The sequence below is a fragment of the Thermocrispum agreste DSM 44070 genome (assembly GCF_000427905.1).
GTDB lineage: Bacteria > Actinomycetota > Actinomycetes > Mycobacteriales > Pseudonocardiaceae > Thermocrispum > Thermocrispum agreste.
On sequence record NZ_KE386603.1, the window covers coordinates 115,974 to 173,644 of the forward strand.

Here is a 57,671-nt window from a genome sequence, read left to right on the forward strand (position 1 = left end):
GGCCGGTCGACCTGCACGTCAGCGAGCACGACATCCTCGACGGAATCGCTCTCAGCCTGGCCGACTGACGCCTGTCCCGCGCAGTGGGGCCGGGAGGGAAGCGTTCGGCTTCTTCGCGGGACATGTCGTGGCTTGCGCAGCTTTGCGCTGGACGTCTGCAGGCGCGCCGCTTTCATTGGCCGTCACGCGGGTGAGACGCGGCCGTGTCGTGCACTGATCACCGGCTGCGTCACAGGCTGCCTGGCTCAGGCAGCTAGGCCGGGGTTGTCACCGTCGCGGCGCGCTTGGTTTGTGCAGCTAGGTCGGTAGTGCGTCGTGGCCGTGACACGTTCGTGAGTGGTGTGGGTCGGCTGGGGGTGTGCGGTTGTGGTGGGGGTGCGTGCGTGGGTGGTGGTGCTGGCTCGTGGGGTGGTACGGCTGCGGTGCGGTGCCTGAGTGGCGTAGCTCCGCTGGGGATGTGCTGGCGCCGTGGCGGTGCGCCTGCCTGGACCAGCCGGGTCGATGGCGTGTTGGCGTAGCCGCGCTAGGCCGGTGCAGTCGGTCGGGCTGCGCCGTCGTGGTGGCGGCGCGGTTGGCTGGGGTGGTCCGGCCTAGGCCGCCCCTGCCGAGCCGCCGCGCCCGGCTGCCTGGCGAGTGCCCTCCGGTCCGTTTCCGGGGAAGTCAGGCTGGCGAAATCCGCTTCCCCTTCAGACGTCCGGCTCGACGACGGGCCGTCCCGCCGCCACGTGTGAGTGACACTCGGTCGGCTGACCTGGACATTCGCTTGCCGGCGCTAACGATCAGGTTTCCACTACTCCGAATGGCTCACGTCGATCGTGGCAAAGTCCCCACATTCCGGCGCAGAGTGCACTAAGTTCACCCCATCCCATACAGGGCGGAGGAACGGATGAACAAACGGAAGTTGATCGTCGCCGCGGTGGCGGCGGCCCTCGCCGGGGGAACCGCGGCGGTGGCCGTGCCCGCGATGGCGGCTCCGGCAGTGTCCGGAAAGACCGTCGAATTCAACGTGCTCGCCGAGCGTGGCGCCGACCTCGACGAAGTGGCCGAGGCGGTGGAAGCGGCGGGCGGCACCGTGGTCAAGGCCAACAAGGCCGTCGGGCTGCTGACGGTCCGGGCGCCGGAGAAGGGCTTCACGGCCGCGGTGACCAAGGACGACGCGGTCTACGGCGCGACCAAGGCCAGGGCGATCGGCGTCGCGCCGAAGCTGCAGAAGAAGGCCAAGCAGCTCAAGAGCATCGAGACCGAGCACCGCAACAGCAAGGCCAAGCAGCGGAAGGGCACCAACCGGGCCGCCAAGCAGGGCAGCAAGCGGTCCACCATGGACCCGCTGGACGACCAGCTGTGGGGCCTGAAGATGGTGCGCGCGGACCTGGCGCGTGACGTCACTTCCGGCGACAAGCGGGTCCTGGTCGGCGTGATCGACACCGGTGTGGACGGCTCGCACCCGGACATCGCCCCGAACTTCGACAAGGACCTGTCGCGCAACTTCACCGTGGACATGCCGACCGATCCGAACGGCGTGCCGGTGGACGGCCCGTGTGAGTTCCGCGGCTGTGTCGACCCGGCCGACCACGACGACAACGGGCACGGCACGCATGTCGCGGGCATCATCGCCGCCGCGGCCAACGACCTCGGTATCTCCGGCGTGGCTCCGGACGTCACCCTGGTCAACCTGCGGGCAGGCATGGACGCCGGCTACTTCTTCGTCCAGCCGGTGGTGGACGCGCTGACCTACGCCGGCGACCACGGCATCGACGTGGTGAACATGAGCTTCTACGTCGACCCGTGGCTGTACAACTGCGACGCTCACCCGGAGGACTCGCCGGAGGAGCAGGCGGCGCAGCGCACCATCAAGGAAGCGGTCACCCGTGCGCTGGAGTACGCGCACAGCAAGGGCGTGACCCTGGTGTCGGCGCTGGGCAACCAGCACGAGGACAGCGGCAACCCGCTTCCGGACACCTCGAGCCCGAACTTCCCGTCGGGTGTCGCCAAGACGCGCGAGATCGACAACGACACCTGCCTGAGCATGCCCACCGAGGGCCCGAACGTGATCAACGTGTCGGCGCTCGGCCCGTCGAAGAAGAAGGCGGACTACTCCAGCTACGGCCTGGAGCGGATCTCGGTGTCCGCGCCCGGTGGTTACTACCGTGACTACTACGGCACGCCCGACTTCGCGCAGAACGACAACCTGATTCTGTCCGCGTACCCGAAGAACGTGGCGCTGGCCGAGGGCGCGATCGACGAGGACGGCAACATCACCGAGCTCGGCGAAGCGTGGGGCGTCCAGCGTGTCGAGACCGAGGACGGCGAGTACGCCTACTACCAGCCGCTGCAGGGCACGTCGATGGCTTCCCCGCATGCCGCGGGCGTGGCCGCGCTGATCGTGTCGCAGTACGGCTCCGGTGAGGGCGCCGACTTCGGCCTGGAGCCGGAGAAGGTGCGTGCGGTCCTGGAAGGCACCGCGATCGCCACTCCGTGCCCGGTTCCGCGCACGGTCGACTACATCAACGAGGGTCGCGACGAGACCTGGACCGCGACCTGTGAGGGTGGCTGGGAGTTCAACGGCTTCTACGGCCACGGTGTCGTCGACGCCTACGGCGCGGTCCGCCACGGCGCGTCCTACCTGAACAACTGACCCCCATCACTCCACCCCATGGGCAGAGCCCTTCGGACTTCCCGTCCGGAGGGCTCTGCTTTGTTGCCGCCACAGCGGCGCCGCCGCTGGGCGGGGCCTCCCGTTCGCCAATCGGGAACTGTGCGGCAGGAGCTGGGAGGCCACGGCGTCGAGATGTCCTGCCGCGGGGCGACGAATGCTGAGCGGAGCCGGGCCATGGGTGTCCGGCGACTTCGCGCGCCGTCGCCGATGCGAACCGGACCCGGCCCGGGCACGAGCCCACGTGGCCTCAGGGGTTCGAGCATGCGCAAGGGCCCGAGCGTGGCGGCTCGGGCCCTTGCTTCGTGGGTGTCAGGCGGCCGGTTCGCGGATGCCGGTCAAGCGGCCACCTTGGGAGCGTCGGACCGCGTTCTCGCGGCGGTGTGCAGCGGACGCAGGTGGGCATGGACGAGCAAAGCCCGCACACCGGGCTCCGGGCGCGTGTTCAACGCCAGGTAAGCCGCCACGGTGAACGCCACGGTCAGCGCGCCACCGCCCAGCAGCGACCAGCGGGCGCCCAGCTCGCCGGCCACCCAGCCGATGATCGGCGCGCCCACCGGGGTCCCGCCCATCAGCAGCATCAGGTACAGCGACAGCACCCGGCCGCGCATGGCCGCGGGCACGGTGGTCTGGATGTAGGCGTTGGCCGAGGTCAGCACGGTCATGGTGAGCACACCGATGGGCACGAGGGCGGCCGCGAACAGTTCGTACGACGGCATCAGGCCGGATGCCGCCTCCAGCACGCCGAACGACACCGCGCCGGTGAGGACGACCCGCAGGCGGGGCGCCTTGCGCCGGGCGGCCAGCAGCGCGCCGGACAGCGTTCCGATGGCCATGATGGTGCCGAGCAGGCCGTACGCGCTGGGGCCGCGGTGGTAGACGTCGGCCGCCATCAGCGCGTTCGTCATCTGGAAGTTCATGCCGAACGTGCCGACACCGAACATCACGACCATGACCATGACCAAGTCGCGGCGGCCGCGCAGGTAGCGGACACCGGCGGCCATCCTGGCCAGCGGGCCGTCGCGGTCGTCGGAAGTGGCATCGCTCGGGACGTCCGACGGCTTGATCAGCAGCAGCGCGATGATCGGGGCGGCGAACGACAGGCCGTTGAGCAGGAACACCGGACCGGGGCCGAGCACCGCGATCAGCACACCGGCGACCGCGGGCCCGAGCAGCCGGGCTCCGTTGAACGAAGCGCTGTTGAGCGCGACGGCGTTGGTGATGTCCTCCTGGCCGACGAGCTCGGACACGAACGCTTGCCGTGCGGGGTTGTCGAATGCCGTCCCGACGCCGAGCAGGAAAGCCAGCACGTAGACGTGCCAGATCTCGGCTTGGCCGGACACCACCAGCACACCGAGGGCGAGGGCGACCAGGCCGAGAAAGCCGTTGGTGGCGATCAGCAGCTGCCGCTTCGGCAGCCGGTCGGCCAGTACCCCGCCGAACGGCGCGGCCAGCAGGAAGGGAAGGAATTGCAGCCCGGTGGTGATGCCGACGGCCGTTGCGCCACCGCCGAGGGTGACGAGCACCAGCCAGTCCTGGGCGACCCGTTGCATCCACGTTCCGGCGTTGGACACGAACATCCCCGACCAGTAGAGCCGGTAGTCACGGTGCCGCAGCGAGCGGAACATCTGACGCACTGGGGTGGATTCGCCTCCTGACAGCGTAGCGTGACGAGACATAGTTAGTTTAGCTCATTACCTTGGCTAACGGTATGTGGGGAAGCCCTCATGAGCTGCGGGAATAGGGCATGCCGAGGGCCGCGTTGACGCTCGCAACGCGGCCCTCGGGTGTGCTGTGCGTGATCGGGCTACCGGTTCGACGCGCTCCGGACGAAGGCGGCGAGATCGGCGGCCTGCTGGACGCGGGTCTCGTCGTGTACGTACATCATGTGCCCGGCGGGGTAGTACGCCCGCTCGATGTTCTGGTGCAGCTCGTCGGGAATGGCCAGCTGGGCCAGGCTGTGCTCGGCGGCGAAGTACGGGGTGGCGCCGTCGGTGTAGCCGAACGAGACGTGCAGCTTCAGGTGCGGATTGGCGCGCATGGCCGCGGACAGCCGGTCCACCACGCTGATGTGCTTGCCCTCGAACTCGGCGTACGACCACTTCGCATTGACCCGCAGGTTGATCACCTCGTACGGCAGGTCGCTGTGGTAGTTCAGCTCCGCGCGTACGTAGTGATTCAACGCCGCGGCATACGGGCCGAGCAGCGCGTCCATCGTGGGGTCGGAGCTGAACCGCTCCCGTGCGTAGTCGGCCTCCGGCCCGGTGAAGCGGGCGTCCAGCCTGCCGACCACCTTGCGCCGGCTGCGCAGCAGCTCGGTGAAGAACCGGATGTGCTCGATGCGCAGGTTGGCCCGGTCGATGTAATCGGCGGACAGGCCGGTCAGCCGGGCGAGCTTGGCGGCGATGTCGGCGCGTTCCTCGGCGGACAGCCGGGCACCTTGAGCCAGCGCCCACGGGTACTCCCGGGAGGCGAATTCCTCGGCTTCGCGCAGCACGTCGGCCAGCGGGCGGTCGCCGTGCAGGCCGTGGTAGTGGGCGATCGCCGCGTACGTCGGGACGAACAGCGGGTACGGGCGGTCGTTGTGGCCGTCGGCGATCAGCGTGCCGAGGTCCAGCGCCGCCGAGATCAGGATCAGCCCGTTGAGGTAGAGGCCGAAGCGGGTCTGCAGATGCTCGGCCAGCGCGGAGGCGCGCAGTGTGCCGTAGGACTCGCCGGCCAGGAACTTCGGCGACAGCCAGCGGCCGTTGCGGGAGATCCACAGTCGGATCAGCTCGCCGACCGACTCGATGTCGCCGGTGAAGCCGTGGAAGTCCTTGTCCGGTTCGCCCTTCACCGGGCGCGAGTAGCCGGTCGACACCGGGTCGACGAACACCAGGTCGGCGTGGGCCAGCAGGGTCTCCAGGTTGTCGGTGAGCCCGTACGGCGGAGGTTCCATGGCGCCGACGTCACCGGAGACCACCCGGCGCGGTCCGAGCAGCCCGAGGTGCAGCCAGGCGCTCGAGGTGCCCGGCCCGCCGTTGAACGCGAACACGACGGGCCGCCGGGTCGGGTCGGCGTCGTCCACGGTGTAGCTGGTGAGGAAGATCGCCGCGACCGGCTTCAACCCCTCGGACTTGCCGTCGGTGAACACCTCTTTGCGCAGCACCACGCGCCCGGCTTGGGCGGTGTACCGCAGCGGGCCGGTGGGCAGTTCGAGCGTGTGGTGCGTGGTGACCAGCTCGTCGACGGGTTCCTCGGGCTGGCCGGTGGTCTCGGTCGTCGATGTCTCCTCGGGTCGGGTTTCGTCGGCAGGGGATGTCATGCCGCAACACTAAAGCGTCCACACTGGGGAAGTGATCGAATTCGGCGTGCACGCGACCAGCATCGGGGAGCTCGACCAGGCGGTGACGCACTGCAGGGCGTGTCCGCGCCTGGTCGCGTGGCGCGAGGAGGTCGCGCGCACCAAACGGGCAGCGTTCGCCTGCCAGGAGTACTGGGGACGGCCGGTGCCGGGTTTCGGACCCGCGGACGCCGCGCTGGCCATCATCGGTCTGGCACCAGCGGCGCACGGTGCCAACCGCACCGGCCGGATGTTCACCGGGGACCGTTCCGGTGACGTTCTCTATGCCGCCCTGTACGACGTCGGCCTGGCCTCCCAACCGACCAGCACGCACGCCGGTGACGGGTTGGAGTTGTTCGGCGTGCGCATCACCGCCCCGGTCCGGTGCGCTCCGCCGGCCAACAAACCCACCCCGGCGGAACGGGACACCTGCCGTCAGTGGCTGGTACGTGAGTTGGAGCTGCTCGCCCCGACCCTGCGGGCGATCGTGGTGCTGGGCGGGTTCGGCTGGCAGGCCACGCTGAGCGCGCTGGCGCCGGCGGGCTGGCAGGTGCCCCGTCCCCGTCCACGATTTGGACACGGTGTCGAATACGACATCGACGGACTACGTTTGTTCGGTTGCTATCACGTTTCGCAACAGAACACTTTCACCGGAAAACTTACGCCGGAAATGATCAAAGACGTGTTACGCCGGGCGAAATCGGTTGCCCGACTGTGACGCACGCGATCATTCGGCCCCCGTTCCGGCGGCGCGCGGACAGGGGGAGTGCGACGATAGTGGCATGGCTGCCAAGAAGGCTGGACCGAAACGCATTTTGATCCTGGGCGGAGGCTACGTCGGACTGTATGCCGCGCTGGGTCTGCAGCGCAGGCTGCGCGCCAACGAGGCGTCGGTGACCGTGGTCGATCCGCAACCGCACATGACCTACCAGCCGTTCCTGCCGGAGGCAGCCGCCGGATCGATCGAACCGCGGCACGTGGTGGTCCCGCTGCGGCAGGTGCTGCGGCGATGCCATGTGCTCAACGGGCGCGTGCAGGAAATCCGGCACGCCGATCGCGCGGTCACCGTGGAAACCGCGGCGGGCGAGACCAAGAAGCTGGGTTACGACATTTTGATCGTGGCGCTCGGCTCGGTCGCCCGTCTGCTGCCGGTTCCCGGCCTGGCCGAGGAGGGAATCGGCTTCAAGAGCATCGGTGAGGCCATCTGGCTGCGCAATCATGTGATCTCGCGCATGGACCAGGCGGCCAGCACGACCGACCCGGAGGTGCGGCGGAGAAAGCTCACCTTCACGTTCGTCGGCGGCGGGTTCGCGGGCGTCGAGGCGCTCGGCGAGCTGGAGGACATGGCCCGCTACGCCTGCCGGTTCTACGAGACGATCGACGAGAAGGACCTGCGGTGGGTGCTCGTCGACGCCGCCGACCGGATCCTGCCCGAGGTGCGCCCGACGCTGGGCGCCTACACGGTGCGGGCGCTGGAGAAGCGCGGTGTCGAGGTGTACTTGTCGACGCTGGCCAAGTCGTTCGAGAACGGCCGCGTGGTGCTCTCCGACGGCACCGAGTTCGAGTCGGACACCATCGTGTGGACCGCGGGCGTGAAGGCCAACCCGGTGCTGAAGAACTCGGACCTTCCGCTGGACGACCGGCGCCGGGTGCGGACGCACGCCACGCTGCAGGTGGTGGACATGCCGGAGGTGTGGGCGGCAGGCGACTGCGCGGGCGTTCCCGATCTGTCCAGGATCGAGGAGGACTCGAACGCGGTCTGCCCGCCCAACGCCCAGCACGCGGTGCGGCAGGCGCGGCACCTGGCCAAGAACGTGATCCGGTGGATGCGCGGCAAGGAGCTGAAGGACTACCGCCACAAGAACCTGGGCTCGGTGGCCAGCCTCGGGCTGGGCAAGGGCGTCGCCGACACGCTGGGTTTCAAGCTCAAGGGCTGGCCGGCGTGGGCCATGCACCGGGCGTACCACGTCAAGGCCATGCCGACGTTCAACCGGAAGGTCCGGATCACGTTCGACTGGCTGCTCGGCGGGCTGTTCCGGCGGGACATCCTGTCGCTGGGCCAGCTGCACGACCCGCTCGCGGAGTTCCAGCGGGCCAGCAAGCCGGACATCTAGAAGTTCGCGAGCAGGCGGCGGTCACGAAGAGCGGGGACACCGCTACGGAGGCAGACGTCGACGCCGCGTGAGAGCGTCGACCGGGCGTGCCGTTCGCGCCACCTGCGAGCAGGCCTCCACTGGCCATGCCGTCGCTCTGGAACGATTGACGGATCTCCGCGGCGTGGAGGGAGCGGCGTGCCGGCCGGAGGTCAGCGGTGGAGGGAGCGGCGTGCCGGCCGGAGGTCAGCGGCTGAACGTCAGCACGCCGTCCTCCACCGGGCTGTGCCGCAGCTCCGGGATGTCCCGCAGGTAGTTCTGCCGCAGCCGCCACGGCGTCCGGTCGCCCTGCTTGGGCAGCTCGTGCAGCGACCGCAGCACGTAGCCGGCCTTGAGGTCGATGAACGGCTCGGGGTGAACGTCCGGCTCGGGTACCGGTTCGCACCGCTGGTGGCCGCGGGTGCGCATGTGCCGCAGCACCCGGCAGACGTATTCGCAGGCCAGGTCGGCTTTCAGCGTCCACGAGGCGTTGGTGTAGCCGATGATGTAGGCGAAGTTCGGCACCCCGGACAGCATGATGCCCTTGTAGGCCATGCGGTCGGACAGCTCGACCGGTTTGCCGTCCACGGTCAGCGTCATGCCGCCGAACGCCAGCAGCTTCAGCCCGGTGGCGGTGACGATGATGTCCGCGGGCAGCTCGACACCGGACCGCAGCCGGATGCCCTTCTCGGTGAACCGGTCGATGTGGTCGGTGACCACGTCCGCCTTGCCGGACCGGATGGCCTTGAACAGGTCGCCGTCGGGGACCAGGCACATGCGCTGATCCCACGGGTCGTAGCTGGGCGAGAAGTGCGTGTCGACGTCGTAGCCCGGCGGGAGCTGGCGGGCGGCCATGCGCTTGAGCAGTCTGCGCACCAGCTGCGGTCGGCGGCGGCTGAGCTGGTAGAGACCGGTCTGCACCAGGATGTTGCGCCAGCGGTTGACGACGTAGGCCGCCTTGTCGGGCAGGAACCTGCGCAGCAGCGTGGCCAGCGGGTCCTGGGACGGTGCGGTGACGATGTAGGTCGGTGAGCGCTGCAGCATCGTGACGTGCTCGGCGGCGTTCTCGCCGAGCGCCATGGCGGGCACCAGCGTCACGGCCGTGGCCCCGCTGCCGATCACCACGACCCGCTTGCCCGCGTAGTCCAGGTCCTCCGGCCAATGCTGCGGGTGGACCACCGTGCCGGTGAAGTCCTCGACGCCCTCGAACTGCGGCGTGTAGCCGCTGTCGTAGTCGTAATAGCCGCTGCACGACCACAGGAAGTTGCAGGTGAACTGCACCTTCTCGCCCTCGTGCTCGGCGGTGACCCGCCAGACGGCGTCGTCGCTGGACCACTCGGCGGCCACCACCCGGTGCCCGAAGCGGATGTGCCGGTCGATGCCGTATTCCGACGCGGTCTTGCGGACGTAGCGCAGGATCGACGGCCCGTCGGCGATGGCCTTCTGTCCCGGCCACGGCTTGAACCGGTAGCCGAGGGTGTACATGTCCGAGTCGGACCGCACCCCCGGATAACGGAACAGGTCCCAGGTGCCGCCGATCGAGTCGCGCCGCTCCAGGATGGTGAACGTGATCTCGGGCAGCTCCCGGCGCAAGTGACAGGCTGCTCCGACCCCGGACAGGCCCGCGCCGATGATGAGGACGTCTGTGTGCTGCGCCACCATGCGGACAGATTTTACACGCTTGTATAAGACGGCGGATGTGTCTCGATCGTCACCCCCGCTCCGGCCGGTCACTGGGGAGCACGCCGGCGTTGGTCAGCGCGACTGCCCGACGCCACGGGAAAGCGCGCCCGCACGGGCCGTCCGCGGACCGGAAGCCGCCAGCTGCGGCGCGATAGGCTTTTTTCGCCCCCGTAGCCCAATTGGCAGAGGCAGTCGGCTTAAAACCGATCGAGTGCGGGTTCGAGTCCCGTCGGGGGCACGAAAGCACTCGAGCCGATTTCGGCCGGGAACCTGTTCGGCGGACCGGGGGCGTCCGCGGCGCAGAATGGCCCGCAGGCGGAGGCGAAACTCAACGGCCACTGCGGCGTCGGCGGCATCGTTTTCGTGGTGAGCGCGGCCGACGCGCCGGTCACCGTGGACGCCGCCGATTTCCCCGCTCCCGATCGGCGGTGATGGCGGCGATCGTCGCGGGTGCCGTGGCCCTCGTGCTGTTGGTCATTGACCGCGCGCGCCAGCTTCGCAGCCGCGTGGAGATGTCCAGCCCTCTGTCTCTGGTGGCGTGGGGTGACCAGCTCCGCGTTCCCTGGTGCGGGGCAACCGGCTCCGCAGCCGCGCGGAGATGTCCGAGTCCTCCTGACGGCGCTGAGCCGTGCGACGCTCCTCCTGACGGTACTGAGACGTGCGACGTAGGGCCTGCCGACGGCAGGATGGGAAGTAAACAGGCCCCTGCGCCGTTGGCCCACCCCGTGGGCGACGTCGTTCGCCTCGCAGGGAAAGTGTTCAGTAGCCGCACCGTCACGGTGCGGAACGAGTGCGACCCTGAAGGGATGGCGAATGCCCCGCGGAACCGTGCAGTGGTTCAACGCCGAAAAGGGTTTCGGCTTCATCGCCGCGGAAGACGGCAGCGACGTGTACGTGCACTTCTCGGCCATCGAAGGCAACGGCTACCGCAGCCTGGAGGAGAACCAGCGCGTCGAATTCGAGCTGGCGCAAGGGCACAAGGACCCCCAGGCCAGCCGCGTGCGCAGGCTGTGACAGCCGGGCAACGTCCGACCTTGCCATCGGCCGACAACGCCGCCGAGCCCTTCCGGTCGGCGGCGTTGTCGCGTGCTGGCCACTCGCGCGCTTCCGGTCGTCGTGTGGGGTGGCCTCGTGCGGGGTAGTCAGCTGCGCAAGCAGCGAGGAGGCAGCATGGCTCGGCCGGTGTGGCGTGGATCGATCACCTTCGGATTGGTGAGCATCCCGGTGGCGCTCTACAGCGCCGTCGACGATCACACCGTCCATTTCCATCAGCTCCAGCGCGGCACCAACGACCGCATCCGGTATCGGCGGGTCAACGAGCGCACCGGCGACGACGTCGGCTTCGACGACATCGTCAAAGGACGCGAGGTCGGCGACGGTGAATACGTCGTGGTGGAGCCGGACGAGCTGGCCGACATCGCCCCCGGGCGCTCCCGTTCCATCGAGATCGAGTCGTTCGTCGCCCTGGACGAGATCGATCCCGTCCACTTCCGCACCACCTATTGGCTCGGGCCGAGCGGCGAGGGCAGCGTGAACCCGTACCGGCTGTTGGCCGCGGCCATGGCCCGCACCAACCGCGTCGGCATCGCCCAGTTCGTGATGCGCAACAAGCAGTACCTCACCGCGGTGCGTGCCGACCGGGGTGTCCTCGCCCTGGACACCTTGTACTTCGCGGACGAGATCCGTGATCCCGCGGACGTGCTGGACGTCGATCTCGGCAAACGGCCGGGCAAGGGCAAGCAGCTGGACATGGCGGTGGCGCTGATCGAGGCGATGGAAGCGCCGTGGCGGCCGCAGGACTACCGCGACACCTACACCGAGCGGGTGGAGAAGCTGGTGGCGGACAAGAAGGCGGGCAAGAAGCCGGAGCCCGCGCCCGAGCCCGCCGAGGTGTCCAGTCTGATGGACGTCCTGCAGCGCAGCGTGGCGCAGGCCAAGGGCAAGGGTGCCTCCGGCAAGGCCACGAAATCCGGTAAGGGGAGTGGCAGGAAGCCCGATCTCGACGAGGCGTCGAAGACCGACCTGGTGAAGCTGGCCAGGAAGCTCGGCATCGCCGGCCGGTCCACGATGACGGCCGCCGAGCTGCGCAAGGCCATCCGCCGCGCGGAGAAGAAGGCCGGGCGGGCCGCCTGATCCGTTCCCGCCCTGCCTGCGGCCGGATCCCGGGCCGTGCTCGCCGGGCCACTCGGCGGCGTGGCCGGACCTGCCCCGCCGGGGCGGAATATCGTGGCCGGTACGCCGGTTGCGTCAACGCAACATGCGACTACGGGAGGCGCGATGCAGTTCGGCATCTTCAGCGTCGGCGATGTGACTCCGGATCCGACCACCGGGCGGACGCCCACCGAGGAGGAACGGATCAAGGCGATGGTCACCATCGCGCTCAAGGCCGAGGAGGTCGGCCTGGACGTCTTCGCGACCGGAGAGCACCACAATCCGCCGTTCGTGCCGTCGTCGCCGACCACCATGCTCGGTTACATCGCGGCCCGCACCGAGCGGCTGATCCTGTCCACCGCGACCACGTTGATCACCACCAACGACCCGGTGAAGATCGCCGAGGACTACGCGATGCTGCAGCACCTGGCCGACGGCCGGGTCGACCTGATGATGGGCCGCGGCAACACCGCCCCGGTCTACCCGTGGTTCGGCAAGGACATCCGCCAGGGCATTCCGCTGGCGATCGAGAACTACGGGCTGCTGCACCGGCTGTGGCGCGAGGACGTCGTGGACTGGGAGGGCAAGTTCCGCACCCCGCTGTACGGGTTCACCTCCACGCCGCGCCCGCTCGACGGCGTGCCACCGTTCGTCTGGCACGGCTCCATTCGCAGTCCGGAGATCGCCGAGGTGGCCGCCTACTACGGCGACGGTTTCTTCGCCAACCACATCTTCTGGCCGAAGGAGCACTTCCAGCGGCTGGTCGGGCTGTACCGGGAGCGGTACGAGCACCACGGCCACGGCTCGGCCGACCAAGCCATCGTCGGCCTCGGCGGCCAGGTGTTCATCCGGAAGAACTCCCAGGACGCCATCCGGGAGTTCCGCCCGTACTTCGACCACGCCCCGGTCTACGGCGGCGGGCCGTCACTGGAGGAGTTCATGGAGACCACGCCGCTGACCGTGGGCAGCCCGCAGCAGGTCATCGACCGGACGATGACCTTCCGCGAGCACTTCGGCGACTACCAGCGGCAGTTGTTCCTCGCCGACCACGCCGGCCTGCCGTTGAAGACCGTGTTGGAGCAGCTGGACATCCTGGGCGAAGAGGTCATCCCGGTGCTGCGCAAGGAGTTCGACGCGCTGCGGCCCGCGCACGTCCCGGAGGCCCCGGTGCACCCTAGGGTGGCCAAGCGGAATCAGCGTCCGGAGGCCGGATCCGGATCGGCGGAGTCCGCGGAGCCGGCGGCCGGTTCCGGCGCCGAGCCGGACACCAGGTCCGAGTAGTCCGGGTGCTTGGCGATCCACCCGCGGATGAACGGGCACTCGGCGACCACGCGCAGGCCCCGCCTGCGTGCGTCGTCCAACGCCCCGCGCGCCAGCACGCTGCCCAGTCCGCGGCCGCTGAACGCCTGGTCGACTTCGGTGTGGATGAACGTGATGGTGTCCGCATCGAGGCGGTACTCGGCGAACCCGGCGAGCCGGCCGTCGGCGGTCAGCTCGAAACGACGCTTGTCCGGGTTGTCGGTCACCGTCGCGGCCGTGGAGTCCATGGCGCCGAGCCTACGATGGGATGACGATGAGCAACACCGAGAGCCGCCCGCCCGAGGTCACCTGCGCAGAGGGTGCCCAGGGTGCAGGCGTGCAGATCCTCACCGCGCGTGAGGTTCCTCTCGGTGGCCCGCGGGCGCTGCTGGTGCGCCGCACGCTCCCGCAACGCGCTCGCACGCTGATCGGCGCCTGGTGCTTCGCCGACCACTACGGGCCGGACACCACGCCGATGATCGTCCCGCCTCACCCGCACACCGGGCTGCAGACCGTGAGCTGGCTGTTCGACGGGGAGATCGAGCATCGCGACAGCGGCGGGCACCATCAGTTCGTCCGGCCCGGTGAGCTGAACCTGATGACGGGCGGACACGGCATCAGCCACTCCGAGGTCTCCACGCGGAGCGGCGAGATCCTGCACGGTGTCCAGCTGTGGGTGGCGCTGCCGGATTCCGCCCGCCATGCCCCGCGTGACCTGCAGTTCCACGTGCCCGAGCCGGTGCGGGCGAATGGTGCCGTCGCGCGCGTGTTCCTGGGATCGGTGCCCGGGGTGGCGAGCTCTCCGGTGCGGACCTTCACTCCGCTGCTCGGCGCGGAACTGGTGCTGGATCCCGGCACGACGTTCGAGCTGCCGCTGGACGAGACCTTCGAGCACGGCGTCCTGCTCGACCAAGGTGCCGTCACGGTCGCGGGCACCCCGGTGAAAGAAGCGGAGCTCGCCTACCTTGCGCCACGGCGCGCAAGCGTCGAGCTCCGCGCGGGTGACGACGCTCCGGCGCGGATGCTGGTCCTGGGCGGGCCTCCGTTCGGGGACGAGATCGTCATGTGGTGGAACTTCGTCGCCCGCAGCCACGACGAAATCGTCGAGTACCGGGCGGACTGGGAAGCCGGGTCCGAGCGCTTCGGCCGGGTCGACGGTTATCGGGGCGAGCCCAGCCGCCTACCTGCGCCGCCATTGCCGAACGTGGTGATCAAACCGAGGCGCAACCCCACCTGATCCACCCGGCGCCGCTGTGCATGGTCGCCCGTAACGAGGGCGGACGTTCGGCGGTCGCGTGGCGGCCAGGCCGCTCGCGCGCTGCCGACCGCTGACGGCAGACCTGGCCGATCGCCGCCGGCTCGACGCGAGAGGACGGCAGACTCCGGCCAGCCGGCGTGTGGCCGAGGGCAGGCACTGGCTGGTCGGTTCCTGCGTGCGCCGACGACGCCCGTGGTGGAGGCGCTGTCGCAGTGCGGCCGCTGGCCGGTCGCTGGTGCGCCGACTACGCAGCACAACCTCCCGGCTCCACCGGACCCGCGCCCCGCCGTCAGTGGTGGACGTCCGGCTGGCGGTCGGCTGTCCGGCGGCCACGCTCGGTTCTATGAACAAAAGTGTTCACTTATGTTACCGTCCGGTAGTGGACCAACCGCGGATCCCACCGGCCACCCGGCGCGACATGGGGCTGGTGAACACGGCCATCACCGGAGCGCTCGGCGCTGCGGCGGGCACCGGGCCGCCCAACCTGTTCACCACGTTGGCCCGCCACCGCCGCATGTTCCGCCCATGGCTGATGTTCGCCGGCACGCTCATGCCCGGCGGGACACTGCCGCGCCGCGACACCGAGCTGGTCATCCTGCGCGTCGCCCACCTGTGCGGCTGCGCGTACGAGTGGCAGCACCACGTGAAGCTCGCCCGGCAGTCCGGGATCACGAACGCCGAGATCGAGGCGGTCGCGGTGGGTCCGTCGGCGCAGGCATGGACACCGCGGCATCGCTCGCTGCTGACCGCCGTCGACGAGCTGCACCACGACCGATCCATCACGTCCGGAACGTGGCAGCAGCTGCGCGGCTGTCTCGACGAGCGGCAGCTGATCGAACTCCCCATGCTCGTGGGGCACTACGAAATGGTGGCGATGACCATCAACGCTCTCGGCATCCAGCCGGACACCCCACGGCGGCCGACCGGTCTGGCCCGCGTGGTGCAGGCCGTCAGCGCACGATTCACCAGGAGGTCGGCATGACGCGTCCGTTCGCGGGAGCGACGGCCATCGTCACCGGTGCGGCAAGCGGCATCGGCGCGGAGATCGCCAGGCAAATGGCCACCGGAGGGGCATTCGTGCTGGCCACCGACGTGGCGGAGGAGCCGCTGCACGCCGTGATCGGCGAGATCAAGCGTGCAGGCGGCTCGGCCCGGGCGATGCGGGTGGACGTGGCGGACCGGGCCGACGTGCAGGACGCCGTCGACGAAGTGGTCGCCGAATTCGGCCGCCTGGACTACATGGTCAACAACGCGGGTGTGGGCATCTTCGGCGAAGTCGAAACGGTGAGCCTGGACGAGTCCGACACGACGGTCGACGTCAACCTGCGCGGGGTGCTCAACGGGGTGATGATCGCCTACCGCCAGATGCTCCGCCAACGCTCCGGCCACATCGTCAGCACCGCTTCGGCGGCCGGCCTGGTGCCGGTCCCGCTGCAGGTGCACTACACCGCCACCAAGCACGCCGTGGTCGGTTTGCACAAGGCGCTGGCGCTGGAGGCGGAAGAGGCGGGCATTCGCACCACGGTGTTCTGCCCCGCCTGGGTGGAATCCGGCATGTTCGACACGGCCACCCTGCACGGCAGCATGAGCGTGCCGAACCCCAGGACGATCGTCCCGGTCAGGCCACTGCCCACCGAGGAGGCGGTGCGCAGGCTGTTGCGTGGTGTGCGGCGCGGGCGACGCTTCGTGATCACCCCGTTCTACGCCCGCCTGGGCTGGTGGCTGGAACGTCTCTCCCCGCAGGCGAGCCACCAGTTGCATCGGCTCATGCTGCGTGAAGTGCGGAAACGAACCGCCCGCGCCCGCTCGAAGGTCTGACGCGGCCGGCGTCCGGCCGGGCGGGGGCTCCGCTGCGGCGCGGAACGGAGGTAGGTTCGCGGGATGACTTCACACGATGCGGTGATCGTCGGCGGCGGGCACAACGGCTTGGTGGCCGCCGCCTACCTGGCCCGAGCCGGCCTGCGCGTGGTGGTCCTGGAACGGGGAGCGTCGCCCGGCGGTGCCGCGGTCAGCCATGCGGCCTTCGAAGGCGTAAACGTGCGGCTGTCGCGGTACGCCTACCTGGTGAGCCTGCTACCCAAGCGAATCGTCGACGACCTGGGCTTGCGTGTGCGGCTGCGGCGCCGCCGGATTTCCTCGTACACGCCGGTCAAGCGGGGCGACGCGGCCACCGGACTGCTGGTGGACGGAGAGGACGCCGAGCGGACCGCCGAGTCGTTCCGCCGTGTGACCGGATCGACGCGCGACTACCAAGCGTGGCAGGAACTGTCCGCGCTGACCGGTCGTGTCGCCCAGCGCGTGTTCCCCACGCTGACCGAGCCCTTGCCCACCCGCGAGCAACTACGGGCGGCCGTCGGTGACGACGAGGCATGGCGGGTGGTCTTCGAGCAACCGCTCGGCGAGACGCTGCGGGAACGCTTCACTGACGACACGGTGCGCGGCGTGGTGGCCACGGACGGGCTGATCGGGACGTTCGCCGACCTGGACGGCACGGACCTGCGGCAGAACAGGTGCTGGCTGTACCACGTGATCGGGGGCGGCACCGGCGACTGGGACGTTCCGGTCGGCGGCATGGGAGCGGTCACCGCTGCTTTGGTCGACGCCGCGCGGTCGGCGGGCGCGGACATCGTGACCGAGGCCGAGGTCACCGCCATCGACCCCGACGGCGAGGTGCGCTTCCGCCGCCGCGACGCCGAGCACACCGCGCACGGCAGGTGGATCCTGGCCAACGTGGCGCCGAGCGTGCTGAGCGAACTGCTCGGCGACCCCGCGTCGGCGCCGGAAGGCGCGCAGCTCAAGGTCAACATGGTGCTGCGGCGGCTGCCGAAGCCGGCCGACCCCGCGGTGGATCCGCGCGACGCGTTCAGCGGCACGCTGCACGTCAACGAGGACTTGGCGCAGCTGCAGGAGGCGTACCGGGTCACCGCCGAAGGGCGCATCCCGCAGCTGCCGCCGTGCGAGATCTACTGCCACTCGCTGACCGACGACTCGATTCTCGGGCCCGAGGAAGGCCAGGCGGGCATGCAGACGTTGACGCTGTTCGGCCTGCACATGCCCGCACGGCTGTTCGCCGCCGACCACGAGGCGGCGAAAGCCGAAGCGCTGCGCGCCACGTTGCGGTCGCTGGACTCGGTGCTCGGCGAGCCGATCGAGAGCTGCCTGCACACCGACGCGGCGGGCAGGCCGTGTCTGGAAGCGAAGACACCGCTGGATTTGCAGGGCGAGCTGGGCATGCCGGGTGGGCACATCTTCCACGGCGATCTGCAGTGGCCGTATGCACACGGCGAGCACGACCCGGGCAGCTGGGGAGTGGCCACCAAGTACCCGCGCGTGCTGCTCTGCGGCGCCGGAGCGCTGCGGGGCGGCGGGGTCAGCGGCATCGGCGGCCACAACGCCGCGATGGCCGTGCTGGCCGAATCGGCGGGTGGACAGCGTGCTGCCTGAGCCATTGGACGGACAACGCCCCGTCGCCGACCCGGCCGGGCTGATCGACCACCTGCTGCACGCGCACGAGCTCGACCGCCAGCGGCTCGCCGAACGCATCCACGACGACCCCATGCAGGCACTGGTCGCGGTCGGGCTGCGCATGCAGCTGCTGGCCGCACGGCTGCCGGAAGCCGGACGCGAGCACATGAACGAGGTGACCGAGGCGGTCTCGGCGGCGATGACGACGCTGCGTGGGCTGGTGACCTCGCTGCGGCCGCGGGCGCTCGAACTGGGCACGCTCGAGGAGATGCTGCGCGCCTACGTGCTGCACGCGGCCGAGGAGTGGGCGCTGGACGGGCAGGTCGACTACCTGGTGGCCGACGAGCTCGAGTCGCGCGTCGTCCTCACGGCCTTCCGCCTCACCCAGATCGCGGTGGAGGACGTGCGGCGCCGCGGCAGTGCCACCCGGCTGACGGTCACCGTCAGGCCGGACCACGGCGGCCTGCTCACCGAGGTCGGGGACAACGGGCCGCACGACGGGCAGCCGGAAGGCGCCGAACTGAGCTCCCGGGTGATGCGGGAATGGGCGCTGTCCGGCGGCGGGTGGTGGGAAAGCGAGGCGTCCGCCACGGGCACCACGGTGCGATTCTGGTTGCCACTGCGTCTGCTGGAAGCCACACCATGACCATCGGGGACGATCCGATACGCGTGCTGATCGTGGACGACGAGCCGGCGATCCGGGCGGCGCTGCACGCACTGCTGGAGATCGAGCCGGACATCGCGGTGGTCGGCGTCGCCGGTTCGGCGCAGGAGGCCGTGTCGCTGGCCGAGCAGCTGGCTCCGGACGTCATCGTGCTGGACATCCGGCTCCCCGGTGGCGGGGGCGAGCGTGCCGCGGGCGAGCTGCGCCGGAGGGTGCCTGCCACGAAGCTGCTGGCGTTCTCGGCGCTCGGCGACCATGAATCGATCGCCACCATGCGGTCCCTGGGGGTGTCGGACTACCTGGTCAAAGGCGCGCCGAACCACGAAGTGGTCGACGCCGTCCGGGTACTGGGCCAGCGCGCCGCGCGGGGCAGGTAGCGCACACCCGCCGGTGCCGACCGGGGCGGCGAGCACGCTCGCATGGCCCGCGACCTGCGTTCTCGAGGTTGGCCGGGCACCTCGGCCTGGTCATCGGCACTGCCTGTGCCGGAGAGGGCTCACTGCGGTGCGGGATCGACGGCGGGTTCCGGTTCCGGCCGGGACCTGGCCGCGTCCCGCCGCGTGATCCACCGATGGATGCACGACAGCAGTTCGTCCGCGTCCACGGGCTTGGTGACGTAGTCCGAAGCCCCGGAGGCCAACGACTTCTCCCGGTCACCCTCCATGGCCTTGGCGGTCACCGCGATGATCGGCAAGTCGGCATGTCGCGGCATGTGCCGGATCGCCGTCGTCGTCGCGTAGCCGTCCATCTCCGGCATCATCACGTCCATCAGGACGACGTCGACGTCGTCGTTGGCCAGCAGCTGCTCGATGCCTCGACGGCCGTTGGCGGCATGCACCACCGTCATGCCGTAGAACTCGAGCATGCCCGCGATGGCCAGCACGTTGCGGAAGTCGTCGTCGACCAGCAGGATCTTGCGACCCTGCAGCACGCCGTAGTCGAGTGAGTCGTCGGGCCGTTCGTCCTTACCGTCCGCCTCGTCGCCGGCCTTCTGCTGGGTCAGCAGCATCGGCAGCAGGTCGCCGGGGTCGCCCGCGGAGAAGTACAGCAGCATCCGGTTGCGCAGTTCCTCGTACGACGACAGCAGCTCCATCGGCTGGATGCGGGCGTAGCTGCGCAGCATGCGGTCCTGCGCCGCGGTGAGTTTGCCGGTGACCACCGCCAAAATCGGCAGCGAGCGCAGCGTCGGGTTCTCCGTCAGCGCCTTGACCACGTCGAGGGTCCGCTTGTTCGGCGCGATCTCCAGCACCGCGCAGCGATGGCGCCGTGCGGTCAGCGCGGTGATCGCCGCCCCCGCGTCGGCCACCGTGGTCAACCCGATGTCCCCTTGGCCCGCGGCCAGCTCGTTGGCCACCCCACGAGCCAGCGACAGCAACGGGCCCGGCTGCTCGTCCGACTGTTCGACCACCAGCACGCGACGGTGGTCGGGCTCGGCCGTCTCCGTGCCACGGCCGGTGTGCAGCTCCTCGCCCGTCGGCGAACCGCCGTCCGCCGGGGCGGTCGCGGCGACGGGCAGCAGCAACGTGAACGTCGAGCCCCGGCCCAGCCTGCTCTTCGCGCGGATCTCCCCACCGAGCAGATAGGCGACCTCGCGGCTGATGGACAGCCCCAGTCCGGTGCCGCCGTACCGCCTGCTGGTGGTGCCGTCGGCCTGCTGGAACGCCCCGAAGATCGCCTCCAGGTTGGCTTCCGCGATGCCGATGCCGGTGTCCGACACCGAGAACGCGATCACCGGGCGGGGGGTCTCGGCCAGCGAGTCCGGATCGGCCATGCTGATCCGCAGGCTCACCATGCCCCGCTCGGTGAACTTCACCGCGTTGGACAGCAGGTTGCGCAACACCTGACGCAGCCGCTGCTCGTCGGTCACCAGCTGGTCCGGCACGTCGTCGTCCGCCACGACCTCGAAATCCAGCCCCTTCTCCGCGGTGAGCGGGGCGAAGGTGGTGCGGACGTAGCTGAGCAGCTGCTCGAGCGGGAACGGCTCCGGGTGGATGTACATCTTGCCCGCTTCGACCTTGGACAGGTCCAGGATGTCGTTGATCAGCTGCAGCAGATCGCTGCCCGCGGAGTGGATGACGTTGGCGAACTCCACCTGCTTGGCGGTGAGGTTCTTGGTCGGGTTCTTGGCCAGCACGCCGGCCAGGATGAGCAGCGACGTCAACGGGGTGCGCAGCTCGTGCGACATGTTGGCGAGGAATTCCGACTTGTACTTCGAGGCCAGCGCGAGCTGGCGGGCCCGCTCCTCCAGCTCCTGCCTGGCCTGCTCGATCTCGAAATTCTTCATCTCGATGTCGCGGTTCTGCCTGGCCAGCAGGGCGGCCTTCTCCTCCAGCTCGGCGTTGGAGCGGCGTAGCTCGGCCTGCTGTTCCTGCAGTTCCTCGGAGCGGACGCGCAACTCGGCGGCCAGCCGCTGGGATTCCTCCAGCAGCGCGTCGGTACGGGCGTTGGCGATGATCGTGTTGACGATGACGCCGATCGACTCGCTCAGCTGCCGCAGGAACTCGACGTGCACGTCGGTGAAGCGGTTGAACGACGCCAGCTCCAGCACCCCGATGAGCTGGTCCTCGAACGTGATCGGCAGCACCACGACGTTGACCGGAGCGGCCTCGCCGAGGCTGGAGGAGATGGTCAGGAAGTCCTGCGGCGTCTGGTCGATGACCACGAGCCGGTTGCTCTGCGCGACCTGGCCGATCAGGGTCTGCCCGAGCTCGATCTGCCGGGGGCTGAGGTCGTCGTAGTACCGGCCGTAGCTGGCGATCAGCCGCAGCCGCCTGCCGTGGTCGGTGGTCTCGGCGAGGAAGAACGTGCCGTGCTGGGCGCCGACCAGCGGGGCCAGCTCGTCCATGATCAGCTCGCCGACGCTGCGCAGGTCGCGGTGGCCTTGCATGAGCCGGGAGATGCGGGCCAGGTTGGTGTTCAGCCACGCCTGCTCTTCGTTCGCCCTGGTGGTCTCGCGCAGCGACCGCACCATGGCGTTGATGTAGTTCTTCAGGTCGGCGACCTCGCCCTGCGCCTCGACGTCGATGGAGCGGGTCAGGTCGCCACGGGCGACCGCGCTGGCCACTTCGGCGATGGCCCGCACCTGCCTGGTGAGGTTGCCCGCCAGCTCGTTGACGTTCTCGGTGAGCCGCTTCCAGGTGCCCGCCAGGCCTTCGACCTGCGCCTGACCGCCCAGCATGCCCTCGGTGCCGACGTCGCGGGCGACGCGGGTGACTTCGTCGGCGAACGCCGACAGCTGGTCGACCATCGTGTTGATGGTTTCCTTCAGCTCCAGGATTTCGCCGCGCGCGTCGACCCGGATCTTCTGGGGCAGGTCGCCCTTGGCCACCGCGGTGGTCACCTCGGCGATGGACCGCACCTGGTCGGTCAGGTTGGCCGCCATGACGTTCACCGACTCGGTGAGGTCCTTCCAGGTACCGGAGACGCCTTTGACGTCGGCCTGCCCGCCGAGCCGGCCCTCGGTGCCGACTTCGCGGGCGACGCGGGTGACTTCGTCGGCGAACGCCGACAGCTGGTCGACCATCGTGTTGATGGTTTCCTTCAGCTCGAGGATCTCGCCGCGGGCGTCGACGGTGATCTTCTGGGTCAGGTCGCCCTTGGCCACCGCCGTCGCCACCTCGGCGATCGACCGCACCTGGTTGGTCAGGTTGCCCGCCATGAAGTTGACCGAGGTGGTCAGGTCGCGCCAGGTGCCCGCCACACCGGGGACTTGCGCCTGCCCGCCGAGGATGCCTTCGGTGCCGACTTCGCGGGCGACGCGGGTGACTTCGTCGGCGAACGACGACAGCTGGTCGACCATCGTGTTGATGGTGTTCTTCAGCTCGAGGATCTCGCCGCGGGCGTCGACGGTGATCTTCTGGGTCAGGTCGCCCTTGGCCACCGCCGTGGTGACCTGGGCGATGTTGCGCACCTGGTCGGTGAGGTTGCCCGCCATGAAGTTGACCGAGGTGGTCAGGTCGCGCCAGGTGCCCGCCACACCGGGCACGGTCGCCAGGCCGCCCAGCCTGCCCTCGATGCCCACTTCCCGCGCCACCCTGGTGACCTCGACACCGAACGAGGAGAGCTGGTCGACCATCGTGTTGACGGTGTCCTTCAGCTCGAGCACTTCGCCCTTGACGTCCACGGTGATCTTCTGTGTCAGGTCGCCGTTGGCCACCGCGGTGGCCACCCGGGCGATGTCGCGCACCTGGTCGGTGAGGTTGCCCGCCATGGCGTTGACCGAGTCGGTGAGGTCCTTCCAGGTGCCGGAGACGCCGGGCACCTCGGCCTGGCCGCCGAGTTTGCCCTCGGTGCCCACCTCCCTGGCCACCCTGGTCACCTCGGAGGTGAAGCGGGTCAGCTGGTCCACCATGCCGTTGAACACGGTGCCCATCTCGTCCATCAGCGGGTCGTCCACGCGCGGCAGCCGGGTGGAGAAGTCGCCGTCGCGGACCGCGCGCAGCCCGTGCAGCAGTTGGTGCAAGCCCTCTTCGCGGGCTGTCGCCTCCGGGCAGAAGTCGTCGGTCATGCCGTCGTCGCCGGTGGCCTTGCCGGTGGTGCCGGTTACCGGCGCAGGTGGGCGTTGAGCAGGGGATCTGCGCGCCATCGGCCAAGCTCCTCGTGTCCTACCGCGTACGCCGACTCGCGCGACGGCGTCCGATGGCTGAAGCTACGGCGTAAGGTGTGCGTCCGAATAGGGCACAAGGACACCTTTTGCCGCCGTAGGTCGATGCAGGATTCCCGCTTGGCGGATCGGTTACGCTGAGTCCGGATTCATACAGACGTCTAAGGAGCTCGCCGATGACCGACACCAGGGTGCACGCGTTCGCCGACGATGCTCTTGGCGAGCACGACGCGGTGGCGCTGGCCGAGCTGATCCGCCGCCGGGAACTGAGCCCGGTCGAGGTCGCCGAGGCGGCCGTCGCGCGGGTGGAGAAGGTGAATCCGGCGCTCAACGCGGTGGAGTTCGCCGCGTTCGAGCAGGCCGTCGAGGCCGCGGCGAACCCCGCGCCCGGGCTGTTGTCCGGCGTGCCGTTCTTCGTCAAGGACAACACCGACGTGGCGGGCATGCCCACCGGAAACGGCACCGACGCGTACCGGCCGCGGCCGGCTGCGCGGCACGGGCGGGTTGCCAAGCAGCTGCTCAGCGCGGGGTTCACCGTACTCGGCAAGAGCACCCTGCCGGAGTTCGGGCTCAACGCCAGCACCGAGTACGCCCGCCGCGAGCCCACCCGCAACCCGTGGAACACCGAGTTCTCGGTGGGTGCGTCGTCCGGCGGCGCCGCGGCGCTGGTCGCCTCCGGGGCGGTGCCGATCGCCCACGCCAACGACGGCGGCGGGTCCATCCGGATTCCCGCCGCGGTCAACGGCCTTGTCGGGCTCAAGCCCACCCGCGGCAGGCACGTCGACGGCGAGCAGGCCAGGACGATGCCGCTGAACCTGGTGTCCGAAGGCGTGCTGACCAGGACCGTGCGGGACACCGCGGCGTTCTGGGCGGCCGCCGAGCAGTACTGGCGCAACCCGCGCTACCCGGCGCTGGGCATGGTCAGCGGGCCGGCGCAGCGGCGACTGCACATCGGGCTGGTCACCCGCTCGATCACCGACGCCGAGGTCGACGCGCCCACCGCCGACGCGCTGCAGGACACCGTCGTGCTGCTGGAAAAGCTCGGCCACACCGTCGAGCCGGTCGAGCTGCCGCTGAGCACGCAGTTCGTCGAGGACTTCATCGTCTACTGGGGCTTCCTCGCGTTCACCATCAGCGCGTTCGGCCGCGTGATGGACCGGACCTTCGACAGCAAGAAGCTGGACGGCTTCACCAAGGGACTGCGGCGCCGCTACCAGCGATCGTTGCACCGCTTCCCGCAGGCGTTGTACCGGCTGAACCAGATCAAGCACGAGTACGCGCGCATGTTCGAGCGCTATCACGTGATCATCTCGCCGGTGCTCGCGCACAGCACGCCCAAGCTGGGGTATCTCAGCCCGACCGTCCCGTTCGACGACCTGCTCGACCGGCTGACGAAATACGTGGCGTTCACGCCGCTGAACAACGTGGCAGGCGGTCCGGCCATGTCGCTGCCGCTCGGACAGACACCCGACGGGATGCCGGTTGGCGTGCACTTCGCCGCGACCCACGGGGACGAGCGGACGCTGCTGGAGCTGGCCTACGAGCTGGAGGCGGAGCGGCCGTTCCGGCGCATCCAGGACGCGGGCTGAGCGCACCGGCAGCGCGGTCGGTGCTGCCGCCCGCGTGCCGGGCTGGGCCGGAACGGGCAAACCTCACGAATCGACGACCGTGCGGGGACGGCTCGGCCGACCGGTCCTCAGCTGGTCTTGGCGGCTTCCGGCTCGCGCTCGTCCGCTGTGTCGTCCTTGGCGTCGACGGTGGTCTCGGCGGCCTTGTCGTCGGGCGCCTTGCCGTTGGCCGCCTTCCCGCCTGCCGTCTGCCGGCCGTCGGGCTCGGCCTCCGGGGCCTTCTCGGCCGAGTCCTTCTCGGCGACGGTCTTCCCGTCGGCGGCCTGCTCGCCGCCCGCCTTGCCGTCCGCGTCCTTCTCCTGGGCCAGCGCCGGCTTGGCCCCGTTCGCCTGCGGTTCCGGGACAGTCGGCACGGCATCCTCGGCCCGCGGCACCGGCTGCAGTTCCTCGGCGGTCGGCTTCAGCGTCTCCTCCGCCGACGCCAGGTACTGGTTCGCGGCCGCCATCCGGCTGTGCGCGGCCTTGCTGATCGCCAGCAGCCGGTCGACCACCCGGCTGGCCTCGTCGGTGCGGCGCTGCGCCTCCGCATTGGCTTCCGCGACGATGCGCCGCGCCTCCGCCTGCGCCTCCGCCATCCGACGCTCGGCCTGCTGCTTGGCGGCCGTGCGCTGATCGGCCAGGTGCTTCTCCAGCTCCTTGCGCTTGGCCGCCATCGTCGCGTCGAACTCCTGCTCGATGGCCCTGCGCTTGCGCTCCGCCTCCGCGTCCAGCGCCTCCCGGCGGCGGACCGAATCCACCACCAGCTCCTGCACCTCCGCCCTGGTCTCCTCCAGCGCCGCCCGGTGCTCGGCGTGCAGCTGCTCGGCGTACTCGTCCAGCTCCTTGAGCAGCTTGCGGTACCGCTCCCGCAGCGCGATCGACGCCTGGGCGGTGGCCTTCCAGTTCTCCTCCGCGGCGGTCTGCGCCCTGGTGGTGATCTCCTCCGCCCGCAGGTGCGCCAGCTTGCCCACCCGCTGCATCCGCTCGTCCAGGTCCGCCAGGTTCTTCGGCGGCTGTTTCAGCTCCTCGACCCGCTCCTTCAGCTTCGCGTTCTCCTTGCGCAGCACCTCCAGCTGCTTGGCCATGGAGCCCAGCTGCGCGGTCAGCTTGTCCCGCTCCGCCATCAGCTGGCGCATGTCTTCCTCGACACGGGCCAGGTGCGTGCGCACCTCGGTGCGGTCGTAGCCGTTCCAGTGCGTGGAGAACTCCCGCTGGACGGGCACGGGGACGTGGTGGACAGGCGGTGGCGGAGTCGGTGAAGTCAAGGATCCTCCTTCATCGGCCACGGCTCGCGGGGAACGCCGCTGACCACTCCGAAGGTACTCTCGCACGGCCCGATGTCACCGGTGGAGCGGGCATCGGCCTGTCGGGCTGCCCGAACGGGTGACGCGGTTACCCACAGTGACGATCATGGTCACCAGTGGAAGCCCCTGGTGAGCCGCACCAGCGCGCTGGCCGCCCTGCCGAGGTGCCGCTCGCCCTTGCCGATCTTCAGCTTGCCGTCGCCGCCGGCCGCCGCGGAGTCCGGGAAGACGCGGAAGGCCTGGTAGGCGACCGCGTCGGTGAGCCCCGGCGTGACGTTGTACGCGGCGTTGATCAGCTGTCCGGTCGGCGTGCCGATGTGCTTGGGCCGGTTGATCAACGCGTCCATGACCATGTCCGCCGCCTCGTCCGGCGACTTGGTGGGGAACGCGTCGTAGATCTTGGTCGGCCGGATCATCGGCGTGCGCACCAGCGGCATGTGGATCGTGGTGAACGTGATGCCGTCGCCGTGCATCTCCACCGCGGCGATCTTGGAGAAGTAGTCCAGTGCCGCCTTGGACGCCACGTAGGCGGAGAACCGGGGCGCGATGCCCTGCACGCCGATGGACGAGATGTTGACGATGTGCCCGAACTTGCGCTGCGTCATGTGCGGCAGCACGGCGAGGATCAGCCGCACGGCGGCGAAGTAGTTGATCGCCATCGCCCGCTCGTAGTCGTGCATCCGGTCGTACGACAGCCGGATCGACCGGCGGATGGAGCGGCCGGCGTTGTTGACCAGCATGTCGATGTGGCCGTGCTCGTCGAGCATCTGCTCGACCATCTTGTGCACCGCCTCGTGGTCGGTCAGGTCGCACGGGTAGATCGCCGCTTTGCCGCCCGCGTCCAGGATCTCCTTGCGCACCTGCTCCAGCTCCGCCTGGCGGCGCGCCACAAGCAGTGGAACCCCGCCGGCCGCGGCGACCTTCAACGCGGTGGCGCGGCCGATGCCGGACGACGCACCGGTGATGATCACGTGCCTGCCGTCCAGCTTGCCGCGCGGCCCACGGTGCCTGCGCGCCCGGAACGGGTCGAGGTGCTCGGTCCAGTAGGCCCACAGCGTGGCCGCGTAGTCCTCCAGCCGGGGCAGATCGATCCCGGTGCCTGCCAGCTCCTTGCGGGTGGCGGCGGAGGAGAACACCGACGGGAAGTTCATGTTGTCCAGCAGCACCGCCGGGATGCCCAGGCGCTCCAGCAGCGCGTCCCTGGCGATGGTCACCCCGGGCAGGTGCTCGGTGAACTTCACCACGTCGACCAGGGTGCGGCCGAACTTGCCGCCGATGGTGGTCGCCACGGTCGGGGCGCCCGCCGCCCTGGCGAACGCGTTGAACACCGCCAGCACCGGCTGCGGTTCCGGGTTGACCAGGTGGAACGTGCGGTAGTCCAGGCCGGGACGCTTCACCAGCTCGTGCAGCGCCTGGGCCACGTAGTCCACCGGGACGATGTTGGTGTCCCCCAGATCCGGGGCGACGAACGGCACGGCGGGCAGCGTCGCCAGCTTCTGGATGGCCGGGAACAGGTAGTACGGCCCGTCGATCTTGTCCATCTCGCCGGTGCGCGAGTTGCCCACCACGATCGACGGCCGGTACACCCGCCACGGCACGTCGTGCTGGTCCCGCACCAGCTTCTCGGACTCGAACTTGGTGCGGTGGTACGGCGTCGGGAACCGCTGCCCCTGGTCGAACATGTCCTCGGTGAAGGTGCCTGCGAAGTCACCCGCCACCGCCACCGACGACACCTGGTGCAGGCAGCCTGCCCGGATCTCGGCGGCCAGGGCGATGGTGTTGGCGGTTCCGGCGATGTTGATCCGCTCGTTGGCCTCGTCGTCCGCTTCGATGTCGTACAGCGCGGCCAGGTGAACCAGATGGTCGACGCGGCCGCGCAACTGCTGCACCACGTCCTCGGACAGCCCCAGGCGTTCCTCGCTGACGTCGCCGATCACCGGCGTGAGCTTGTCGCGATTCGGCCAGTCGCGGGCCATTCTGTCCAGTTTGTCCCGTGAGCCGGGCCGCACGGTGACCCACACCCGTTCGGTCTCCGGGTCGGCCAGGACTTCCCTCATGAAATGGCGCCCGATCAGCCCGGTCGCCCCGGTCACCAGGTAGTTGGTCATGACGTGCATTCTCGTGCCGTCGTTGCCGATTGTCGACTCACGGTCACGGTCCGGTCGCGGATCTCGCTGTCGTGCGCGCAGCACAAGTAGGGTGAAGATCGTCGAGTGTCCGTGGAACTGGTGCGCCACACCGGACGTTGACCAGGTGCAGGCGCCGGGAAAGACCTTCCAGTGACCTCCCGAGGAGGACGTAGTGCATCAAAGTGGCAACCCCGCATTCCGCAGGCTGCCGAGCGGTGTGATCGACGGCGGGCCTTATGCGGGTTTCGGTGGCACGCAGACCGGGGTGCCGCACTACCCCGGAGCGACGGAGGCCATCGAGCGGCCTATGACCGTCGACGACGTGGTGACGAAGACGGCTGCGAGCGTCGGCGTGGCCATCCTCACCGGTATCTTCGCCGCGGTGTGGGCGCACGGTCAGCTGGCCGCCGGTGCCCAGCTGTCGGTGTTCATCGTGACCGCCCTGGCCGCGGTGGCCGGGTTCGTGCTGGCGATCGCGATTTCGTTCACGGTGAAGGCCAGCGCGGGGCTGACCCTGGGCTACTCGGCCGTCGAGGGCGTGTTCCTGGGTGCGATGACCGGCACGCTCGAGGCGCTCCTGCCGCCGGCCGCCAGCGGGGTCGGGCTGCAGGCGGTCATGGGCACCGCGGTGGTGTTCGTCGTGATGCTGTTCGTCTATCGCAGCGGCGCGGTCAAGGTCACGCCGCGGATGCGCAAGTGGGTCACCGGTGCGCTGCTCGGGGCCATGGGCCTGGTTCTCGTCGACTTGCTGCTCGGCCTGTTCGACGCCGAGCTGGGCGTGCGCGGGACCGGCACCCTCGGCGTGCTGGTCGGCCTGGCCTTCGTCGCGCTCGGCGCGTTCCTGTTGCTGCTGGACTTCGACATGGCCGACAACATGATCCGCGCGGGCATGCCGGCCAAGTACGCCTGGTACGCCGCGTTCGGCCTGATGACCGCGCTGGTCTGGCTGTACTTCGAGATCGTGCGGCTGCTGGCCATCTTCAACTCCGAGTGACCGGCTGCCGGTGAGCGAGCTGCCGAAGCGGGGCGTCTGGTGTCAGGCGCCCCGCTTTCGTGTGCCGGGACCTACGACAGTCGTTCGATGATCATGGCCATGCCCTGGCCGCCGCCGACGCACATGGTCTCCAGGCCGACCTGCTTGTCGTGGTGCTGCAGCGAGCTGATCAGCGTCGAGGTGATCCGGGCGCCGGTCATGCCGAACGGGTGGCCGACCGCGATCGCACCACCGTTGACGTTGAGCTTGTCGATGTCGATGCCCAGCTCCCGGTAGCAGGGGATGACCTGGGCGGCGAACGCCTCGTTGATCTCCACCAGGTCGACGTCGTCGATGGTCATGCCCGCCCGGTCGAGCGCCTGCCGGGTCGCCTCCACCGGGCCGAGCCCCATGATCTCCGGCGACAGCGCGCTGACGCCGGTGGAGACGATCCGGGCCAGCGGGGTGATGCCGAGGTCGCGGGCCTTGGTGTCGGACATGACGATCACCGCCGCGGCGCCGTCGTTGAGCGGGCAGCAGTTGCCCGCGGTCACCCGGCCGTCCGGCCGGAACACCGGCTTCAGCGCGGCGACGCCCTCCATCGTCACGCCGGGGCGGGGGCTGTCGTCCTTGGTCACCTGGGTGCCGTCCGGCAGCGTCACCGGCGTGATGTCCTTGGCCCAGAAGCCGTCGGCGATCGCCTTCTCCGCCAGGTTCTGCGAGCGGACTCCGAACTCGTCCATCTCCTCCCGGCTGATGCCCTTGAGCAGGGCGACGTTCTCCGCCGTCTGCCCCATCGGGATGTAGATGTCCGGGACCTGGTCGAACTCGCGCGGATCGGTCCAGCCGTCGGCTCCTTCGGCGGCCGCCTTGGCGGTACGCGCTTCCGCCTCGGCGAACAACGGGTTGTGGGTGCCGGGCAGCGAGTCGGAGTTGCCCTTGGCGTAGCGGGACACCGTCTCCACACCCGCGGAGATGAACACGTCGCCCTCGCCGGCCCGGATGGCGTGCATGGCCATGCGCGTGGTCTGCAGGGACGACGCGCAGTAGCGGGTGACCGTGGTGCCGGGCAAGTGGTCGTAGCCCAACGCGACGGCCACCACCCTGGCCATGTTGAATCCCTGCTCACCGCCCGGCAGGCCGCAGCCGAGCATCAGGTCGTCGATGTCGGCCGGGTCGAGCTGCGGCACCTTGGCCAGCGCGGCCCGCACCATCTGCACGGTGAGATCGTCGGGGCGCATGTCCACCAACGATCCTTTGCTCGCGCGCCCGATCGGCGAGCGGGCGGTGGCGACGATGACGGCTTCGGGCATGGCGGGCTCCTCGGACCGGTGAGACGGCTGTGGCTCGTGCCCGGTTCGTGCCGTGGCCCGGTGCCCTCGGCACACGGCCTTGGCCGGCCACGGCACGAACCAGTCCCCTTATCGTGCCCGCCTGCCCGCAGCAGGGCCAGGCCGATCGATCAGTTGATCGGTGTGATGCGGCCCTCACCGCCCTCGGGGTAGTCCTCGGCGGTCACCTTCCCGGACAGGCCGTCGGTCAGGTACTGCTCGAGCGCGCCCTGGTAGGTGATGCCGACCGGGGTGAACGGCAGGCCGCCGAACGGGTAGTCGTCGCCACCGCGGGCGGAGAAGTCGTTGGTCGCGATGGTGACCGGCGGACCGTCCACCACCTGGCCGTTCTCGACGATCACCGTGCCGTCGTCCAGCACGACCTCCTGCACCCGCTCGCCGGGTGTCACGATGGTTCCGCCGCTGCCCGGCTCCACTACCTGCGCCTGCTTCGAGGTGTCGTAGGTGAACCGCAGGCCGCCGACCTGCATGAACGCGCCGGATGCGTCGGGCGCGGCGGCGACTCCGCGCTCCAGCAGCTGCTTCAGCGTTTCCCGCGGCACGTCGGGCACCACGGCCACGAAGTTGGCGAACGGCGCGATCTCGTAGGTGTTCAGAGCGGTCACCGGGCCGGTCGGGATGACCGAGTCGTTGCGGATGCCGCCGCCGTTCTGGATCGACACCTGCGGCTCGGGAACCCCGTACTCGGCCGCCTGCTGCTTGCCCGCCCACAGCAGGGCGTCGGCCATCAGGTTGCCCAAGTTGGTCTCCTTGGACCGGACGTTGTTGCGCACGCCGTCCAGCGCCACCGCGCTGTCCGCGACGACCTTGTCCGCCAGGCCCTCGATGTAGTCGGCGACGGGCTTCTCCACCTGCTCGCGCACCTTGCGGTCACCCTTGATGGCGTCCGGTCCGACACCGGACACCCGCACCGGCTGGGTCTGCTCCTCGTCGATGCCGATCACAGTGCCGTTGCGGTCGAAGTTCAGCACCAGGCGGCCCAGGTACTTGTAGTCGCCGGTGGTGGTGACCACCGGGACCTTCTTGCCCTGGGCGTCGGTCGCCCACAGCGGGAAGCCGCGCTCGGCCTGGTCGCCGGGGATCAGCCGGTCGCCTTCGTCGGCGAGGATCTCACCCCCGCCCGCGCCGATCACCGCGTCCACGCCGCGCAGCTTCGGCACCAGGGCCAGCTCGTTGTCGATGTCCTGCAGGTGGCTGACCAGCAGGATCTTGTTCACGCCCTTGGCCTCGAGGTAGCCGGCGTGCCAGTTGGCGATCCCGGCGAGGTCCGGGTCGACCTTGACGTTGCGCGGGCTGGACACCGACGGCAGTTCCGGCGTGGTCAGGCCGATCACGCCGACCCGCTCGCCGCGGATCTTCACCACGTGGGTGGCCACGATCGTGCCGCGGTCGGCGTGCGACTGCAGCGCCGGCTCCCCGCTGACGTCGAGGTTCGCGCTCACGAACGGCACGGTTCCGCGGAAGCCGTCGATGAACTGCGCGGTCACCTCGGGGCCGAAGTCGAACTCGTGGTTACCGATGATCGACAGGTCGTAGCCCATCGCCTTGTGCGCCAGCGAGTCGTAGAACGGCACGCCCTTGTCCAGGCTGGCGGCGAACTCCGGCCCGGCAAGGAAGTTGTCCCCGCCGGACAGGGTGAGCACGCCGCGCTTGGCCGCCTGGCCCGCGGGCGGCTTGCCCCGGGTGGCTTCCGCGCGCAGCTTCTTCGCCAACGCCACCATGCGGGAGGCGCTGCCGTAGGGCCTCGGCCCGTCGTCGACGATCGGCCCTTCGTCCGTGCTGCCGTCCCCGTCCACGCCGAGCAACGCCGACTCGGCGTCGTTGGTGAACAGCACGTGCAGGGTGAACGCGGGTTTCTGCGGTGCGGCGACGGCGCTCGCGCTGCCGGTCACGCCTGCGCTGACAACGAGGGCCGCGGCCGCCGCAGCGGCGGTCAGCCTGCTCCGGCGAGAAGATCGTGCGGACATGATCACCCCTTGGTCGTCCGGTGGAACGACGGGAAGCTAAGCACTTTCGGGCGATACGGACAACGGTTGCCAGCCGGATGGCCGGACGTGTCGCCGGTCACGTCGTTCGTCGTGGCCTGATCGACGCACCGGTACCGGTGGCAAGCTGCCCGGTCACCGCGGTCGGCATAGGCTTAGGTGCCGTCCGGGCCGTCGGCAGTGGCAGATTCGCGTCGGCATTCACGTCAGGAAGAGGACCCGTGGACTACGTCGAGCACGTCATCGACCTCGTCGGCAACACGCCGCTGGTCAAACTCAACGCCGTCACCGCGCACATCGACAACGGGCCGCTGGTGCTGGCCAAGGTCGAGTACTTCAACCCGGGCGGCAGCGTGAAGGACCGCATCGCGCTGCGCATGGTCGAGGCCGCCGAGGAATCCGGCGAGCTGCGGCCGGGCGGCACCATCGTGGAGCCGACGTCCGGCAACACCGGCGTCGGGCTGGCCCTCGTCGCCCAGCGCAAGGGCTACAGCTGTGTGTTCGTCTGCCCGGACAAGGTGTCCGAGGACAAGCGGAACGTCCTCAAGGCGTACGGCGCCAAGGTGGTCGTGTGCCCGACGGCGGTGCCGCCGGAGCACCCGGACTCGTACTACAGCGTCTCCGACCGCCTGGTGCGGGAGATCGAGGGGGCGTGGAAACCCGACCAGTACTCCAACCCGAACAACCCGCGCAGCCACTACGAGACCACCGGCCCGGAACTGTGGCGGCAGACCGAAGGCAAGATCACGCACTTCGTGGCGGGCGTGGGCACCGGCGGGACCATCTCCGGGACCGGCAAGTACCTCAAGGAGGTCTCCGACGGCGCAGTGCGGGTCGTCGGCGCCGATCCGGAGGGCTCGGTGTACTCCGGTGGCACCGGCCGCCCGTACCTGGTGGAAGGGGTCGGCGAGGACTTCTGGCCGGACGCCTACGACCGGACCGTTCCGGACGAGATCATCGCGGTCTCCGATGCGGAGTCGTTCGCCATGACGCGCCGGCTGGCGCGGGAAGAGGGGCTGCTGGTCGGCGGCTCGTGCGGCATGGCGACGGCCGCAGCGGTGCGGTTGGCGGAACGGCTGGCCGCCGAGGGCCGCAACGACGCGGTGATCGTGGTGCTGCTGCCGGACGGCGGCCGCGGCTACCTGACCAAGGTGTTCTCCGACTCCTGGATGGCCAGGCACGGGTTCCTGCCGCCGGAGTCCAGCCATGCCACGGTCGGTGACGTGCTGCGCCGCAAGGACGGGTCGCTGCCCGACCTGGTGCACACCCATCCGAACGAGACGGTGGCCGAGGCAGTGCAGATCATGCGCGAGTACGGCGTCAGCCAGATGCCGGTGGTCTCGGCCGAACCCCCGGTGATGGCCGCCGAGGTGGTCGGTGCGGTCAACGAGCGGGAGCTGCTGCAGGCGCTGTTCGCCGGCAAGGCGGAGCTGTCCGACCGGCTGGACCGGCACATGTCGGCTCCGCTGCCGACGATCGGCGCAGGCGAGCCGGTCCAGGCGGCGATGACCGCGCTGGCGGACGCCGACGGGGCACTCGTGCTGGAGGACGGTCGCCCGGTCGGGGTCATCACGCGGCACGACATGCTCGCGTTCTTCGCTTCCGAGCAGCGCTGAGGGCCGGCACCCCGGGGGGGCCTTTCCAGCGGACGGCACGATGATCCGATAGCGTGTGGCGCAGCGAAGGACGACAACTGACTGACCAACGACGTTGGTGCTTTTCACCCGTCGTTTCTCATAAGGGGATTGAGCCCACATGAGTGCTCCCGAGCCACCGAATCCGCAACAGGAGAACCAGGGGGGTCCGCCGAGCGGCCCTGAGCCGCAGGCGGAGCAGCAGAACGCGCCGTTCGGTGACGCGCCAGAGCCCACCGAGGTGGTGCAGCCCGGTCAGACGCCGGACGAGCCGGCAGGCGCGGGCGACGCCACGCAGATGGTGAAGCCGCCGTCGCCACCGGGCGGGCAGGACCAGAGCAGCGAGGCCACGCAGATGGTCTCGCCCGGCACGCAGCCCCCGTCGATCCCGTACACCCCGCCGCCGAGCGCGCAGGACAACCCGGGCGGGCAGCAGAACCCGCAGCAGGGCCAGCAGGGCGGTTTCAGCCAGCAGCCGCCGCAGCAGGGCGGCTTCGGCCAGCCGCCGCAGCAGGGTGGTTTCGGCCAGCCGCCGCAGGGCTACGGCCAGCCGCCGCAGAGTTTCCCGCAGCAGGGCTACGGCCAGCCGCCGCAGGGTTTCCCGCAGCAGGGCTACGGCCAGCCCATGGGGCAGCCGGGTTACGGCGGTCCGGGCAGGGTTGACCAGAGCAAGATCTTCGCTTGGGTCGGCGGGGGTCTGATCGGCGCGCTCGGCCTGACGGTCTTGATCCTGATGCTCACATTGATCATCGACATCGCCGATGTTCCGTCAGGGGACGACACGACCGAGCCGTGGATCTACACGATCTTGATGACCCTCGGCGCGATCGGTCTCACCGTGGGTGGTGTGCTCGTCGCGTTGCAGAACGCGGCCAAGGCAGGCGTCTTCTCTGCGGTAACCGGCGGAGTGCTTGCTGCTCTCGGCGCCATCCTCTTCATAGCAGCCATCCCATCAGGACTTCCTACGCCTGCGCGTCTCGTCTTGACGCTGGTGTTCGGCCTGGTGGCGGGACTCATCGCTGCGATCGGTCTGATCCCGCCCATCCAGCACCTCCTCGGCCTGCCACGCGTCGGCGGTCCCGGTGGCTTCGGCGGCCCCGGTGGCTTCGGCGGCCCCGGCGGCTACGGTGGCCCGGGCGGCTTCGGCCCGCCGCAGCCGGGTGGCTTCGGCCAGCAGCAGGGGTACGGTCAGCCGGGATTCGGCCAGCAGAACCCGCCGTCCGGCGGATTCCCGCAGCAGCCGTACCAGGGCTGAGCTGACGGCGAGCTGACTCGATCCGATCCCTGCCAACCGACCGGGCGCTCCCCACGGGGAGGCCCGGTCGGTTGGTTTTTCCGGCACGACTGCCTTGGTTGCGCGTGATCGGAAAGGTCGAGCCCTAGTCCGCGCAGCTGCCGGATCCCTTTGCGGGCGACACGTGGCCGAAAGCGGTCGACCGTGCTGCGGCGGACCGGCGCTTCGCTCCGGCCGCGTCGGCATCCGCGCTGTTCGTCGGTGTCCTGCAGGCCGTGCTCAATGCTCCTGCGTTCGGCGCGGCGTTTCGGACCGGTGTCGCCAGCGGCCTGCTGGTGATCGCCGGGTTGGTGGTGGCGTCCGGAACGGCTGTCGGCGGTGTTCTGCTCCAGCTCCGCAATCCGGCCGGCCATACCTGGTGGCGGGGTGTGGGGCGGTGCTGGTTCTTGCCGTGGTGGCCGATGTGGTCATAGCGTTCACCGCCGGGGGCCTGGTGGGTCTTGCCCGGTGGCGATGCCTACGGTGCTGGCGTGCCTGCCACCCACACTCCGGTACGTGCGTGGTGGCGGCACGGCGTGAGAGGCCGGTCGTGGAGCGCAGCGGGTGAGATGGCTCTGCAGACGAAGCGGGAGAGTAGGACACAGTGACTGATCCGCGAGCACGGATGACGCGAGGTGATGCGATGCGCCCACCGATCCAGCCGGAGCCGCCGCGATGCGAGCCGGAACCGGAAGCGGTGAGCGGGTGGAGCGGCATCACCGCCGGTGTGCTGGCCGCCGTGCTCGGCTGCGGCGGGCTGGTGCTGAGCGTGCTCGGCCTGCTGGCGGTGTGGGACGACGCCCAGCTGCACCCTGCTGGGGTGGTCGTCTATCTGATCCTGGTCGGCATCACCGTCGCGCTGCTCAGCGGATCGGTGCTGCTGTTGCGGCGCAGGCAGTCGGGTCAGATCACCGTCGCCGCGGCGACCGCGGCCGCGCTGTCCGGGCTCGGCTACGTCCTCATCGCGGGCACGGATCGCGCTCGGGATTCCGCGTGGAGCTGGCAGGACGATCCGGCCGTGGTGACTCAGCTGCAGTGGCTGGTCGGGGTGTGGCTCGTCGTCGTGGTGGTCACGCTGGTGCTCACCTTGCTGCCGGCCACCGGCCGCTGGTGTTCGCGTGGCGCGTCGCAGGACGAGTGGTGATGCGCTAACGTGCCGGAGACCGGCGACGACGAATCGACGTCGACCCCCGGCGTGAGGAGCCTGCGCATGGATCCGCAGTTCGACGACTACGGCTCGGTACCGGAGTACCACCCGCAGGACCGCCCGCGAACGGGCGCCATCGGGATCGTCGCCGGCCTGGTGGCACTGCTTGCCGCGGGCGCGATGGGCTGGGTCGTCTACGAGTGGTACACCGCGTTCGACGAGTCCGGTACGCCCATGCCGAACCAGCTGTGGGTCGTGGTCGGGGTGCGCGCCGCACTGGTGGTCCTGCTGATCGGGCTCGGGGTGGCGGCGCTGGCCCGCCGGGTAGCCGGTGCGTGGCTGCTGGTCGTGGTCGCGTTGCTGGCCGTCGCGACCTTGGTGCTCGAACCGCTGGTGCTGCGGCTGGACGTCGGTGGCTGGGTCGAGCTCATGGTCGAGCTGCGGGACTCGTTCGCGACGGCCATCGTGCTGGCTTCGGCGCTCGGGCTGCTGACGGCACTGCTGGCGATCGCCGCCGGCTCGACCCGAGCGGACGGCAGGCCCGGATAGCGGGCGGGCCGCCGGTGGCCGGCCGAGGCGGCGGGCATAGGCTGGTCGGCATGGACGACACCCGGCACTACGGCTTCGAGACCCGGGCAATTCACGCTGGTCAGCGGCCCGATCCCCGCACCGGTGCGGTCATCGTGCCGATCTACGCCACGTCGACCTACGCCCAGGACGGCGTAGGCGGCCTGCGTGAAGGCGGCTACGAGTACTCCCGCACGGCGAATCCCACCCGCACGGCCGCCGAAGAGGCGCTGGCCGCGCTGGAGGACGGCCGGCGATGCGTGATGTTCGCGTCCGGGATGGCTGCCAGCGACGCGGTGCTCCGTGCCGCGCTGCGGCCGGGCGACCACCTGGTGCTGGGCAACGACGCCTATGGCGGCACGTTCCGGCTCATCGACAAGGTACTGACCGAGTGGGGTGTGGAGTACACCGTCGCGGACTTGTCGTCACTGGACGCGGTGCGCGAAGCGGTGCAGTCGCGGACCAAGCTGATCTGGTGCGAGACGCCGTCGAACCCGCTGCTGGGCATCGCGGACATCGCGGGGCTGGCGACGATTGCGCACGAGGCGCAGGCTCAGCTGGTCGTGGACAACACGTTCGCGACCCCGTACCTGCAGCAGCCGCTGGCGCTGGGCGCCGACGTCGTCGTGCACTCCACAACCAAGTACCTGGGTGGGCACTCCGACGTCGTGGGCGGTGCGGTCGTCACGAACTCCGACGACATGGCCGAGCGGCTGTTCTTCCTGCGCAACGCGGCAGGCGCGGTGCCGGGGCCGTTCGACAGCTGGCTGACCATGCGCGGCATGAAGACGCTGGCCTTGCGCATGGAACGGCACTGCGACAACGCCGAGCGGATCGTGGCGATGCTGGCCGACCATCCCGAAGTGACGAAGGTGTACTACCCGGGCCTGCCCGAGCATCCCGGCCACGACGTCGCGGCCAAGCAGATGCGTCGGTTCGGCGGCATGGTGTCGTTCACCGTGCGGGGCGGCGAGCAGCGCGCCCTGCAGGTCGTGGCGGGCACCGAGCTGTTCGTCCTCGCCGAGTCGCTCGGCGGCGTCGAGTCGCTGATCGAACACCCGGGGAAGATGACGCACGCCAGCACGGCCGGGTCGTTGCTGCAGGTGCCCGACGATCTGGTCCGGCTGTCGGTGGGGATCGAGGATCCGCGGGATCTGGAAGTGGATTTGCGGAAAGCGCTGGGCTGAGGATCGCGGCGCTGGTTGTGGCTGCTGCCAGTTCGTGCTGGGCTGAGGATCGCGGCGCCGGTCACGGCTGCTGCCAGTTCGCCGACAGCGTCGGCTTGGCCTGCTCGGGGCCGGGCGCGACGGTCGGCAGCTTCGCCGTGTCGATGCACCCGCCGACCAGCTCGATCTGCTGCTCGTTGTGCACGTACCTGGCTGGCTGACCGCACGTCGCCAGGTCGACGGTGACGAATGCGGCCCCGGTGAGCGCCGCTGCCGACAGCACGGCGACAAGCAGCGACGTCCCGCCGGCCACGCGCGTGGCCCGCGTGGGTGAGGTCCCCCGTGTCATCTCTCGCCCTTAATCTCCCGGGTCGTCGGTCATTCCAGCGTACCCGGTGGCATGATGCAGCTCATATGGACCTTGTGCGCTTGGATCAGATCGAGGCCGCCCGGAAGCTGATCTCCGAGGTGGTGCGGACGACGCCGATGGAGCATGCCCGCGACCTGACGCGGATGCACGGCGGCGACGTGTACCTGAAGTGCGAAAACCTGCAGCGCACCGGGTCGTTCAAGATCCGCGGCGCCTACACCCGCATTCACGGGCTGGCCGCCGAGGAGCGGGCGCGTGGGGTGGTGGCGGCAAGCGCGGGCAACCACGCGCAGGGCGTCGCGCTGGCCGCGTCGTTGCTGGGAACGCGATCGACCGTGTTCATGCCTCAGCGAGCCCCGCTGCCGAAACTCGCGGCGACCAGGGCCTACGGGGCCGACGTGCACCTGCACGGGGAGACCCTGGCGGAGTCGCTGGCGGCGGCGACGGAGTTCGCGGAACGAACCGGCGCGGTGTTCATCCACCCGTTCGACCACCCGGACATCATCGCAGGCCAGGGAACGGTCGGGCTGGAGATCCTGGAGCAGGTGCCCGATGTCGCCACGGTGCTGGTCGCCACCGGTGGCGGTGGGCTGATCGCGGGCATCGCCACGGTGCTCAAGCACTTCAGGCCGCAGGCGCGCGTCGTCGGTGTGCAGGCCGCCGACGCGGCCGCCGTCCTGGCGTCGCTGGAAGCGGGCAAGCCGGTGCAGCTGGACAACCCCAGCACCATTGCCGACGGGATCGCGGTCGGCTCACCGGGACCGGTGACGTTCGCGCACGTCAGCGAGTACGTCGACGACGTGGTGACGGTCAGCGAGCAGGCGCTGGCGCGGGCGGTGCTGCTCTGCCTCGAGCGGCGCAAACTGATCGTCGAGCCCGCGGGCGCGGCCACGGTGGCCGCGCTGCTGGAGCATCAGGGTGTCTTCCAGCCGCCGATCGTGGCGGTGCTGTCCGGCGGCAACGTCGATCCGCTGTTGCTGCTGAACATCATCCGGCGCGGGATGGCCGCGGCCGGACGCTACCTGTCGCTGCGGCTGCGGGTCGCCGACCGGCCGGGGTCGCTGGCGAAGCTGCTCACCCGGGTCGGGGAGCTGGGCGCGAACGTCATCGACGTCGAGCACTCGCGCATCTCCGGGTCGCTGGACATCGGTGACGTGGAGATCGAGCTCAACCTGGAAACGCGGGGTCCGGAGCACTGCCACGAGGTGACCGAGGCTCTGCAGCGCGCCGGGTACACGATCGTCGTCGAGCGCTGAGCGCCGGGCCGTTGCAGGGTGCCGTCATGTCACCGGGCCGACACCCACTACCCCGAGGGGCGGGTGGCCGCGGCGTCGGCGGGCGGTGGCCGGGTGGCGTGGTGCGGGCTCAGCGGCCCAAGGCGTCGGCCAGCTGCTTCTTGGTCATCGTGGACCGGCCCTTGATGTTGCGCTTCTTGGCCTCGTTGTAGAGCTGGTCGCGCGTCGGTCCCTTGGGTCCTTGCCGGTTGCCGGAGCGCTTGCCGCCACGGTGCTGCGGTGAGACGTCCTCGACCGAGGTCCGGCTCTTCTGCCGCGCCTCGCCGGACTGCGCCCGGTTCTTGTTGGCCGTGCGCGCGGCGATTTCCTCCGCCCTGTCCTCACTCGCGCCCTTCTTCTTGGCACCGGACTTGATGTGCTCGTACTGCCGCTCGCGCTTGTCGGACCATGCCTGCTGTGGCATCGGGCACCTCCCTGCGGGGCTTTGCTGGCGGCCTACCCGTCGCCGGATGCGGCGAAACCCGAGGCAGGGGCCGGGTGATGGGGAAGTGCCGAGGTGTCAGGCGGGCTCGGCGGGCAGCACGCGATGTGCCCGCCAGGCGAGCGGCAGGAACGGCACGGCAGGCAGGACGGCCACGGCTACCGCCGGCACCGACAGCCCGTCGGCGAGAACGAAAGCCTGCAGGACGACGGTCAGCAGGCTCAGCCCGGCAGCGGTCGCGAGTGCGGCCCGCTCGGCGCGGGCCATCGGGGAATCCGTGACGCGCAGCCGGTACACCACGCCGCCCAGCAACAGCACCGGGACGAGCAGGCCCGGCCAGGCGGTGCCACCGGCGCCGCCCTGACCGGCCTGGACAGCGATGTGAAACGCCGCCACCGTGATGGCCATGATCACGGCGGCGGCGACGTACCACCAGCGGTAGGCGCGCACGCTGTTACCACTCAGCCGGAGTACGGCACGGCCTTGAGCAGCGTGACCTTCTGCTTGCGGCCGTTGGGGAGTTCGTACTCGCGCGACTCGCCCTCGGATGCCCCCAGCAGCGCCTTGCCGAGGGGCGACTCGGGCGAGTACACCTCGAGGTCGCCGTTGGCGCCCTCCTCGCGGGTGGCCAGCAGGAACTCCTCGACCTCGTCGTCACCTTCGTAGCGAACGGTCAGCACCATGCCCGGCTCGGCAATGCCGTCGTTCGGCGGCGCTTCGCCGACCTTGGCGTTGCGCAGCAGCTCCTGCAGGTGACGGATGCGAGCCTCGGCCTGGCCCTGTTCCTCGCGGGCCGCGTGGTAGCCGCCGTTCTCCCGTAGGTCGCCTTCCTCCCGGGAGGCGTTGATCTTGGCGGCAATGACCGGGCGATTCGCGATCAGCTCATCCAGTTCTTTCTTGAGCCGGTCGTAGGCATCCTGGGTCAGCCAGGTCACCTTGGCGTCGCTCACGGTCACCAACTCCTTGTCATGCGTCCGGTACGTCGCCACGTACCGGGAAACTCCAGCGCCGATGTCACGGCGCACGCATCTTCAATCGACAAACGCTCATAAAGGAAAGACACGGCCCGCCGGGCCGTGCCGTACGCCCGTCATGATAGCACGCTGAGCGGGTACGACGGCCGGTTGCGGCGACGGGATCCGGGCGTCCGGCGCGCGATTCACCCCGTTGGCCGCTCACCTCTTGACAGATATTCGGGAACCGAATATGAGCATCCGAATACGTTTCCGGCGACCGGCCGCCCGACGCTCTTGATCACCGTGCGTAGTGGCCTGCCGTCGTCCCCGGGCGGCACCAGAACCTCCTTGCGGCCACCCTCCTCGCCGGTGGCGTTGCGCACGCGCACGATGCACACGGCAGGCTTGCCGGGGTCGTCCCGCGTGACGCGGAACGTCACCTCCATGGCGTCACCAGGCCGTTCGGAGTAGCCGATGGTCTCCGCGGTGATGGGTTCGCTGCCCAGGTTGACGTACGCCACGTAGGCCACCAGCACGCACGCGACGGCGACCAGCACACCGGCGATCCACCGGCCGGTGGATTGTTTCATCATCGGTGTGCGTTGTCTGCCATAGCGGCCCTCCGGCAGCGGGCGCGCGGTCGGTTCTCCGTTCACGCCGATCCGAACCCCTCCGGGCGGTAGCCGTCGACAGGACAGGACAATGGAGTCCGACCCTACCGGGGGTCGGTTCGACGAGGCAGAGAAGGGGGCGTGGCTTGACCGAGGACAACCACCCCACACGCCCGGGCGGGTTGCGCTTGATGGCGGTGCATGCGCACCCGGACGACGAATCCAGCAAGGGAGCGGCCACGATGGCCCGCTACGTGGCCGAAGGCCACCAGGTGCGGGTGGTCACCTGCACCGGGGGTGAGGCGGGCAGCGTGCTCAACCCGAAGATGGATCGTCCGGAAGTGGTGCAGAACATCGCCGCGATCCGCCGCGAGGAAATGGCCAGGGCAGCGGCCATCCTCGGGATCAGCCACCGTTGGCTGGGCTTCGTCGACTCCGGGTTGCCGGAAGGCGACCCGCCGCCCCCGCTGCCGGAAGGGTGCTTCGCGCTGGTGCCGGTGGAGGAGGCCGCCGAGCGGCTGGTGCGCGAGATCCGCGAGTTCAAGCCGCACGTGATCGTCACCTACGACGAGAACGGCGGCTACCCGCACCCGGACCACATCCGCACCCACGAGGTGTCGATGGAGGCGTGGCAGGCCGCGCCCGACCCGAACCGGTTCCCGGACGCCGGTGAGCCGTGGCAGCCGTTGAAGCTCTACTACTCGCACGGGTTCTCCCGCTCCAAGATCGTGACGTTCCACGAGGCGTTGCTGGAGCGCGGCATGGAATCGCCGTACCAGGAGTGGCTCGAGCGATGGGATCCGGACCGGCCGGACGTGATCGAACGGGTCACCACGCGGGTCGAGTGCGCGGACTACTTCAAGGTGCGCGACGAGGCGCTGAAGGCGCACGCCACGCAGATCGACCCGGATTCCCGCTGGTTCGCGGTGCCGGTCGAGCTGGAGCGGGAGCTGTGGCCGACCGAGGAGTACGAGCTGGTGCACTCCCTGGTCGACACGACCTTGCCGGAGGACGACCTGTTCGCCGGCATTCCGAAGGAGACCACATGACGTTGGTGTCGCCCCCGGCGACCGGGGCCGCCGTCACGGCCGCGTTGGTGCTGGCGCAGCAGCCGGGCACCAACGACACGCCCGGCAAGGAGGAGTTCGGCAAGTCCTCCCCGCTGGGTCTGGTCGTGCTGTTGCTGTTCCTGATCGCGGTGGCGCTGCTGGTGCGGTCGATGACCAAGCACCTGAAGCGGATCCCGGAAAGCTTCGACGAGCCAGGCGAGCAGGACACCGGGCGTGACCAGGACGGCTCCTCGGCGGGCGAGCAGGCGAAGGCGACGGACGAACCGACGCCTGACCCGGCGGACCAGAAACCCGAGTCGTCGACAGCGGAACAGACCGGCGCAGCGAGACGCGACGATCCAGGCGGGCCAAGCGCACCATGACAGTGACTATCCGGAGGGCCGTCGCCGACGACGTCCCGGAAATCGTGGCACTGCTGGCCGACGACTCGCTCGGCGCCAAGCGTGAGTCGCCGGACGACCTGACGCCGTACCAGGTTGCTTTCAAGGCCGTCGACGCCGACCCGAACCAGCTGCTGGTGGTCGTCGAGCACGAAGGCGCGGTGGTGGGCACCGCGCAGCTCAGCTACATACCGGGGCTGTCCCGCCGCGGGGCGCTGCGCGCGCAGATCGAGGGTCGATCACGGTTGCCACGCTGGCCGCGCTGGCCGCGGGGCGCTGCGCGCGCAGATCGAGGGTGTGCGGGTGCGCAGCGACCAGCGCGGCACCGGTCTCGGTGAGCGCATGATGAGGTGGTTGATCGACACCGCACGGGAACGGGGCGCGGACGTCGTGCAGCTGACTTCCGACGTGACCAGGGAAGGCGCGCACCGGTTCTACCAGCGGCTCGGCTTCCAACCCACCCATGTGGGCTTCAAGATGGCGTTGTGACCGGACGAGCAGGCACGCTCACTCCTTGATACGCGACGGCGGTCCGGCGGCGGAGTCTGCCAGGCTGGGGGTATGACGAATCGGCTTGCCGACGCCTCCAGCCCGTATCTGCGCCAGCACGCGGACAACCCGGTCGATTGGTGGCCGTGGTGCCCGGAAGCGCTGGCCGAGGCGAAGCGCCGGGACGTGCCGATCCTGCTGTCGGTCGGCTATGCCGCGTGCCACTGGTGCCACGTGATGGCCCACGAGTCGTTCTCCGACGAGCGGCTGGCCAAGGTGATGAACGCGAACTTCGTGAACATCAAGGTCGACCGGGAGGAACGGCCGGACATCGACGCGGTCTACATGACCGCCACCCAGGCCATGACCGGGCACGGCGGCTGGCCGATGACCTGCTTCCTGACGCCGGACGGCGAACCGTTCCACTGCGGAACGTACTACCCGCCGGAGCCGTTCGGCCGCCTGCTGGAAGCGGTGGCCGCGACGTGGCGGGAACGGCGTGCCGAGGTGATCGAGGCGGGCAAGCAGGTCGTCCGGCACATCGAGCAGCGCACCGGCCCGCTGCGCGCCGCCCCGGTCGACGCGGACGCGCTGGTGGCCGCCGCCGATCGGCTGGCCGAGGACGAGGACGTCCGGCACGGCGGATTCGGTGACGCGCCGAAGTTCCCGCCCTCGATGGTGCTGGAGTTCCTGCTCCGTCGGTACGAGAACGGCGGTGGGCGGCAGCCGCTGGACGTCGCGGCTCGCTGCGCGGAGGCGATGGCCCGCGGCGGCATCTACGATCAGCTCGCGGGCGGGTTCGCGCGCTACTCGGTCGACGCGGCCTGGGTCGTGCCGCACTTCGAGAAGATGCTTTACGACAACGCCCTGCTGCTGCGGGCGTACGCCCACCTGGCTCGGCTGGTTCCCGGCGAAGCCGTCGGTGCCCTCGCTCGCCGGGTGACCGAGGAAACGGCGCAGTTCCTGCTCACCGACCTGCGCACCGCCGAAGGCGCATTCGCCGCGTCGCTGGATGCCGACACCGAGGGTGAGGAGGGCAAGACCTACGTCTGGACGCCGGCTCAGCTGGTGGAGGTGCTGGGGCAGGAGGACGGCGCGTGGGCGGCCGAACTGTTCGGTGTGACGGCGGAGGGGACGTTCGAGCGTGGCACGTCGACCTTGCGGTTGCTGAAGGATCCGGACGATCCGGAACGCTGGCGGCGGGTGCGCGCGGACTTGCTGGCCGCCCGGCGCGCGCGTCCTCAACCGGCACGGGACGACAAGGTGCTGGCCGAATGGAACGGCTTGGCGATCACCGCGCTGGCAGAGGCGGGCAGGGCGTTCGGCAGGCCGGAGTGGATCGGCGCGGCGGAAGCAGCCGCCGAGTTCGTGCTCGGCGAGCACGTGGTCGACGGCAGATTGCGCAGAAGTTCCCGCGCCGGGGTGGTCGGCGACGCCGCCGGAGTACTCGCGGATTACGGATGCTTCGCTCATGGGCTGCTGGCGCTGCATCAGGCAACCGGTGACGGGAAGTGGCTGTCCGCGGCGACCGATCTGCTCGACACCGCGGTGGACCGGTTCGCCGACGCCCAGCACCCTGGCGCGTACTTCGACACCGCCGAGGATGCCGAGGCCCTGGTCCAGCGGCCGGCCGATCCGACGGACAACGCCAGCCCGAGCGGGGCGTCGGCGCTGGCCGAAGCGCTGCTTGCGGCGTCCGTGCTGGTCGGCGGCACGAAGGCGAGCGAGTACCGGCGGCGGGCCGACGAGGCGCTGGAGCGCGTCGGGATGCTGCTGACCCACCAGCCACGGTTCGCCGGTCACTGGCTGACGGTCGCCGAGGCGGCACAGGCGGGCCCGGTCCAGGTCGCCGTCGTCGGCGAGGATGCGGACGACCGGACGGAGCTGGAGTCCGCGGCGGTGGCCGCGGTCCCCGGCGGGGCAGTGGTGGTCTCCGGCCAACCGGATGCGCCGGGTGTTCCGCTGCTCGCGGGCCGGCCGTTGGTGTCGGGAAGCTCTGCTGCTTACGTCTGCCGGGGCTACGTGTGCGACCGGCCCACGACCGACGCCGCTGAGCTGACCACGGCCTTGACCGGTGCCCGGCTCGCCTAGCCGGCCGTGCGCATGCGGCCGGCTCGCCGTCGAGCCAGGAACAGAAGCGGCGGAGCAGGACCACCACGTCGGTGCCTGAATGCGCGTCTCGGCGCCCGGCTGGTCGAGCCGCGGCGCGCTGCGGATTTCGCTGGCGGGGATGCGTTCTCGGCTCGCGGGTGAGGGTGGTTTCCGCTCGCGTGGGTGCGTCCTCGGCTTGCGCGCGGGTGCTCTAGCAACCGCAGCGCGGTGCTTTTGTGTGCGTTGGCCGCCTCGGCTTGCGCGGGCGCTGCCTACTCGCGTGGATGTGCTCGCCGCTGGCGTGGCCGGGCTTCTCACCCACGTGGCCGGTTCCCTGCTCGCGCGGACGAGCCATTACTCCACGTACCAGGACTCGGCCGTGGCAGACCGGGCTCCTCGCTCGCGTGGACGAGCCCTCGCTCGTGTGGGCAGGCTCCCCGCTTGCCTGGGCGAGTCCCTCGCGTGGCCGGGCGTCTCACCCGCGTGGCCGGGCTCCCTGCTCGCGCGGACGAGCCTCTGCTTGCGTGGACGGGACCCCCGCTCGTGTGGACGCGCTCTCCGTCTGCTCGATGTCAGCCGAATTCAGCTGCCGGTGAACGCGGCCGCCGCGCCTTCCCGTCGGAGCGTAACTTTGCTACTACTGTAATTCTGTAATCAGGAGTGGCAATGTATCGGCACTTCACGGGAGAGCGGTTCATGGGGCACGGGTGGAAAGCGCGTGGCCGTGGTGGCTGGCACCAGGCGGAAGTGCCGCCGGCCGACGATGCGGCGGCCTGGTTCGCCGGGCGCCTGCCGGACGACTGGTTCACCGGCCCGCCCGAGGTCAGCGTCGACCGCGAGGAAATCATCGTGATCGGCGAGCTTCCCCCGCTGGAGGAAGAGTTCACCGACGACGCCGACCGTGCCGCCGCCGTCGCGGGCCGCATCGCCCGCTTCCGCGAGCAGACGCGGGAGACGCGCATGCAGATCGCCCGTCAGGCGGAACACCGGTACCAGCGCAAAGTGGCCTGGGGTGTGCGACTGGGCGACGCCCGGGAGGTCTTCACGACGCTGTCGGTTCCGGTCATGACGCGGCTGCGTCAGCCGGAGCGCAAGGTGCTGGACACGCTGGTCGACGCCGGGGTGGCGCGGTCTCGTTCCGAGGCGCTGGCCTGGTGCGTGCGCCTGGTCGGTGAGCACGCCGAGGAGTGGCTGGACGAGTTGCGCCGGGCCATGCAGGCGGTGGACGACCTGCGTGCGCGCGGCCCGCAGCTGTAAGCCGGCTACCCCGCGTAGGAGTACACGCAGAACCAGATCGCGATCATGTGGCACAGCGCCGCCGCGGTCACGAACGCGTGGAACATCTCGTGGTAGCCGAAGACCTTCGGCCACAGAGTGGGTTTCTTCATCGCGTACATCAGCGCGCCGGTGGTGTAGAGAACTCCACCGGCCAGCAGCAGCACCAGCGCGGCGATGCCCACCGACTCGGCCAGCTCCGGCAGCACGAAGACGGCCACCCAGCCCACCACGTTGTAGGCGATCACGCCCAGCCAGCGCGGCGCGTCGGGCCAGAACAGCTTGAGCATCACGCCCGCGAGCGCGCCCGTCCACACCACCGCCAGCACGATCCAGCCGGTCGGTTGCGGCATGGCCAGCAGCGTGAACGGGGTGTAGGTGCCCGCGATGAACAGGAAGATCATCGAGTGGTCGAGCCGCTTCATCCACATGTAGACGCGGTAGCTCACCCAGATCCGCCGGTGGTACAAGGCGCTGACACCGAACATGCCCAGCACCGTCGCCACGTACACCGAGCATGTCAGCGCGGCGAACCCGGAGACCTGGGCGGCGGACAGCGAGATGAGCGCGGTCCCGGCCACCAGGGTGGCCAGGAACGACCAGTAGTGGATGTGCCCCCGCAGGCGCGGGCGCTGGGCAGCGGCCTGCACATGCGGCGGAGGCAGCTCTTCGGCGTCGTTCCTGCGCGGAGAGGTAACGCTCACGCGGCGGCCTTCCTGGTCTTCCCGGCTGCTGGAGATTTCAGGCTACGGCACCGTAGGTTGCCCGCGCATCCGCAGCCCGGCCCGGACCACCCACGTGGACTAGGCGCCGCCGTCGCCAGGTGCGCGGACGGCCGCGGCGCGGACAGCAGTAGAGTTCCCCTGTGAGTCTGCGGTCATGGGCGTCGAAGATCATCTACGGCCTGTACGAGAAGCGGCTGATCCAGCAGACCGCCGGCAAGCGGCCGCGGCACGTGGCCATCATGCTGGACGGCAATCGCCGCTGGGCCAGGGAAGCAGGCTTCACCAACGTCAGCCAAGGTCACCGGGCGGGCGCCCGCAAGATCGCCGACTTCCTCGGCTGGTGCCGGGAGATGAGCATCGAGTACGTCACGCTGTGGCTGCTGTCCACCGACAACCTGAAGCGGTCGCCGGAAGAGGTCGAGTCGCTGCTGGAAATCATCGGCGACGTGGTCGACGACCTGGCCGAACCGCAGCACCCGTGGACGCTGCGCATCATGGGCGCGCTCGAGGTGCTGCCGGAGGACTTCACCAAGCGGCTCACCGCGGCGGCCGAGCGCACCCAGGGACGCAACGGCATGGTGGTCAACGTGGCGGTCGGCTACGGCGGCCGCCAGGAGATCGCCGACGCGGTGCGCAAGATGCTGCTACAGCACGCCAGCGAGGGCACGTCGATCACCGAGCTGGCCAAGATGCTCGACGTCGACCACATCTCCGAGCACCTGTACACCTCCGGCCAGCCCGACCCGGACCTCATCATCCGCACCTCCGGCGAACAGCGGCTGTCCGGCTTCCTGCTGTGGCAATCGGCCCATTCGGAGTTCTGGTTCACCGAGACGTACTGGCCGGCCTTCCGGCGCGTGGACTTCTTGCGTGCGTTGCGTGAATTCTCCTGGCGGCAACGCCGGTTCGGCGCGTGAGTCAACCGCCGATCGGGTCAGCAGCCCGACGGAACGTGACGTCAAATGTTGGTGAATCACCTGTGTGGCAGCCTGCGCGTTGTCGGTACGGCGCGGTAGCTTGCCAGTGACGGCCCGGACGAAGGCACGGGTCGTCCCGGGAGGCCCTGGGACGTGACTACAGTCAGCCGAGCGGTTCGATCGCTCACCCGACTCACGCGAGGGCCGGCACCCGGCCTTCGTGCTGACGCCGCCTGACTCGGGCGGCGGGTGGCCACGGACGGCGGGGTGCCCGGCCGACGCGCGACAGCAGGGCGCGGGTGCCGCGCCCTCGAGGGAGAAGCCGTGACTGTGCAGCGTTCGTCCCGCAAGGCCGCGACGGAGGTTCCGCTATCCGGCGCCAGTGCCGCCCGGATCGGGCATTCCCCGGACGCCGCGCCCCCGACATCAGCTCGCCGGACATTCGTGCTGGACACGTCGGTGCTGCTGTCCGACCCGTGGGCGCTGACCCGGTTCGCCGAGCACGCGGTCGTGCTCCCGTTGGTGGTCATCAGCGAACTGGAGGGCAAGCGGCACCACCCCGAGCTCGGGTGGTTCGCCCGTGAAGCACTGCGCTTGCTGGACGACCTGCGCAGGCAGCACGGCAGGCTCGATGCCCCGGTGCCGATCGGCGAGGACGGCGGTACGGTCCAGGTGGAGCTGAACCACTCCGACCCCGGGGTGCTGCCTGCCGGCTTCCGCACCGACTCCAACGACCATCGGATCCTGGCCTGCGCGTTGAACCTGAGCGCGGAGCGGGAGCACGTCACGCTGGTGACCAAGGACATCCCGCTGCGGGTGAAGGCAGGCGCGGTCGGCCTGCGCGCCGACGAGTACCGGGCCCACGATGTGGTGCCGTCCGGCTGGACGGGCATGCAGGACGTGGAAGTCCCGCAGGAGTCGTTGGACGCCCTTTACAAGAACGGCGTGGTCGATCCGGCCGACTTCGGGCTCACCGGCCTCGGTGACCTGCCGTGCCACACCGGGCTGCGGCTGCTGTCCGGCTCGTCGTCGGCCTTGGGCCGGATCACCGAGGACAAGCGGGTGCAGCTGGTCCGCGGCGACCGGGAGGCGTTCGGGTTGCACGGCCGGTCCGCCGAGCAGCGCATCGCGCTCGACCTGCTGCTCGACCCGGACGTGGGCATCGTGTCGCTGGGCGGCCGGGCGGGCACCGGCAAGTCCGCGTTGGCGCTGTGCGCCGGCCTGGAAGCGGTGATGGAACGCAGGCAACACCGCAAGGTCGTGGTGTTCCGCCCGGTGTACGCCGTCGGCGGCCAGGACCTCGGCTATCTGCCCGGCACCGAGAACGAGAAGATGCAGCCGTGGGCGCAGGCGGTGTTCGACACGCTCGGTGCGCTGATCTCGCAGGACGTGCTGGACGAGGTCCTCGACCGGGAAATGCTCGAGGTCCTGCCGCTCACCCACATCCGGGGGCGTTCGCTGCACGACTCGTTCGTCATCGTTGACGAAGCGCAGTCGCTGGAGCGCAACGTGCTCCTGACCGTGTTGTCGCGGCTGGGCAGCGGGTCACGGGTGGTGCTCACCCACGACGTCGCCCAGCGGGACAACTTGCGCGTCGGCCGCTACGACGGGGTGTCCGCGGTCATCGAAAAGCTCAAGGGACATCCGCTGTTCGCGCACATCACGCTGACCCGCTCGGAGCGTTCGCCGATCGCCGCACTGGTCACCGAGATGCTGGAGGACTACGGCATGTGATCGCCAAGCCGGGCGCCTGCCCGGGGTCCGGTGGCACATCCGGCTGCCGGTCCCGGGCATGGCGTGGCGCTCACGATGCCGGTACTCGTTCGCCCAGATGATCCGGCTGCGGGCCCCGGGCACTGGCGTGGCGCTCACGCTGCGGGCGCGGGACGTCACCAGCCGCTGGGCAGCGGCCGCCCCTCGTTGAACCCGGCGGCGGACTGCACGCCGACGACCGCCCGCCGGTGGAACTCCTCCAGGTTCGCCGCACCGGTGTAGGTGCACGCCGACCGCACGCCCGCGCAGATCGCGTCCAGCAGGTCCTCCACGCTCGGCCGGGCCGGGTCCAGCGCCATCCGCGACGACGAGATGCCTTCCTCGAACAGCGCCTTGCGGGCCTTCTCGTAGGGGTTTTCGGAGCGGGTGCGGGCCTCCACCGCGCGCTTGGACGCCATGCCGAACGACTCCTTGTACGGCCGCCCGTGCTCGTCGTAGTGCAGGTCGCCGGGGGATTCGTAGGTGCCGGCGAACCACGAGCCGATCATCACCGCGGAGGCGCCCGCTGCGAGCGCCAACGCGACGTCCCGCGGGTGCCGGATGCCGCCGTCGGCCCATACGTGCTTGCCTAGCGCCCGCGCGGCCGCGGCGGTCTCCACCACGGCGGAGAACTGCGGCCTGCCCACACCGGTCGCCATCCGCGTCGTGCACATCGCACCGGGTCCGACGCCGACTTTGACGATGTCGGCTCCGGCCTCGATCAAGTCTCGGGTGCCTTCCGCGGTCACCACATTGCCTGCCACGACAGGAACCTGCGGGTCGAGCGATCGCACGGCGCGCAGCGCTTTGATCATCTTCTCCTGGTGGCCGTGCGCGGTGTCCACGACGAGCACGTCGATCTCGGCGTCGAGCAGGGCCTTGGCCTTCGCCGCGACATCGCCGTTCACTCCGATCGCCGCCGCGACGCGCAAGCGCCCGGCCGCATCCACCGCGGGACGGTAGATAGACGCGCGCAGCGCCCCGACCCGGGTGAGCACCCCGGCCAGGCGTCCGTCGTCGTCCAACCCGAGGGCGAGCTGTTCGCCGTGCGCATGCAGCTCGTCGAACACCTCACGGGCCGGTGTCGTCATCGGCAGCTGCACCTGCGCTTGCTGCGCGATGTCTCCGAGCCGGGTGAACCGGTCCACCCCGGAGCACGCCCGCTCCGGCACGATGCCCGTCGGGCGGCCGTCAGCATCCACCACCACGACCGCTCCGTGCGCGCGCTTGCCCATGAGGTTGACCGCGTCCACCACGGCGTCGTCCGGGGCCAGGGTCAGTGGGGTGTCCCACGTGGTGTCGCGCTGCTTGACCCAGGACACGATGTCGGCGACCGCGTGCGGGTCGACGTCCTGTGGCAACACCACCAGGCCACCGCGCCTGGCCACCGTCTCGGCCATGCGGCGCCCAGCCACCGCGGTCATGTTGGCCACCACGATCGGGATCGTGGTGCCGGTGCCGTCGACGGTGGCCAGGTCGACGTCGAAGCGCGACTCCACCGACGAGGCCGTCGGCACCAGGAATGCGTCGTCGTAAGTCAGGTCGTACTGTGGTTCACGCCCGTTGAGGTACTGCACGAGACCACGCTACGGGTCAGCGCAGCATTGCGCGAACAGTGTCGATGGTGTCGGCCTCGGCGGGGGTCTTGTCCGGGCGGTAGCGGACCACCCGCGCGAACCGCAACGCGACCCCGCCCGGGTACCTGGTCGACCGCTGCACTCCGTCCAGCGCGATCTCCACGACCAGCGCGGGTCGCATCCGCACCAGCCAGTCCGTCGACTCCACCGCGTACCGCGGGAACACCTCGGTCTGCCAGCGCAGCAGCTCGTCCGTGAGTCCCTTGAACGTCTTGCCGACCATGATCGGCGGTCCGCCGTCCGGATCCCGCGCGCCCAGGTGCAGGTTCGACAGGTAGCCGGTGCGCCGTCCGTGCCCCCACTCGGCGCCCAGCACCACCAGGTCCAGCGTGTGCACCGGCTTGACCTTCAGCCACGCCTTGCCGCGTCTGCCCGCGGCATAGGCGGAGTCGAGGTTCTTCACCACCACGCCCTCGTGCCCGTCGGTCAACGCCGACGAGAGCACCTGGTCCGGATCGTCCGGCCCGACCTCGCCCGGGATCACGTGCTCGTCGGCGACCGAGTGCAGCGCTTCCCGCCGCTCGTGCAGCGGTGCATCCAGCAGGTCCACGCCGTCCACGTGCAGGCAGTCGAAGAAGTACGGCCGCAGCAGCAGGGCACGCACTTGCTCCTCGCTGGTGGCACCGAACCGTGCCTGTGTCTCCTGGAAGGGGCGCGGACGGCCGTCGTCGGTCAGTGCAAGCGTCTCGCCGTCGAGCACGACCGAACGGCACGGCAACGCGCGCACCAGCTCGGCCAGCTCGCCGACGTGCGGGGTGATCTCCCGCAGCGTGCGGGTCCAGATCCGCACCCGCCCGTCGTACTTGTGCACCTGGATCCGGGCACCGTCCAGCTTGTACTCCACCACGGAGCGGTCGTGGACCTCCATCGCCTCGGACAGCGACCCGGCCGGGGATGCCAGCATCGGCCGCACCGGGCGGCCCAGCTCCAACCGGAACGAATCCAGCGCGGCCGGATCACCCGAGAGGGCCGCCGCCGCGGTCTCCGGCAGGCGGCCGCTGAGCATGAACGCTCGGCGTACCGACTCGGCGGGCGCGCCCGAAGCGGCCGCGATGCCGTCCAGCATCACCCCCTCCAGCGCGCCCTGGCGCAGTTCGCCCAGGATCAGCTGCACCAGGAACCGCTGCTCGGCCTCGGTCGCCCGACGGAAGAGCTGCTGCAGCACGGTCAGCCGTGCGGTGGTGGAGCCGGGGCCCGGCGGGGTCTCGGCGATCGCGGTCAGTGCCTGATCGACCTCGGTGACGGTCAGCTGCGGCTCGGCGGTCGGTTCGGCCTCCAGCGCGGACAGGGTGCGCCAGCCGACGCCCAGCCTGCCCTGGGTGAGCTGGCCGGACAAGAACGCGACCACCGCCGCGCGCTCGCCCGGCCCGGCCTGGCGCAGCAGCGCGGCCAGCTCGGCGACCTTCGCTTTGCGCGAACGAGTGGCGGCGACGGCTTCGGAGGCCGCGACGACGGTGGTCAGCAGCATGTGTCCATCATGCCGCCGGACCACGACGAATTCGCTGGTTGCGGATGCCCGGCCGGCGTCAGCCGGGAGCGGTCGCCCAGCCGACGCGCCCGGTCCGGTGCCGCTCCAGGGCTGTCGCGGCTGGTTGCGCTCGTGGTTTGTGAGCCGGTGGTTCTGGCGAGTTCGTGTGGGGTGGTTCGGTGCGGCAGCCCATCGGCCGCAGCCCGGCTCACGGCTTACTTCCGACTGTCCGCTCGGCCGTGTCCGGCCGCCTACTCGGCAGTCCCCGGCTGCGAGTGCCACGACCATCCGCGTTCCGCCCCACCGGGACTCGGTGGCGGTGCGGTACTCGTGGGTCGAGTGAACGCCCGCGGATGGCCGCCGCGGCGGGGCTCGAGCCGCGGTGGGACCCGCGGTCGCTGATCGATCAGCACGCCATGCCCGGGGTACCGGCCTGCCGGGTCGTTGCGCTCCGCGGCTAGCCTGCGTTGCCGCGGGCCATCCGCAGCACGTCGAGTGCTTCGTCCAGCTGTTCCTCGGTGATCTTGCCGTTGGCCACATGGCCGCGCTCGACCACCACATCGCGGATGCTCTTGTTCTCGGCCAGCGCCTGCTTGGCGATCGCGGCGGCTTCCTCGTAGCCGAGGTAGCGGTTCAGCGGGGTGACGATGGACGGCGAGCCCTCCGCGTAGGCCCGGGCGCGCTCGGCGTTGACCTGCAGGCCGGCGAAGACCTTGTCGGCGAGCAGCCGGGACACCGCGGACAGCAGCCGTGCCGACTCCAGCACGTTCCTGGCGATCACCGGCAGGTTCACGTTGAGCTGGAAGTTGCCTTGCGCCCCGGCGAACGCCACGGCCGCGTCGTTGCCGACGACCTGGGCGACCACCTGCAACGTGGCCTCGCAGATGACCGGGTTGACCTTGCCGGGCATGATCGACGACCCCGGCTGCAGGTCGGGCAGCGCCAGCTCGGCCAGGCCCGCACGCGGGCCGGAACCGAGCCAGCGCACGTCGTTGGCGATCTTGTGCAGCGCCACCGCGGCGGCACGCAGCTGACCGGACGCCTCCACCACGGAGTCCTGCGACGCCTGCGCTTCGAAGTGGTTGCGCGCCTCGGTCACCGGCAGCCCGGTCACCCTGGCCAGCTCCTCGGCCACGGCGGCGCCGAATCCGGGTGGCGCGTTCAGGCCGGAGCCGACAGCCGTGCCGCCGATGGCCAGCTCGCCCAGCCGGGGCACCGACGCCTCCAGTCGCTCGACCGAGAACCGCAGCTGGGCGGCCCAGGCGCCGGCTTCCTGCTGGAAGGTGATCGGCACCGCGTCCATCAGGTGCGTCCGGCCGGACTTCACCAGGTCGCCCCACTCCGCGGCCCGGCCTTCGATGGTCTCCGTCAGGTACGACAGAGCCGGGATGACCTCGCGCACGACCGCTTCGGTGGCGGCCAGGTGCAGCGTGGTGGGGAACGTGTCGTTGGACGACTGCGACGCGTTGACGTGGTCGTTGGGGTGCACGTCCCGGCCGAGCCGCCTGCTCGCCAGGGTCGCGATGACCTCGTTGGCGTTCATGTTCGACGAGGTCCCTGAGCCGGTCTGGAACACGTCGATGGGGAAGTGCTCGTCGTGCTTGCCCTCGGCGACTTCGTCGGCGGCGTCGGCGATGGCCTTGGCCAGCTCGTCGTCGAGCACACCGAACCGGCCGTTGACCCGGGCACAGGCGGCTTTCAGCAACCCGAGCGCCCTGATCTGGGATCGCTCCAGGCCACGTCCGGAGATGGGGAAGTTCTCCACCGCCCGCTGGGTCTGCGCCCGGTAGAGGGCATTGGCGGGCACGCGCACTTCGCCCATCGTGTCGCGTTCGATGCGGTAGCCGTCCGGTGCGCCAGTGTTGTCGACCATGCCTCGAGTCTGGCCCGGCGCGCGCGGCGCGGCCACTCATCGCGAGTTACGTCTCGTCTGCCGAGCGGCGCGCGCGAAGAACCGCACGACTGGTGTGACCGGGATAACCTTCCGGTATGAGCCGCCTCGAAGTCGATCTGCTCATCGTCGGCGCCGGGCCCACCGGATTGTTCGCCGCCTACTACGCCGGGTTCCGCGGGCTGAGCTGTGCCGTGGTCGACTCGCTGCCCGAGCCGGGCGGGCAGATCACCGCGATGTACCCGGAGAAGCAGATCTACGACGTGGCCGGATTTCCCGCGGTGTTGGGCCGGGACCTGGTGGCGGCACTGGTCAAGCAGGCCGAGCAGGCCGACCCGCACTACCTGCTGGGCTGCAAGGCGACCACGCTGACCGAAGCCGGCGACAAGCTCGAGGTCGGCATCGAGGGTGGGGACCCGGTGCGCACCAGGGCCGTGTTGATCACCGCGGGCATCGGGGAGTTCACCCCACGCCCGCTGCCCGCCGGGCAGGAGTGGATGGGGCGCGGGGTGGTGCATTTCGTGCCGTCGCTGCAGGAACACAGCGGCAAGCACGTCATCGTGGTCGGCGGGGGAGACTCCGCTTTCGACTGGGCGCTGGCGTTGCATCCGATCGCGGCCAGCGTGACGCTGGTGCACCGCCGCGCCCGGTTCCGTGCCGCGGAGTCGGTGGTGGCGCGAGCTCGGGAGCTGGGCATCCCGATCATCACCGACGCCGAGGTGACAGCGATGTTCGGCGACGACCGGGTACGCGAGGTGGAGATCACGCGGAAGGGCGCCGATCCGGTCCGCATGCCGGCGGACACGGTCGTCGCCGCGCTGGGCTTCACGGCCGATTTGGGCCCGATCGAGCAGTGGGGCTTGGAGATCGAGCGACGGCAGATCGTCGTGGACACCCGGATGGCGACCACGCGGCCGAATGTGTTCGCGGCGGGTGACGTGGCGACCTATCCGGGGAAGGTCAAGTTGATCGCGACCGGGTTTGGAGAAGCCGCAACGGCGGTGAACAACATCGCGGTGACCCTGGACCCGCACGCGCACCTGTTCCCGGGGCATTCCTCTGACATGTGACGGACAAGTGACGATGCGGGCCCGCCCGGGCGGGCCCGCTTGACGAGTGTGAAGACGGGTTCACCGCGTGACTGTCACGAGGCTTCTGCCGCGCCTCCGGTGGTCTGGCTGACCCACTCCGCGTCCGCCACCACGTTGGCGTCCACCGACGGCCTTGTGCCGCACCCGAACGGGCCGCGGTTGGTGGCTCCGATCAGCACTCAGGTGCCGTTCTCCTTGCTGATCTGTGGGCCGCCCGAGTCGCTGGTCGCCCTGGTATCGCCGTGGGCGGCTTGTCCCGGTATCGCCGTGGGTGGCTTGTCCTGGCACCGCCCGTGGTCACGGCAGTTGCCACGGCTTGCGTGCCGCGCGGCCGCGGCTGCCCGCCGCCCCAGCTGTCCCGCCGAGCGCACAACGAAGGGCCCACGAGGTCGTGGGCCCTTCGCTCACCGGGAGGGAGATATCAGTGCGTGGTCTTGACGGCTCCGCCGGTCGACTTGGCGATCCAAGCGGAGAAGGCTGCGGCGTTGGTGTAGATGGACGGGTCGTCCGCGCACCGCACGCTTCTCCCACCGAGACGGCTGGTGACGCCGATGAGCCGCCAGGCGCCACCCTCCTTGGTGATCATCGGACCACCGGAGTCGCCGAAACAGGGGCCGGAAGCCGCGGTGGTGCTGCCGACGCACAGCTCGGTCTTCGGGTCGATCAGGCCGGCGCGGCAGTTGTTCGGCCCGACCAGGGTGACATCCAGCTCCTTCAGCAGGTCGGAACCCGCGTCAGCGCCCTGCTGCGGCGTGATCTGCCCCCAGCCGAGCAGCCGGCCTGCCGTGCCGACCTCGGTCACCGAGCCCAGCGAGACGGGCTCGGCCTGCACGGGTTCGGCCAGCTTGATCAGTGCGATGTCGTT

At 69.9% G+C, this 57,671-nt stretch carries 49 protein-coding genes and 1 tRNA gene (2 of these 50 cut by a window edge); 30 read left to right on the forward strand and 20 right to left on the reverse strand.

What is annotated here, in order from left to right; translation table 11 throughout:
• Window positions 1-68, forward strand: partial view of a Ppx/GppA phosphatase family protein gene (locus tag YWY_RS0110750; protein WP_028847601.1) — the 3' portion only. Its footprint begins 889 nt before the window's first position; the window shows 68 of its 957 coding nt (coding positions 890-957); the start codon falls outside the window, past its left edge; the stop codon is at window positions 66-68.
• Window positions 69-886: 818 nt separating this feature from the next.
• Entirely contained in the window at window positions 887-2,635 is a 1,749-nt protein-coding gene (locus YWY_RS0110755) for a S8 family serine peptidase (protein ID WP_028847602.1), read from the forward strand.
• Window positions 2,636-2,991: 356 nt separating this feature from the next.
• Here YWY_RS0110755 and YWY_RS0110760 read toward each other — a convergent pair whose 3' ends face one another.
• Together YWY_RS0110760 and YWY_RS0110765 are read right to left on the reverse strand one after the other, a co-directional pair.
• Complete coding sequence (locus tag YWY_RS0110760) at window positions 2,992-4,281, reverse strand: MFS transporter (RefSeq protein WP_028847603.1); 1,290 nt, start codon at window positions 4,279-4,281, stop codon at window positions 2,992-2,994.
• A 179-nt stretch (window positions 4,282-4,460) separates the two neighbouring features.
• Window positions 4,461-5,957, reverse strand: a complete 1,497-nt coding sequence (locus tag YWY_RS0110765; RefSeq protein WP_028847604.1) for a S10 family peptidase — start codon at window positions 5,955-5,957, stop codon at window positions 4,461-4,463.
• A 31-nt stretch (window positions 5,958-5,988) separates the two neighbouring features.
• On the opposite strand from YWY_RS0110765, the gene YWY_RS0110770 reads away from it, so the two are divergent.
• A complete protein-coding gene (locus tag YWY_RS0110770; protein ID WP_245566643.1) occupies window positions 5,989-6,693 on the forward strand; it encodes a uracil-DNA glycosylase in 705 nt (234 codons plus the stop codon).
• A gap of 64 nt (window positions 6,694-6,757) precedes the next feature.
• Window positions 6,758-8,089: an NAD(P)/FAD-dependent oxidoreductase gene (locus YWY_RS0110775; RefSeq protein WP_028847606.1), complete on the forward strand. Its 1,332-nt coding sequence runs from the start codon at window positions 6,758-6,760 to the stop codon at window positions 8,087-8,089.
• Window positions 8,090-8,314: 225 nt separating this feature from the next.
• Here YWY_RS0110775 and YWY_RS0110780 read toward each other — a convergent pair whose 3' ends face one another.
• On the reverse strand, window positions 8,315-9,769 hold the full coding sequence (locus tag YWY_RS0110780) for a flavin-containing monooxygenase (protein WP_038045002.1): 1,455 nt from the start codon (window positions 9,767-9,769) through the stop codon (window positions 8,315-8,317).
• A gap of 185 nt (window positions 9,770-9,954) precedes the next feature.
• On the opposite strand from YWY_RS0110780, the gene YWY_RS0110785 reads away from it, so the two are divergent.
• The 4 genes from YWY_RS0110785 (at window position 9,955) to YWY_RS21470 (ending at window position 13,222) form a co-directional block, all read left to right on the forward strand.
• Window positions 9,955-10,028, forward strand: a tRNA-Leu gene (locus tag YWY_RS0110785).
• A gap of 575 nt (window positions 10,029-10,603) precedes the next feature.
• The gene (locus YWY_RS0110790; protein WP_028847608.1) at window positions 10,604-10,804 is read left to right on the forward strand and encodes a cold-shock protein; all 201 of its coding nucleotides are present in this window, start codon (window positions 10,604-10,606) and stop codon (window positions 10,802-10,804) included.
• Between the two features lie 156 nt (window positions 10,805-10,960).
• Window positions 10,961-11,923 (forward strand): non-homologous end joining protein Ku, encoded by a 963-nt coding sequence (gene ku / locus YWY_RS0110795; RefSeq protein WP_028847609.1) that lies wholly within the window; start codon window positions 10,961-10,963, stop codon window positions 11,921-11,923.
• Window positions 11,924-12,067: 144 nt separating this feature from the next.
• Window positions 12,068-13,222, forward strand: coding sequence for an LLM class flavin-dependent oxidoreductase (locus YWY_RS21470; protein WP_084609188.1), 1,155 nt, complete (start codon window positions 12,068-12,070; stop codon window positions 13,220-13,222).
• Here the strand turns inward: YWY_RS21470 and YWY_RS21475 are convergent.
• Entirely contained in the window at window positions 13,135-13,488 is a 354-nt protein-coding gene (locus YWY_RS21475; RefSeq protein WP_051310151.1) for a GNAT family N-acetyltransferase, read from the reverse strand. The two genes, YWY_RS21470 and YWY_RS21475, sit on opposite strands and share 88 nt — an antisense overlap.
• A gap of 26 nt (window positions 13,489-13,514) precedes the next feature.
• Between YWY_RS21475 and YWY_RS0110810 the strand changes: the two genes are divergently transcribed.
• The 6 genes from YWY_RS0110810 to YWY_RS0110835 all read left to right on the forward strand — a co-directional run bounded on the left by YWY_RS0110810 (window position 13,515) and on the right by YWY_RS0110835 (window position 19,004).
• Window positions 13,515-14,477 carry a pirin family protein gene (locus YWY_RS0110810; RefSeq protein ID WP_028847610.1) on the forward strand — a complete coding sequence of 321 codons (963 nt, stop codon included), beginning with the start codon at window positions 13,515-13,517 and terminating at the stop codon, window positions 14,475-14,477.
• A gap of 400 nt (window positions 14,478-14,877) precedes the next feature.
• Window positions 14,878-15,480 (forward strand): carboxymuconolactone decarboxylase family protein, encoded by a 603-nt coding sequence (locus YWY_RS0110815; RefSeq protein ID WP_038045005.1) that lies wholly within the window; start codon window positions 14,878-14,880, stop codon window positions 15,478-15,480.
• Window positions 15,477-16,316, forward strand: a complete 840-nt coding sequence (locus tag YWY_RS21480; protein WP_038045007.1) for an SDR family oxidoreductase — start codon at window positions 15,477-15,479, stop codon at window positions 16,314-16,316. Before YWY_RS0110815 ends, YWY_RS21480 begins: the two co-directional genes overlap by 4 nt.
• 63 nt (window positions 16,317-16,379) lie before the next feature.
• Window positions 16,380-17,942, forward strand: coding sequence for a phytoene desaturase family protein (locus YWY_RS0110825; protein ID WP_028847612.1), 1,563 nt, complete (start codon window positions 16,380-16,382; stop codon window positions 17,940-17,942).
• Window positions 17,932-18,609 (forward strand): sensor histidine kinase, encoded by a 678-nt coding sequence (locus YWY_RS0110830; protein WP_156899200.1) that lies wholly within the window; start codon window positions 17,932-17,934, stop codon window positions 18,607-18,609. Before YWY_RS0110825 ends, YWY_RS0110830 begins: the two co-directional genes overlap by 11 nt.
• Entirely contained in the window at window positions 18,606-19,004 is a 399-nt protein-coding gene (locus tag YWY_RS0110835) for a response regulator (protein ID WP_038045008.1), read from the forward strand. The genes YWY_RS0110830 and YWY_RS0110835 overlap by 4 nt, the downstream gene beginning before the upstream one ends.
• 119 nt (window positions 19,005-19,123) lie before the next feature.
• On the opposite strand, the gene YWY_RS21485 is transcribed toward YWY_RS0110835, so the two are convergent.
• A complete protein-coding gene (locus YWY_RS21485) occupies window positions 19,124-23,212 on the reverse strand; it encodes a HAMP domain-containing protein (protein ID WP_156899201.1) in 4,089 nt (1,362 codons plus the stop codon).
• A 194-nt stretch (window positions 23,213-23,406) separates the two neighbouring features.
• On the opposite strand from YWY_RS21485, the gene YWY_RS0110845 reads away from it, so the two are divergent.
• Window positions 23,407-24,819 carry an amidase gene (locus tag YWY_RS0110845; RefSeq protein ID WP_028847615.1) on the forward strand — a complete coding sequence of 471 codons (1,413 nt, stop codon included), beginning with the start codon at window positions 23,407-23,409 and terminating at the stop codon, window positions 24,817-24,819.
• Between the two features lie 107 nt (window positions 24,820-24,926).
• On the opposite strand, the gene YWY_RS21490 is transcribed toward YWY_RS0110845, so the two are convergent.
• Together YWY_RS21490 and YWY_RS0110855 are read right to left on the reverse strand one after the other, a co-directional pair.
• Entirely contained in the window at window positions 24,927-26,102 is a 1,176-nt protein-coding gene (locus YWY_RS21490; protein WP_245566644.1) for a coiled-coil domain-containing protein, read from the reverse strand.
• A gap of 149 nt (window positions 26,103-26,251) precedes the next feature.
• Entirely contained in the window at window positions 26,252-28,249 is a 1,998-nt protein-coding gene (locus tag YWY_RS0110855) for an SDR family oxidoreductase (RefSeq protein WP_028847616.1), read from the reverse strand.
• Window positions 28,250-28,442: 193 nt separating this feature from the next.
• Between YWY_RS0110855 and YWY_RS0110860 the strand changes: the two genes are divergently transcribed.
• A complete protein-coding gene (locus tag YWY_RS0110860) occupies window positions 28,443-29,264 on the forward strand; it encodes a Bax inhibitor-1/YccA family protein (protein WP_028847617.1) in 822 nt (273 codons plus the stop codon).
• A 71-nt stretch (window positions 29,265-29,335) separates the two neighbouring features.
• On the opposite strand, the gene YWY_RS0110865 is transcribed toward YWY_RS0110860, so the two are convergent.
• The gene (locus tag YWY_RS0110865; protein WP_028847618.1) at window positions 29,336-30,556 is read right to left on the reverse strand and encodes an acetyl-CoA C-acetyltransferase; all 1,221 of its coding nucleotides are present in this window, start codon (window positions 30,554-30,556) and stop codon (window positions 29,336-29,338) included.
• 149 nt (window positions 30,557-30,705) lie between these two features.
• The gene (locus YWY_RS0110870; RefSeq protein ID WP_028847619.1) at window positions 30,706-32,562 is read right to left on the reverse strand and encodes a bifunctional metallophosphatase/5'-nucleotidase; all 1,857 of its coding nucleotides are present in this window, start codon (window positions 32,560-32,562) and stop codon (window positions 30,706-30,708) included.
• A 239-nt stretch (window positions 32,563-32,801) separates the two neighbouring features.
• Between YWY_RS0110870 and YWY_RS0110875 the strand changes: the two genes are divergently transcribed.
• The 5 genes from YWY_RS0110875 to YWY_RS0110900 all read left to right on the forward strand — a co-directional run bounded on the left by YWY_RS0110875 (window position 32,802) and on the right by YWY_RS0110900 (window position 38,388).
• The gene (locus YWY_RS0110875) at window positions 32,802-34,196 is read left to right on the forward strand and encodes a cystathionine beta-synthase (protein ID WP_028847620.1); all 1,395 of its coding nucleotides are present in this window, start codon (window positions 32,802-32,804) and stop codon (window positions 34,194-34,196) included.
• Window positions 34,197-34,335: 139 nt separating this feature from the next.
• Window positions 34,336-35,469, forward strand: coding sequence for a hypothetical protein (locus tag YWY_RS21495; RefSeq protein WP_051310152.1), 1,134 nt, complete (start codon window positions 34,336-34,338; stop codon window positions 35,467-35,469).
• Window positions 35,470-36,130: 661 nt separating this feature from the next.
• Window positions 36,131-36,631 carry a hypothetical protein gene (locus YWY_RS0110890; RefSeq protein ID WP_028847622.1) on the forward strand — a complete coding sequence of 167 codons (501 nt, stop codon included), beginning with the start codon at window positions 36,131-36,133 and terminating at the stop codon, window positions 36,629-36,631.
• A gap of 66 nt (window positions 36,632-36,697) precedes the next feature.
• On the forward strand, window positions 36,698-37,183 hold the full coding sequence (locus YWY_RS0110895) for a hypothetical protein (RefSeq protein ID WP_156899202.1): 486 nt from the start codon (window positions 36,698-36,700) through the stop codon (window positions 37,181-37,183).
• 50 nt (window positions 37,184-37,233) lie between these two features.
• A complete protein-coding gene (locus YWY_RS0110900; RefSeq protein WP_028847624.1) occupies window positions 37,234-38,388 on the forward strand; it encodes a cystathionine gamma-synthase in 1,155 nt (384 codons plus the stop codon).
• A 61-nt stretch (window positions 38,389-38,449) separates the two neighbouring features.
• On the opposite strand, the gene YWY_RS0110905 is transcribed toward YWY_RS0110900, so the two are convergent.
• On the reverse strand, window positions 38,450-38,716 hold the full coding sequence (locus YWY_RS0110905; RefSeq protein WP_028847625.1) for a hypothetical protein: 267 nt from the start codon (window positions 38,714-38,716) through the stop codon (window positions 38,450-38,452).
• Between the two features lie 65 nt (window positions 38,717-38,781).
• On the opposite strand from YWY_RS0110905, the gene ilvA reads away from it, so the two are divergent.
• The gene (ilvA, locus tag YWY_RS0110910; RefSeq protein ID WP_028847626.1) at window positions 38,782-39,993 is read left to right on the forward strand and encodes a threonine ammonia-lyase; all 1,212 of its coding nucleotides are present in this window, start codon (window positions 38,782-38,784) and stop codon (window positions 39,991-39,993) included.
• Window positions 39,994-40,102: 109 nt separating this feature from the next.
• On the opposite strand, the gene YWY_RS0110915 is transcribed toward ilvA, so the two are convergent.
• The 4 genes from YWY_RS0110915 to YWY_RS0110930 all read right to left on the reverse strand — a co-directional run bounded on the left by YWY_RS0110915 (window position 40,103) and on the right by YWY_RS0110930 (window position 42,002).
• Window positions 40,103-40,435, reverse strand: coding sequence for a hypothetical protein (locus tag YWY_RS0110915; RefSeq protein ID WP_028847627.1), 333 nt, complete (start codon window positions 40,433-40,435; stop codon window positions 40,103-40,105).
• 96 nt (window positions 40,436-40,531) lie between these two features.
• Entirely contained in the window at window positions 40,532-40,903 is a 372-nt protein-coding gene (locus tag YWY_RS0110920; RefSeq protein ID WP_028847628.1) for a hypothetical protein, read from the reverse strand.
• A gap of 11 nt (window positions 40,904-40,914) precedes the next feature.
• Entirely contained in the window at window positions 40,915-41,412 is a 498-nt protein-coding gene (gene greA, locus YWY_RS0110925) for a transcription elongation factor GreA (RefSeq protein WP_028847629.1), read from the reverse strand.
• A gap of 200 nt (window positions 41,413-41,612) precedes the next feature.
• Complete coding sequence (locus YWY_RS0110930) at window positions 41,613-42,002, reverse strand: DUF4307 domain-containing protein (protein ID WP_084609272.1); 390 nt, start codon at window positions 42,000-42,002, stop codon at window positions 41,613-41,615.
• 209 nt (window positions 42,003-42,211) lie between these two features.
• On the opposite strand from YWY_RS0110930, the gene mca reads away from it, so the two are divergent.
• From mca to YWY_RS0110955, 5 genes are all read left to right on the forward strand, one after another.
• The gene (gene mca, locus YWY_RS0110935) at window positions 42,212-43,069 is read left to right on the forward strand and encodes a mycothiol conjugate amidase Mca (protein ID WP_051310248.1); all 858 of its coding nucleotides are present in this window, start codon (window positions 42,212-42,214) and stop codon (window positions 43,067-43,069) included.
• Entirely contained in the window at window positions 43,066-43,452 is a 387-nt protein-coding gene (locus YWY_RS23270; protein WP_051310153.1) for a hypothetical protein, read from the forward strand. The genes mca and YWY_RS23270 overlap by 4 nt, the downstream gene beginning before the upstream one ends.
• 114 nt (window positions 43,453-43,566) lie before the next feature.
• Entirely contained in the window at window positions 43,567-43,959 is a 393-nt protein-coding gene (locus tag YWY_RS21505) for a GNAT family N-acetyltransferase (RefSeq protein ID WP_425426126.1), read from the forward strand.
• A 72-nt stretch (window positions 43,960-44,031) separates the two neighbouring features.
• A complete protein-coding gene (locus tag YWY_RS0110950; RefSeq protein ID WP_028847631.1) occupies window positions 44,032-46,050 on the forward strand; it encodes a thioredoxin domain-containing protein in 2,019 nt (672 codons plus the stop codon).
• Between the two features lie 696 nt (window positions 46,051-46,746).
• Window positions 46,747-47,307 carry a hypothetical protein gene (locus YWY_RS0110955; protein ID WP_028847632.1) on the forward strand — a complete coding sequence of 187 codons (561 nt, stop codon included), beginning with the start codon at window positions 46,747-46,749 and terminating at the stop codon, window positions 47,305-47,307.
• A 5-nt stretch (window positions 47,308-47,312) separates the two neighbouring features.
• On the opposite strand, the gene trhA is transcribed toward YWY_RS0110955, so the two are convergent.
• A complete protein-coding gene (gene trhA / locus YWY_RS0110960; RefSeq protein ID WP_038045009.1) occupies window positions 47,313-48,029 on the reverse strand; it encodes a PAQR family membrane homeostasis protein TrhA in 717 nt (238 codons plus the stop codon).
• A gap of 161 nt (window positions 48,030-48,190) precedes the next feature.
• Between trhA and YWY_RS0110965 the strand changes: the two genes are divergently transcribed.
• A complete protein-coding gene (locus YWY_RS0110965) occupies window positions 48,191-48,967 on the forward strand; it encodes an isoprenyl transferase (protein ID WP_028847634.1) in 777 nt (258 codons plus the stop codon).
• Window positions 48,968-49,411: 444 nt separating this feature from the next.
• On the forward strand, window positions 49,412-50,701 hold the full coding sequence (gene phoH2 / locus YWY_RS0110970) for an RNA 5'-3' helicase PhoH2 (RefSeq protein WP_028847635.1): 1,290 nt from the start codon (window positions 49,412-49,414) through the stop codon (window positions 50,699-50,701).
• Window positions 50,702-50,856: 155 nt separating this feature from the next.
• On the opposite strand, the gene YWY_RS0110975 is transcribed toward phoH2, so the two are convergent.
• The 3 genes from YWY_RS0110975 to YWY_RS0110990 all read right to left on the reverse strand — a co-directional run bounded on the left by YWY_RS0110975 (window position 50,857) and on the right by YWY_RS0110990 (window position 55,697).
• Window positions 50,857-52,296 (reverse strand): GuaB1 family IMP dehydrogenase-related protein, encoded by a 1,440-nt coding sequence (locus tag YWY_RS0110975; protein WP_028847636.1) that lies wholly within the window; start codon window positions 52,294-52,296, stop codon window positions 50,857-50,859.
• A 16-nt stretch (window positions 52,297-52,312) separates the two neighbouring features.
• Complete coding sequence (locus tag YWY_RS0110980) at window positions 52,313-53,824, reverse strand: ATP-dependent DNA ligase (protein ID WP_028847637.1); 1,512 nt, start codon at window positions 53,822-53,824, stop codon at window positions 52,313-52,315.
• Between the two features lie 457 nt (window positions 53,825-54,281).
• On the reverse strand, window positions 54,282-55,697 hold the full coding sequence (locus YWY_RS0110990; protein ID WP_028847638.1) for a class II fumarate hydratase: 1,416 nt from the start codon (window positions 55,695-55,697) through the stop codon (window positions 54,282-54,284).
• A 116-nt stretch (window positions 55,698-55,813) separates the two neighbouring features.
• Between YWY_RS0110990 and YWY_RS0110995 the strand changes: the two genes are divergently transcribed.
• Entirely contained in the window at window positions 55,814-56,785 is a 972-nt protein-coding gene (locus tag YWY_RS0110995; RefSeq protein WP_028847639.1) for an NAD(P)/FAD-dependent oxidoreductase, read from the forward strand.
• A gap of 74 nt (window positions 56,786-56,859) precedes the next feature.
• Here YWY_RS0110995 and YWY_RS24790 read toward each other — a convergent pair whose 3' ends face one another.
• Both YWY_RS24790 and YWY_RS0111005 read right to left on the reverse strand, forming a co-directional pair.
• On the reverse strand, window positions 56,860-56,985 hold the full coding sequence (locus YWY_RS24790; protein ID WP_281168985.1) for a hypothetical protein: 126 nt from the start codon (window positions 56,983-56,985) through the stop codon (window positions 56,860-56,862).
• Window positions 56,986-57,227: 242 nt separating this feature from the next.
• Window positions 57,228-57,671, reverse strand: partial view of a S1 family peptidase gene (locus tag YWY_RS0111005; RefSeq protein WP_028847640.1) — the 3' portion only. It continues 354 nt past the right edge of the window; only the last 444 of its 798 coding nucleotides appear in the window; its start codon lies beyond the right edge, outside the window; the stop codon is at window positions 57,228-57,230.

Bases quoted from the DNA above. Each gene is read 5' to 3' on its own strand.
- YWY_RS0110980 (WP_028847637.1), bottom strand. From the start codon at position 53,824: ATGCTGCTGACCACCGTCGTCGCGGCCTCCGAAGCCGTCGCCGCCACT.
- YWY_RS0110845 (WP_028847615.1), top strand. From the start codon at position 23,407: ATGACCGACACCAGGGTGCACGCGTTCGCCGACGATGCTCTTGGCGAG.
- YWY_RS0110865 (WP_028847618.1), bottom strand. From the start codon at position 30,556: ATGCCCGAAGCCGTCATCGTCGCCACCGCCCGCTCGCCGATCGGGCGC.
- YWY_RS0110905 (WP_028847625.1), bottom strand. From the start codon at position 38,716: ATGACACGGGGGACCTCACCCACGCGGGCCACGCGCGTGGCCGGCGGG.
- YWY_RS0110755 (WP_028847602.1), top strand. From the start codon at position 887: ATGAACAAACGGAAGTTGATCGTCGCCGCGGTGGCGGCGGCCCTCGCC.
- YWY_RS0110760 (WP_028847603.1), bottom strand. From the start codon at position 4,281: ATGTTCCGCTCGCTGCGGCACCGTGACTACCGGCTCTACTGGTCGGGG.
- YWY_RS0110900 (WP_028847624.1), top strand. From the start codon at position 37,234: ATGGACGACACCCGGCACTACGGCTTCGAGACCCGGGCAATTCACGCT.
- YWY_RS21470 (WP_084609188.1), top strand. From the start codon at position 12,068: ATGCAGTTCGGCATCTTCAGCGTCGGCGATGTGACTCCGGATCCGACC.
- mca (WP_051310248.1), top strand. From the start codon at position 42,212: ATGGCGGTGCATGCGCACCCGGACGACGAATCCAGCAAGGGAGCGGCC.
- YWY_RS21480 (WP_038045007.1), top strand. From the start codon at position 15,477: ATGACGCGTCCGTTCGCGGGAGCGACGGCCATCGTCACCGGTGCGGCA.
- YWY_RS0110780 (WP_038045002.1), bottom strand. From the start codon at position 9,769: ATGGTGGCGCAGCACACAGACGTCCTCATCATCGGCGCGGGCCTGTCC.
- ilvA (WP_028847626.1), top strand. From the start codon at position 38,782: ATGGACCTTGTGCGCTTGGATCAGATCGAGGCCGCCCGGAAGCTGATC.
- YWY_RS0110855 (WP_028847616.1), bottom strand. From the start codon at position 28,249: ATGACCAACTACCTGGTGACCGGGGCGACCGGGCTGATCGGGCGCCAT.
- YWY_RS0110810 (WP_028847610.1), top strand. From the start codon at position 13,515: ATGAGCAACACCGAGAGCCGCCCGCCCGAGGTCACCTGCGCAGAGGGT.
- YWY_RS0110775 (WP_028847606.1), top strand. From the start codon at position 6,758: ATGGCTGCCAAGAAGGCTGGACCGAAACGCATTTTGATCCTGGGCGGA.
- ku (WP_028847609.1), top strand. From the start codon at position 10,961: ATGGCTCGGCCGGTGTGGCGTGGATCGATCACCTTCGGATTGGTGAGC.
- YWY_RS0110790 (WP_028847608.1), top strand. From the start codon at position 10,604: ATGCCCCGCGGAACCGTGCAGTGGTTCAACGCCGAAAAGGGTTTCGGC.
- YWY_RS0110895 (WP_156899202.1), top strand. From the start codon at position 36,698: ATGGATCCGCAGTTCGACGACTACGGCTCGGTACCGGAGTACCACCCG.
- YWY_RS0110990 (WP_028847638.1), bottom strand. From the start codon at position 55,697: ATGGTCGACAACACTGGCGCACCGGACGGCTACCGCATCGAACGCGAC.
- YWY_RS21495 (WP_051310152.1), top strand. From the start codon at position 34,336: ATGAGTGCTCCCGAGCCACCGAATCCGCAACAGGAGAACCAGGGGGGT.
- YWY_RS0110995 (WP_028847639.1), top strand. From the start codon at position 55,814: ATGAGCCGCCTCGAAGTCGATCTGCTCATCGTCGGCGCCGGGCCCACC.
- YWY_RS0110915 (WP_028847627.1), bottom strand. From the start codon at position 40,435: ATGCCACAGCAGGCATGGTCCGACAAGCGCGAGCGGCAGTACGAGCAC.
- YWY_RS23270 (WP_051310153.1), top strand. From the start codon at position 43,066: ATGACGTTGGTGTCGCCCCCGGCGACCGGGGCCGCCGTCACGGCCGCG.
- YWY_RS0110890 (WP_028847622.1), top strand. From the start codon at position 36,131: ATGCGCCCACCGATCCAGCCGGAGCCGCCGCGATGCGAGCCGGAACCG.
- YWY_RS0110930 (WP_084609272.1), bottom strand. From the start codon at position 42,002: ATGATGAAACAATCCACCGGCCGGTGGATCGCCGGTGTGCTGGTCGCC.
- YWY_RS0110950 (WP_028847631.1), top strand. From the start codon at position 44,032: ATGACGAATCGGCTTGCCGACGCCTCCAGCCCGTATCTGCGCCAGCAC.
- YWY_RS0110825 (WP_028847612.1), top strand. From the start codon at position 16,380: ATGACTTCACACGATGCGGTGATCGTCGGCGGCGGGCACAACGGCTTG.
- YWY_RS0110870 (WP_028847619.1), bottom strand. From the start codon at position 32,562: ATGTCCGCACGATCTTCTCGCCGGAGCAGGCTGACCGCCGCTGCGGCG.
- YWY_RS0110955 (WP_028847632.1), top strand. From the start codon at position 46,747: ATGGGGCACGGGTGGAAAGCGCGTGGCCGTGGTGGCTGGCACCAGGCG.
- YWY_RS0110765 (WP_028847604.1), bottom strand. From the start codon at position 5,957: ATGACATCCCCTGCCGACGAAACCCGACCCGAGGAGACATCGACGACC.
- YWY_RS0110835 (WP_038045008.1), top strand. From the start codon at position 18,606: ATGACCATCGGGGACGATCCGATACGCGTGCTGATCGTGGACGACGAG.
- YWY_RS21485 (WP_156899201.1), bottom strand. From the start codon at position 23,212: ATGGCGCGCAGATCCCCTGCTCAACGCCCACCTGCGCCGGTAACCGGC.
- YWY_RS21475 (WP_051310151.1), bottom strand. From the start codon at position 13,488: ATGGACTCCACGGCCGCGACGGTGACCGACAACCCGGACAAGCGTCGT.